The organism is Campylobacter iguaniorum, assembly GCF_000736415.1.
Taxonomy (GTDB): domain Bacteria; phylum Campylobacterota; class Campylobacteria; order Campylobacterales; family Campylobacteraceae; genus Campylobacter; species Campylobacter iguaniorum.
Map to the genome: position 1 here is coordinate 805548 of NZ_CP009043.1, position 56737 is coordinate 862284.

Consider the following 56737-nt stretch of genomic DNA (forward strand, 5'->3'; position numbering starts at 1 on the left):
GTAAAAAAAGCTCTTGATAATTTACAAAATGCAAATGTAAATTGCCTTGAAGATATTGCAAATTTAGATGAATTAAGTTTGGCTGAGCTAATCAAACCAAGCGGATTTTACAACACAAAAGCCAAAAGATTAAGCAACTTAGCTAAAAATATCATCTCTAAATTTGAAAGTTTTGACGAGTTTAAAAAGCAAGTTAGTCGCAAATGGCTAATAGCCCAAAAAGGTCTTGGGCTTGAGAGCGTTGATAGTATACTTTGCTATGCTTGTGAGCGTGAAATAATGGTAGTTGATAACTACACGCTAAAGATATTTGAGTTTTTGGACTATAGTTTTGATAGCTATGATGAGGCTAGGGAGTGGCTAGAAAACATTGATAGAGACGCTGTTTATGCGAAATTTGGAGCTATAAGCGATAATGAAATATTTGCCAAATTTCACGGACTTATAGTAGAGTTTTGCAAAACTCGTCTTAAAAGTAAAGTTTTTGATGACGTGGCCGCGAGTTTGCTAAAAAAGCTATCTTAACAAGGACTTAACAAAAAACTTTTATAATACTCCAAAATTTTTAAAAAAGGGGATAATATGAAAAAAATTATAGCTTCTTTAGCAGTTGCTACTGCTGTGTTTGCCGGTGGATTTACAGGCGAAAGCGTAAATTTAGCTTCACAAAAAGGTGGATTTATCGGCAATAATATCTACTCAAATTTAAGCGTAAAAGAGGCATTAAGCGCCAAAGATAATGCTTTAGTAAGTCTAAAAGGCAACATAACAAAGCAGTTAAGACACGATAAATACGAGTTTAGCGACGGTAAAAATAGCATTGTAGTAGAAATCGACGATGATGTCTGGAATGGCGTAACCGTAGGATCAAATGACACTGTAGAGATCAAAGGCGAAGTTGATAACGATATGCTAGAAAAAAACCAAATCGACGTCAAATACATCACAAAAATCAAATAATACTTTGGTGAGCTAAGCCTCACCAAAACTTCTTTTTAAATTTAATTATCTATTTTTTGAACTTTATATATTTTTTACCTTTTTTTAGCTAGAATTTCACAATTTTATTTTTAAGACTGCATTATGAACAAGATTTTATCTTCTATGAAAAACATAGCTGTTGTCGGCTTCAGCCCCGATAAGAGCAAGGATAGCAACAAAGTTGGCAAATATCTCATAGATCAAGGCTTCAACGTATATCCAATCTATCCAAAAGACGGACAAATCTATGGAAAAAGCATATATAAGAGCCTAAGTGATGTAAATGAGCCAATCGATACGGTTGTGATGTTTCGCAAGGGCGAGTTTGCAACTACTCTTATAGATGAAGTTATAAGCGTGGGAGCAATAAATTTCTGGCTTCAGCTAGGCATCATAAATGACGATGCTAAAGAAAAAGCTGCAAAAAATGGAATAAATTTTGTCCAAAATGCATGTATAATGGTCGAACACAAAAAGGAAAATAATGGTAAATTTAAATAGGATAATCCAAGCAAAAAGAACAGTAGATGGTTTTATATGCAAAACCCCATTCGCACTTGCCCCAAGACTGAGCAAGATTACTGATACTGAGGTCTATCTCAAAAAAGAAAATCTCCAAATCACTGGTGCGTATAAGGTGCGTGGTGCGTTTAACAAAATAGCAAACCTCGATGAAGAAGCCAAAAAATGTGGTGTCGTAGCAGCGAGTGCGGGCAATCACGCTCAAGGCGTAGCCATAAGCGCTAGACATTTTGGCGTAAAAGCGACTATTATCATGCCAGAAGCCGCGCCTTTACTTAAAGTGGCAGGCACAAAAGCTCTTGGCGCTGAGGTGATTTTGAGCGGAAATAACTTTGATGAGGCTTATGAATTTGCCCTAAAATACGCAAAAGAGCATGGTGCGACTTTCGTTCATCCTTTTGATGATGAGTTCGTCCAAGCAGGTCAAGGAACTATCGCTTTAGAGATGCTTGATGAGGTTAGCGACCTTGATTATTTGCTTGTGCCAGTTGGTGGCGGTGGGCTAATAAGTGGAGTTGCAAGCTGTGCTAAGCAGGTCAATCCAGATATCAAAGTCATCGGAGTAAGTGCAAAAGGTGCTCCAGCTATGTTTAATAGCTTTAAAGAAAAAAAACAACACAACTCGACTTCAGTTCGCACGATAGCCGATGGTATCGCTGTGCGTGACGCTAGTCCTGTGACTTTGGCTCATATACTTGAGTGCGTAGATGATATGGTGCAAGTCGATGATGAAGAGATCGCAAACGCTATACTTTATTTGCTAGAACAACAAAAAATAGTCGTCGAAGGGGCTGGTGCTACTCCAGTGGCTGCACTTTTGGAGCATAAATTTGACTTCCCAAAAGGCGCAAAGATAGGAGCTATACTAAGTGGTGGCAATATCGATGTGCAAATGCTAAATGTCATCATCGAAAAGGGTCTTATAAAGAGCTTTAGAAAGATGATTATAAACGTGACATTGATAGACAAGCCAGGAGCTTTGATGGGACTAACTGACGCACTTAGAAGCGCAGGAGCAAACATCGTCAAAATCGACTATGACAGATTCTCAACCAAGCTAAGTTATGGCGATGCGATGATAACTATCACGCTTGAAACCAAAGGCAAAGAGCATCAAGATAAAGTGGCTCTTGCATTAAAAAATGGTGGATATGAATTTACTCAAGAGTTTTGATAAGATAAATTTGCAATGACAGTTGAGTTTGTCATTGCAAATATTGCGAAGCAATGATAAATTCTATTACAACCTCCACTCAATCCCTACATTACCACTCACACCTTCTTTCTTACCAGTTAATCCTTTTATCCCTAGATCAAGAGTAAGTTTATCAGAGCTTGTAAGTGGTTTTAGTTTGATACCAGCTTCACCTATACCAGTATTACCTTTCATACTTGGAGATTCTATATCATAGTTATAGCTTAGATTATATCCTTTAGCCTTACTATCAAATTCTCTCTCAATAGCTAATCCAGTATAAAGTGTAGTATTATCTTTAATCTCATAATTATATCTAGCTCCAAGCTTAGCTATAAATGAATTAATACTATCAAATTTATATTTATCTCCTGAGCTCATAGTAATATTATCAGAGTTCGTTCTAGTATAAAAGAGTTTTGTATAAATATCTAAATTTGAAATATCATTTATATCAAATACCCTGCCTACTCCAAGAGATAATCCATAATAAGCTCTTTTAGAATCAAAGCTATGATTTGTATTATCTCCAAAGTCACTACTTTCAAAATCACTCTTAACTTGTCCAACTCTAATACTATTATCAACATAATAGTTATTTACTAGATTAGTCTTACTCATAAGACCAAACCCGAAGTATGAGTTATCTCCACTTCCTTTTACATTGCCAGTGCTAAAGCTATTATAGCTATCATAGTTACCATATCCAGCTTCAAAGAAAGCTCCATATGTAAAGCTATCATTGATTTGTTTTAATATACTAGCCAATAAGCTTATTCCCCTTACATCTACATGACTACCAGTATTATTCCTAACACTACTTGCACTACTACTTGCCATACTTCCCTCACCAGCACTATTTAGATTTACTCCATTTAAAGAGCTTAAACTACTTTCTATCATAGAGTTACTTGCAGTTGTGACTAGAGATGAGCTTATTCCGCCTTCTAATATGGCTTTTTGTTTTTCATTGGCACCAGCTTTTGTGGTGGTGGCGACTATACTTTTTACTCCATTAGTAGGATTATCATCGTCATCAGTAGTAGAAAGCTCAAATTCATAAATATTTGAAATACCTTGCATAGCTGTAAATTTATCATTGATATTTAATGGAGCTTGCGTAATATCGCTATGGCGATCTAAAAGGGTTATCTTATCTCCGGTTTTTATAGCTAGAGTGTTGCCATCCATTACATTTATTCCGATTTTTGACTTAGATAGATCGGTGGTTGCTCCAGCACTAATAGTAATAATTGTATCATTTGCTTTTATATCATTTGGTAAGTAAAAATTCACAAACTCGAAGTTTTTTATTTCCGCAATTTCTATATTTTTGGTTTTAATGTTTAGAGTGTTTCCTTTAGTGGCATTTTCAAATATCGCAATACCACCTTTATTACTATATCCACCTTGCAAAGTGGCATGAGTTAAATCCGGATTACCAGAGATATTGATAGTATTATTAATAGCACTACCTTTATCACTATATCCACCATATACTTTATCTGCCATCCATACTTTACCAGAGATGTTTACAGTGTTGTTGGTGGCTGAGCCTAAATAGCCAGCCCCACCATATACCGTTCCAATTCTCTTTCTTTCACCTGATATATTTACTGTGTTTGAAGTAGCTGAACCTGAATAGCTAAGCCCACCATGAATTTGATGCATATCAACATTAGATATATTGACTGTGTTTTGATATACATCTAAATCTTTATGAAATCCACCAAAAACATTGTCTACATAACCGTTAATGCTTTTTACAGTTACGATATTGTTATTTGTAGAATTTGGCGCTAAAGAGTATTCAAAAATATTTACAGGAATGGGCAGATCTTTTATATCGCTAGGAGTGTTTGGGTCAAAAGTGAGTATCTCTCCACCTAAGGCTGAGCTGACTGCTAAGCTAGTGGCTAGAAGTAAATGTGGGGGGGGTAAGCCTGCTTATTTGATTTGACATTGTTTTTCCTAATTATGAAATTGTATTATCAAGCATTATACATTAAATTTATAAGTTAAGATTTAAATTTGGGTAGAAATTTAGTAAGAATTGGTGGATTTGATAAATTTACACTTTAGTAGGAAAAATTTAATAAAAAACTCGCTTCAGATACAGTCCGTTTGGTGGGGCTGGAATCCTAGTAAGTGGCTTGTTGGCTTGGAAATTTGATATAAATTTGGCTAGATTTTCATCACTTTTGCTAGCCTCAATAGAGTTTGCGACCATGAGACGGACTTGTGCTCTTAAAAAGCCATTTGCCTTGAAATTTATCACTGTGAAATTTGGCTTTGGGCGGGTTTGATTTGGCTCAAATTTGGTGCTAAGTTTGCCTGATTTAGCGCGGTAAATCTGATAAGCAAAGGCGTGATAAATCTCTCTAATAGTCGATTTATCGTCGCTGCCGACTTTATAAAATGGCTTAAAATCATGCACTCCAGCGAAGCACTTTAGGGCTAAATTTAGCCTATGCAAATTTAACTCATCAGCAAAATACAAATAATCGCTCAAAAATACGCTTGGCTCATCGTGGCTGATGATGTAGCGGTAGCTTCTAGCTGTGGCGTCGTAGCGTGGGTGGAAGTTTTCGCTCACCACTTGCATGGATTTTACTCTTATGTATGGGGCTGAGTGTTTGTTGATTTGTGATCTAAGATGATCTAATCTACCTTGCCAAAACTCGCCACACTCCACGCAAGAGACTTGAGCTATGGCATGGACGCCTTTGTCTGTGCGTGAGCTAGAGATGACTGGCGTGAAGATTCCGACGTGGTTTAAGGCGTGGTTTAAGCAGTCTTCTACAGCGTTTTGGTGTGGCTGGGTCTGTGAGCCGCTAAATTTGGAGCCATCATATGAGTAGGTAAGGGCGATTTTCATTAGTATTTGTTTAAGACCTTTTTCTTAAAGGCTATAAGTGAGCCTATGAAAGTCAGGGCAAAAATAGCTGGAATAGCGTAAAATGGCTGCTTAGCAAATACCATAATCAAAGCAAAATACACAAACAAAACGCCAAAAATACCAAAGTAAATAATGCCTTTTTCGTATCTGTATGTGACGATCCCAAAGCTCATAGCAAACAGCACACTAGCAAGTGGGAAGAGTGCTACAAGCACGTAAATGCTAAGGTCTTTGGCTCTTTTGTCACTCTTTAGCGACTGAGCCCAGTAGTCTTTGAACGAGTATTCATCGTCCTTGCCGCCTTGCATAAGCGTCCTTATAGTCATGCTATCGTAGTTGCTTATGTGCCACAGCTTTGGATTTATGGTATACATTTTGCCGCTGCCAAGAAGTAGCTCTAAATTTGAATTGTTGTTTACTATATCAGCACTTAGCGATGTGATGAGCTTCTCGCCTTCATCTGAGATATTATACATTACGATATTTTCGTATTTTGCGGTTTGGTTGTTGTCGTTTTGAGCTTCTATGAAAACCATCCAGTCGCCAAACTTTTGTCCGAATTCGCTTGGTTTGATATTTAGGCTTAGTTTTGTTTTTTTGTATTCGATGAAGCGGTCGTTTAGGTGTTCGGCTATTGGCATGACGACTAGTGAGTTGATAAGCATTATCGCTGATAGGATGAAAGATACGCTTAGAAAGAAGTTGGCTATCTTTTTTGGATTTTGACCTAAAGTGAATATGACTGTGCTTTCGTTTTCTTTAGATAGGCGAAAAAAACTCATCGCCACAGAGACAAAAAATGAGATAGGTATGGTAAAAAGCAAAATCTGAGGCAGCATAAAAACATATAGCTTGATTAGTTCGCCAAAACTAATTTCTATATAGCTAGTAATCCTTGCAATCTGTATAAAAAATACGATAGACATTATCAGAAATAGTGTCGCAAAAAGTGATGCGAATGTAGTCAAAAAACTGCTAAAAAAATACTTATTTACTCTATTCATTTTTATTTTAATCCTATAAATTTAAAGTAAAGCTCAAAAAGCTCTAAGGCTTGGTTTTGAAATAATAAAACGATTAAAAGCGATAGGCTAAGTGCTGGTATAAAGGGCGCTTCGTGATTTTTACGTGAAATTATACGTAAAATAATATGCAAAATAATCTGTAAAATTCCAGCCAAAAACACAGCAAAAATGCCAAGTTTGATACCCAAAATCGCTCCAATGCTAGCTATGATTATGGTATCAGCGTCGCCCATAGCTTCTAGGATTTCGCCTTTATTGTGCCTATTTATCCAAGCACTTGTTATGCTTTTTACTATTGTTATTGCTCCAGCAAATATGAAAGAAACTACAAGGCTAGAGTGAAATAAACTTATCTCATCAAGTCTAATCTCACCGTCAATTTGGCTAAAAATAGCTAAAAAATAAACTACCAAAAGCAAACTCTCAGGAACTGCGTGGTGCTTAAAATCAATCACACTAAGAGTAAAAAGCATTATGAAGCAAAGCCCAAGTACAGCGCCACTAATCAAATCTCCAGCTACAAAAAGTCCAGCCATGCCAAGCAGAGCCGATACAAGCTCAACACTAGGATAGATAAAAGATATATTTTGCTTACAAAACGCGCATTTGCCACGCAAAAACATCCAAGAAATGAGCGGGATATTGTGATAAAATTTGAGCTTATGTTTGCAGCTAGGACAGTGGCTAGCTGGGAAATTTATACTCTTGCCAAGAGGCATTCTGTATATCAAAACATTGCAAAACGAACCGATACAAAGCCCAAAAATAAAAAATAAAGCATAGTAAATTTCCATTAAAGACCACCAAATTTTCTATGAGTTTTTTGGTATGATGAGATGATCTCATCAAGCTCTTTGCTAGTAAATTCAGGCCAAAGCGTCGGCGTAAAATATAGCTCGGCATAGCTTGCTTGCCAGAGCAAAAAGTTGCTAAGTCTTTGTTCGCCACCTGTGCGAATGAGTAGATCTACGTCACCAAATTCGCTTGTGTCAAGGTGGCTTGAAATGCTCTTTTCGCTGATGTTTTCGCCGCTTTGCAAAGCGTTATTTACAGCTCTAGTTATCTCATCTCTAGCGCCATAATTTATGGCTAGGATTAAGTTTAGCTTATCGCAATTTGCAGTTAGGTTTTTTAAATTTGATATTTCGTTTTTTAGTGAGTTATTAAATGGCTCCAAATCGCCTATAGTGTGAAATTTGATACCGTTTTTGACGAAGTTTTCTCGCTTCTCAATTAAGAATTTTTCAAGCAAATTCATAAGAAAATCAACTTCGCTTTTTGGGCGTTTCCAGTTTTCGGTGCTAAAAGCATATAGAGTTAAGTTTGCGATGCCTTTTTGGCAGCAATACGACGTGATATCTTCGACCACGTTTGCTCCTACTTTGTGCCCGTTTGTGCGTATCAGGCCCTTGCTTTTAGCCCATCTTCCGTTTCCGTCCATGATGATTGCTAGATGATTTAACTTATTCAATCTTAACCTTTAAAATCTAAAAAATTTTTCTTTTTAACCCAAAATGGAGCCACTTCGCCCACTTCGCATTCACATTCAAAAGCCTCTTGCAAGGCATTTGCAAAGCTTTTATAAGGCGTGATAAACTTAACAAACTCACCACCTCTGATGTAAGCAATAAACGGTGCAAATCTATCAAAAACTAAAAAAAATCCAAGCTTATCGCCTAATTTAATCTGGGCTAAAGCACTTTTGTTTGCGTAGACAAAAGGTACGCTGATAACGCCTTCGTTTAGAGCTAAAAGCATTCTAAAATACGTTTTAAACTCCACTTCGCTTGTGGCGTTTGCAAGGCTTTGTTTGATAAAAGGAAGCAGCCAATCAAGCTCTTTGCTTGTGAGTATTTTTTCTAATAAATCCACGCCGTTTGGTAGATATTCGCCTACAAAATCCCTTTTTATGAGCTTATTTATCTTTATCACGCCGCCACTTTGTGAGCTGATATTTGTGAAATACTCACTTCCCACTTCAAGCTCAAGCTCGGATCTTGTTGATAAAAATGTATTGCCAAATTTAAGATTATATCTCTTGAAGCCAGTTTTTTCCATAACTTTGATGATAACTGGAAGACTTGCGTTTATGATAGCTGGAGTTTTGTTGCTTGCTTCTAGTTTGTTTAGTTTGGAAATTTGGCTTATCATATTTGTTTGGCAAGCTCAGTGATTTTTTGTGCGATGTTTGGCTTGGTGTCAAATCCAGTGTCAAACTCGCCATTTGGTGTGATAAAATCTATTTTTGTTTGGTCGCTACCAAATTTGATTTTCTCATCAAGCACGTTTAGGCAAACTGCATTTAGGTTTTTGGAGTTTAGCATATTTATGGCGTTTTGTTTTGCCAAGGCTCTATCCATTTCCATTTTGAAGCCGATTTTTTTACAGTTTAAATTTAGACTTTTTAAGATATCTGTGTTTAAAACTAGCTCCAAATTTAGCTCATTTTGGCTTTTTTTCATTTTGCCGTTAAATTTAGTTTTTGGTTTGTAGTCGCTGACTGCTGCACACATGACAAGCAGGTCATTTTGGCTTAAATTTTGCGAGTTTATGGCATTTAGCAACTCTTCAGAGCTGCTAAATTTGATGATAGGATAGGGCGCGCTAAACTCATTTGAGCTTATAAAAGTCAGCTCAGCTCCAGCGTAGTAAAATGCGTCGGCTAATGCCTTTGCCATTTTACCGCTTGAAAAGTTGGTTATGCCACGCACGTCGTCTATTTTTTCTGTCGTGGCGCCGCCAGTCACGACCACTTTTTTACCTTTATAAAAGTTATCTTGATTTAGCGTTCTTTTTGCCATTTCTACGATGATTTGTGGATCTGCTAAGGCGCCTTTGCCAAGGTCACCACAAGCAAGTATTTTTGAAACTGGTTCGCAAATATCATAGCCGTTTTTGCTTAAAATTTCTAAGCTATTTTTAGTGGTGAAATTTTCTAGCATATTATTGTTGGCTGCTGGGGCTATGAGTTTTGGGCAAGTGGAGGCTAAAATAGTCTGCAAAAACACATTATCAGCGACTCCATGAGCTATTTTGTTTATTGTGTTTGCACTAGCTGGAGCGATGATAATTAGGTCGTTTTTGCTATAATTTATGTGGTTTAATCCACTTTGCCAGTCTTCACTAATGCTCGATAAAACTCTGTTTTGTACTAGCGCTTCAAAGCTTATAAGATTTGCAAATCTTAAAGCCCCATCGCTTAGCATTACTCTGACATCTGCACCCTCACTTTTAAGTAAGCTTATGATTTCATAGGCTTTGTAAAAGCTCACACTCCCACAAACAGCCAATAAAATTTTTTTATTTTTCATCACTTTTTCCAAAGAAATGGTAAAAATATCCAGCTTTATTTACTTGTTTGCTTCTAGCTAGGATTAGATCGCCTTTTTGTGAGTCATTGGTGACTGTCGTGCCAGCTGCTATGAGCGTGTCATCAGCGATATTTACAGGAGCTACAAGCTGAGAGTCACTGCCTATGAAGACGTTTTTGCCGATTATTGTTTTGTGCTTTTTGACACCGTCATAGTTGCACGTGATAGTGCCGCAGCCGACATTTGTACCGTTTCCTATCTCACAGTCTCCAAGATAGCTTAGGTGTCCGGCTTTTACCGTATCTAGTTTGGCATTTTTTAGCTCGACAAAGTTGCCGATGTGGGTTTGGGTTATGTTTGATTTTGGTCTTAGATGAGCCATAGGACCGATGTCGCTATCAATGATGATGCTATCTTCGATGACTGAGCCACTTTTTATGTGTGAGTTTTTGATATGGCAGTTGCCCATTATCATGACATTTGGCTCGATGATACATTCGCCTTCTATTGCAGCTCTGCTATCTATGAAAATAGTGCTTGGTAGGTGCATTATGACGCCGTTTTTCATCAAATTTTCTTTGATGTTACCTTGCATTATCTCTTCAGCCTTGCTTAGGGCAAATTTATCATTGATACCCATGAAATTTTCTTCATTTACAAGAGTATGTTTGACTTTGTAGCCGTTTTTTATGGCTAGTTCTATGGCGTCTGTGAGATAAAACTCCTTGCTTGCATTATCGTTTTTGATAAGTGGAATTAGTGATTTTAGTAGTTTGCTATCAAAACAATAAGCTCCAGCGTTGCATAAGTTTACACTTTTTTCTTCATCATTTGCATCTTTTTGCTCGACTATTTTGGTGACGTTTCCACCATTTGTGATGACTCTTCCATATCCAAAAGGATTAATTGCTTCAAATGCTGATATGCTTACGTCTGCATCACTTTGGCATAATGCTTTTAGCTCGCTAGCTTCAATTAAAGGCATATCGCCACAGATTATGAGCGTTTTTTGTGAGCTTAGCTCACTTATGGCAGCTTCTACTGCTCCTGCGGTGCCTGGCTTGTTTATGCTATCTTGTTTGTAGATTTTGACATCTGGAAACTGTGATAAAATAGCACTTTTTACCTCATCAAACTGATAAAACAGCACGGCTCTGACGTCGCTTGTTATCTCGTAGGATTTTTTGAGTATATGGCTTATCATAGGCTCGCCACAAATGGTGTGCAAGACCTTTGATTTGCTTGATTTCATTCTTGTGCCATTGCCTGCGGCTAGCACGATTATAGTTATATCATTCATCTTTTTCTCTTTAAATTTAGTGGCAATATTGTAGCCAAGATAAACAAAATTTCAGATAAAAAACAGATAAATTTCGCTAAAATCAAGCATTTTAAATCAAGGCTAAATTTGAGATTTTTATTTTTATTATTATTTGGATTTGCTAGCATTTTTGCAGCTGATACCGTAACTGTCCCTACCATAAATTTAAGCCTAAGTGCCCCAGATACGCCAGCTCAGCTAGTCACTAGCCTAAATGTTTTAATCGTCCTAACTCTCCTTGCTCTTGCTCCATCGCTTATATTTGTGATGACTAGCTTTTTAAGGCTTATTATTGTTTTTTCATTTTTAAGGCAGGCGATGGGAACACAGCAAATGCCACCTACAAACATACTCATCTCACTTGCTTTGATACTTACATTTTTTATCATGGAACCAGTGGCTAAGAAGTCTTATGAAGAGGGCGTGAAGCCATATCTCGCAGAGCAAATCAGCTATCAAGAGGCTTTTGAAAAGGGCGCTAAGCCGTTTAAAGAGTTTATGGTGCGAAACACTAGAGAAAAGGATCTGGCGCTATTTTACCGTATACGTCAGCTACCAAATCCAAAAACCATAGATGATATTCCTTTAACCATAGCGGCTCCAGCTTTTATTATCAGTGAGTTAAAGACTGCTTTTGAGATAGGGTTTTTGATATATTTGCCATTTTTGGTTATCGATATGGTCGTAAGCTCAGTGCTAATGGCAATGGGTATGATGATGCTTCCGCCAGTTATGATATCATTGCCGTTTAAGCTGCTGATTTTTGTGCTAGTAGATGGGTGGAATCTACTAGTTGGAAATCTAGTAGATAGCTTTAAATAAATTAGTTTAGTATAAGAAGTATCGAAGGTATAGTTATAAACGTCGCAACTATGCCAAGAGCTACGCTTGATATGGCTAGGTTTGTGTCTAAATTTGCTTTAAGTATCATTGCGCTTGCTAAAACCATAGGCGGCATCGCGCATTCAACTAAGCCAATCAGCCATTTATCGTCTAAGCTTACACCAAATACAAAGGCAATTCCTATAAAAATCGCTGGTGCAAGAACCATTTTTGCTACTAAAACCACGCTTGTGCTTTTCCAAGCCGATTTGACGCTATTAAATCCAAGTCCGATTCCCACAGCAAACAAAGCCACTGGCACGACGCTACTAGCAAACATTTTAAGCGGTGGAAAAATGATGCCTGGAAGTTCAAAGTTTCTACAAATAAGCCCCAAAATCAGAGCCACAAATGGTGGAAATTTAAGCACTTTTATTGTGTTTTGCACTAGTGAAACTTTAGCTGGAGCTGCTAAAGACAAGATGAGAGGTCCAAGCATGGAGATAGGTATGCCAGTAGCAAGCTGATCGTAAAATATAACCTCATTTATCGCCTCATCACCGAAAAATCCTTGCACGACAGGGATACCCACAAACAGCGTATTACCAAACATACTAAGAAGTGCAAGACTTACTAAAGTTGGCTTTTTAAATTTAAGAAGTATGCCAACTCCAACAGCAATTCCCATAGCTATAAGCGATGAGCAAATACCAGTTAGGATAACATTTATCAAATTTATATCAATTTCGACATGATAAATTCTATCAAAAATCATCGCAGGAAGTGCGAAACAAAGCACAAAATCAACAAAAATTATAGATTGGTTTTGAGCCAAAACCTTTGTCTTTTTAGCCAAATATCCAGAGGCTAATAAGATAAATATAGAAAACATAGGTGCAAAAATCATTTTAATCATCCAAGTAAATTTATAAAGCGAGATTATATTACTCTTTGTATAAATTTAATTTTAATATTGAAGTTTTAGATTAAATTTATATAAAAATATCTATAAAATTTACTAAATAAAAAAAACTTAAGATGAATTTAGATACAATCTAACATTTTATACAATTATACAAAATTTAAGGATATTATGATGAAAGCTTGGAGCAGGGATAGTTGGAGAGATTATAATATATTGCAACAACCAACATATCCTGATAAAAATGCGTTAAAAAATAGTGAAGAAAAATTAAAAAGTTTGCCGCCGCTTGTTTTTGCTGGTGAAGTAAGAAATCTAAAAGAAGAGCTAAAAGACGTAACTTTAGGTAAAAGCTTTTTGCTTCAAGGCGGGGATTGTGCTGAGAGCTTTGAGAATTTTAGTGCAAATGGCATTAGGGATATGTTTAAAGTAATGCTTCAAATGGCGATAGTTCTTACTTTTGCTGGTGGATGTCCTGTAGTCAAGGTCGGACGCGTCGCAGGTCAGTTTGCCAAGCCTAGAAGTAGTGATTTTGAAGAGATTAACGGCGTAAAACTCCCAAGCTACCGTGGCGATATCATCAACGGCTTTGAGTTTAACGAGGCTGCGCGCGTGCCAGATCCAAAAAGAATGATAGAAGCTTATTACCAAAGTGCTTCTACATTAAACTTACTTAGAGCGTTTTCTCGTGGTGGTTTGGCTGATTTGCACGAGGTTCATCGCTGGAATCTTGGCTTTATTAAACGTGCTGATATAGGGGATAAATTTGAAAAACTTGCCGAGCAACTAACTCAAACGCTAAATTTCATGGAGGCGTGTGGCGTGACTACTGCAAACACTCCAACTCTAAGCGAAACCAAGCTCTACACATCACATGAGGCACTTTTGCTTCCTTATGAAGAGGCTTTGACCCGTGTGGATAGTCTTAGTGGTGACTGGTATGACTGCTCTGCTCATATGCTTTGGATAGGTGAGAGAACACGTGGGCTTGATGACGCTCATGTGCATTTCCTAAGTGGGGTTAAAAACCCAATTGGCTGCAAAATGGGACCAGATGCTAAGGCTGAAGATATAATCGCTATGGCAAACAAACTAAATCCAAACAACGAAGCAGGTCGCCTAAATATCATCATCAGAATGGGTGCAAACAAGATAGAAGATAGGCTTCCAGCTATCTTAAACGGTGTGAAAAAAGAGGGCTTAAATATACTTTGGAGTATTGATCCGATGCATGGAAACACTGTAAAAGCAAGTAGTGGATTTAAAACTCGTGAGTTTAATGCTGTGATGAGCGAGGTCAAGAGCTTTTTTGATATTCACAAAGCTTGTGGCACAATAGCTGGTGGCGTGCATCTTGAGATGACAGGACAAGACGTCACAGAATGCACCGGTGGTGTGTTTAAGGTGACTGAAGATGGGCTTGCTAGTCGCTATGAAACTCAGTGCGACCCAAGACTAAACGCAGATCAGGCACTTGAACTGGCGTTTTTAATAGCTGATTTAGTTAAGAAAAGATAGATTAGAGCTTATTAACCGGATTATATGATCCGGTTAAATGATTAAAATTTGTAGTTATATCCTAGATAAAAACCATAATTTGTCTCTTTGGCGTCTTTCATCTCAGATTTATCTGATTTGCCATAGTCTGTTCTGTCTGCTTTTAAGCCAAACTCAACTTCGTTGCTTTCGTCGATAGCATATATTCCACCTAGTTTAGCTCCTATAATCCAGCCTTTTATATCGTCTTTTTCATTTTCATCTATTGCATTAACTTTCATTTTTAAGATAGACATACCAGTATATCCGCCAATTGCTAGTTTAAGATCATTTGCAACGACTGGAGTATACTCAGCGCCGATTATAAATTTATGAGTATTCCACTTTAGAGCAAGAGGGTCTCCGTCTTCATCAATGATAGAATCCTTAGTTTGCAAATCATAAATATAAGAGCCGTAAACTCTATAAATATCAAAATCATAACCAGCTTTTAGACCGATTCCTATTTGATTATCTTTAAAATTAGCTGAGTTTATTTCATCTTTTGTTTTTAGATTTGATTCAAAAGAATAATCGCTCTCAACGCCGATAAAAGCACCTTCACCCATTGCAAAAGCACAAGTGATAGAGACTGCAATGCCGATTTTTAAAATAGAATTTTTCATATTTCCCCTTTTTTAATATGTTTAAAACTCAATATTATAGCAATTTATATATAAATTTGATATGGTTATGGTCTAAGAGAATTAAATTTATGTAAATAATATATTGCTAAAATCTTAAAGTAAAAACTTTATAAAAAATAAAAAAATACATAAAATATTTAAATTTATATACATTTTACTTAAGTTGTGTTATAAATATATTACTTTATTATGAGGAGGTTATATGCAAGGAACTAAAATATCGGCGCTAGCATGTGTTTTGCTACTTATGGGGGGGGGCACCGTTTTTGACTATTAGTGCGGACGCACAGACTGTGAATGAGATAAAATCAGATACGGATAAGACCAAAATGATTTTAGAACTTCTAGGGCTTAGGTTTGAGGATATATTAAAGATTATTCAAAATCCAGATGAAAGAGTTAGTCATACTTCATTGAGTTCTATTGATATTTTAAAGACTTTAGAAGATATCATGGAGGGAGCTGAATATGAACTTTTAATAGAATCAATTAGTAATTTTATTTATTCAAATATTAAAAAATATCCCTCAGTATTTTTTGAAAGCCGTATTAAAACATTACTAGGAAATTATAGCGATCAAATTTTACAAAGCAAAAATGAAAAGCTGATACAATTAATATCTTTGTTATTTGGCGATGACTTTTTACGACAAAACAGCTTACCAGTAGACCTAAAAGACAGATTTGAAACATGGTTTGTCCATTATGTAGATGTTGCCCCAAACACCAGTGCTTCACTGCCAACTAATCTAATAACAGATATATACAGCGCCACCACTCATCTTTCTGCTGACACAAAAGCAGCTCTAAAATTGGTAGATAATCCAAAAAGAATTGAAGAAATTGGACGTGTAGTAGTGGGATATCCAGTCATTTTACAGGTACGTGTGATGGTATAGCCAAAACAGATAAACTTCAATACTTTTCGAGTTTCGCAAAAAGAAAAATCAAAAATCCTATATTTACTCAAAGCTCTTGAAGGGCTTGAGTTTGCTTCAAATAACGATATGATTGTGGGTAGGGTATTAAATGAATACAACAAACAGCTAGATTTATCAAATTTGCTAATATCGCCTTTTACTTCAAGGAGCAAGTTTGATGATAGCACGTTTAACATGTACGGAACTGCCATAGGATACAATCATATATTTGATAATAACATAGTCCTTGATACATATGTAGGATTAGCAAAGACAAACTCGAAAAACCAGTACATCAAAAGCGAGGCAAACTCTTATGAACTAGGGGTAAATTTGCAAAAAAGCTTTGGCTATCATAGCTTTGGCTTTGGTGTTGCGTATGGTATCAAAGACAGATGTAAAAAACTACGACTTTTTGGAGTTTAGTTTAAAAGGTAAATTTGATAGTGAATATATAAATACAAATGCAAACTATATCTACAACGCCTATACTAAAGACGGCTTTAGCGTAGCTCCATTTTTTGATGTAAACTATCTATATTCTAAGGCTGATGATCACGAGCTAGATACTATGATAGGAGATGAAAGATTTTATCAGTATTTCTCAGACTTTAGACAAAAGACTCTTTTGGCAAGTGCTGGAGTTGGATTTACTCAGGAGCTAAATAAGTTGAGTTTATACTTCGCTCCACGTATTCAACAAGAGATTATAAATGACGGAAGTGAGTTTGTAAGCCATTTTGGTGGAAGTAGGTTTAGCATAGATCCAGATGACAAAAAAGATATGTATTTGGCTCTTAGTTTAGGCGTGAATTTGTATGTAAATGATAGGCTTAGTCTAGGATTTAATATAAATGGTAAGCAAAAGATAAGTAATAGAGATAAAGAGTATCAAAATATAAATGGTATGCTAAAAGTGAAGTATAACTATTAGTAAAAGATAAATTTGGATACTTAAATTAAGTATCCAAATTTGATGTTTTTTTCAGATATGAAGATTTATCTTATTTCGCCATTTCCACGGATTATGTATTTATAAGTGGTAAGCTCTTTTAGTCCCACAGGTCCTCTTGCGTGAAGCTTGTTTGTGCTGATTCCTACTTCAGCCCCAAAGCCAAACTCCCCACCATCGCTAAAACGTGTTGAAGCATTGGCATAAACGCAAGCACTATCGACAAGGCTCAAAAACTGCTCGCAAGAGCTGTAATCTTCGCTGATTATTGCTTCAGAATGCCCTGAACTGTGTAAATTGATATGCTCCATTGCCTCTTCTAAGTTTTCAACTATTTTTAAATTTAGCTTGAAATCAAGATATTCCCTATCCCAGCTAGCTTCATTTGCAAGGGTGCAAGGCAAGATATTTGCTACTTTTTGACACCCAAAAATCTCCACATCAAATTTATCCAAACCAGCCTTTAAAAGTGGCAAAAACTCATTTACAATGCTTTGATGAATTAGCACGGTCTCAGCGGCGTTGCAAGCTGAAGGGCGAGAGCATTTGGCATTTACGCAAATATTTATGGCTTTAGATAAATCAGCAGATTTATCCACGTATATGTGACAGACGCCTTTATCATGCTTTAACACTGGCACAGTGGCGTTTTGGGATACAAATTTGACTAGATTTTCGCCACCTCTTGGGACGATTAAATCAAGATATTCATCCATTTTGATGAGTTTTTCTACTTCACTTCTATCTATGTCTAAAAACAAAACGCTTTTTGGCAAATTTAGAGTTTCGTAAGCTTGATTTATGCTTTGCATTATTGCTGAATTTGTGTTTCTAGCCTCTTTTCCGCCTTTTAAAACGCAACCATTTGCGCTTTTGATACATAATGCTGCGACTTCAGCTGTGACATTTGGGCGGCTTTCATAGATCGCACAAATATTGCCGATAGGAATTGAGATTTTTTGTATTTTTATCCCGCTTTTTGCTTCCCAGCCATCATTTATCACGCCGATGACTTCTTTTAAATTTGCTATATCTTCTAGTGATTTGCAGAGCAAATTTATAGTATTTTCATCAAATTTAAGCCTGTTTTGCATAGCTTGGCTTAAAGATTTTGCATTTTGTAGATCAATTAAATTTGCTTCAATGATGTTTTTTATATTTTTTTTGATTTGATTTGAGATTTCTAGTATCAAATTTACTCTATTTTTTTGCCCGATTTTTTGCAAATATTTTGATGACTTTTTCAGATCATTTAATAATTTTTCCATTTTAGAACCTATTTTTAAGGGAAATTTTGATATATTTTAAGATTAAAATGCTTTAAAACAAATATAATAATGGAGAAAATATGGAAAATATATATGATGCAATCGTGATTGGTGGAGGACCTTTTGGTATCGCCACTGTTGTTGAGGCCAAACGAAAAGGCTTCCAAAACGTCCTTTTACTAGAAAAAGGTGATAATCACTCTCAAACTATTCGTAAATTTTACAAAGACGGCAAGAGGGTTGATAAGGTCTATAAAGGGCTTGATAGCGATACAAAAGGTAGCGTTGAGTTTTTTGATGGGACAAAAGAAAGCACGCTAAACTACTTTGATAAGCTTCTTGATGATGGTAAGATAGATGCACTTTTCAACTGCGAAGTTGAGGGGATCAAAAAGACTGGCGAGATTTTTGACGTGCATACTGCAAAAGGTAGCTTCAAAACAAAATATGTGATGATAGGTATCGGCAAAATGGGCAAACCAAACAAGCCAGAGTACAAAATCCCGCCTTCACTAAATCAAGTGGTAAATTTCAACCTAAATGGCTGTAACTGTGGCGAAGAGATTTTGGTCGTGGGTGGTGGAAACTCTGCTGCTGAGTACGCTGTGGAACTTAGTAAATGCAACAAAGTAACGCTATGCTATAGAAAAGAAAAATTCACAAGATTAAATGAGATTAACGAAACTAGCGTTTTTGAATACGCAAACGCTGGCAAACTAAAACTAAAACTTGGCTTAGATGTAGTTGGCTTAGACAATGAAAACGGCCTTGTAAAAGTCAATTTCAACGACGGATCAAGCCAAATATATGATAGAATTATATATGCAATTGGTGGCTCAACTCCTGTTGATTTCTTACAAAAATGCGGTATAGAGATGAATAGCGACTCTCAACCTATCTTAGATGAAAATCTTCAAACAAAAACTCTAGGGCTTTTTGTCGGTGGAGATATCGCTAGTAGGACTGGTGGAAGTATCGTTGTGGCGTTAAATGACGCTCATAAAGTGATTAGTTATATTATAAAATAAGGTTTGTTTGTGAAAAAGGTAGTTTCAAATTTACTTATTATTGGTGGGATTTTGCTTACTGGATGCAATGAGTCGCAGAGCAAAAATAGCTCAAATAATCTATATCTTAAATTTGAAAACCTACCAGCAGACGAACAAGACAGATATATAAGCAAAGATGAGCTTGACAAATTTGGTCAGTATTTCACTGTTTCTAGCTATGAAAAAGAGCTAGTAAGCAGTGGAGAGCCGATAAATGGTGATATCAATGAGCTTAAAGCTATGATTGAGACACTAAGGCAAAAAAATAGGTTGTTGTTTGAAGATAATGCTGAACTTATTGGCAAAAACTGGGCTATGCTAAATAAATTTAGGGAGCAAAAAACAGCATTTGACGATGAGAAAAAGCTTGTTATTTCAAAAAATTTAGAAGATATGAATGACGCTGAAAACCAGCACTACAAAAACATAAATGATCTAACCAAAAAGATAAATGACCTTCAAAAAGAAAATATTTCCAATATCAAATCGTATGAAGCTAAGGTCGTCGCACTACAAAATGAGCTTGATAACTACAAAAACAAGCTAAAAGAAACAAGCCTTAGCTTCGATGATAGGCTTATAAATGCTACCAGAGATGAGCGTATGAATAGCTCTGCTTTGGCTGAGAAAAATCGCTATCTAAACGAAGAAATAAAGGCTTTAAAAGAGTCTATGAAAGCTCAAATTTCAAAGCTAGAAGCTCAAATTTTAGACCAAAAATCAAAAATGGATCTGCTAAAACAGATAAATTTTGAAGACTCAAATAAGCTAAATGATCTCTTAGCAGCTCATACAAATGAGATTATCGAGCTTCAAAACAAAAATGCAAAAGAGTTAAATGAGCTAAAAAACACAATCTTGGCACAAAAAAAAGAGTATTTGGATGAGTTAAATGCCAAAAGTGGCGAGTTTTTGAAGCTTAAAAAAGAGTATGAAGAATATAAAGTAAGCTCTCAAAGAGGGCTAGAATCTGCAAAATTAAGCGTCCAAAAGGAGCAAAAAGAGATAACTCAAAATATAATCCAAAAAGTCCAGAATGACTACAATAGAATAATTTTTGAACAAAATGCTACAATAGGAAGTTTGAAAGATCAAATTTCAGCTTTGGAATCTAAGTTTAAAGTAGAAATATCAAAAAAAGATGAAGAATACTCAAAATCCCTTGAAGAGCTGAAAATCAAGGCAATGTCTTTGAAAAATGCCGAAGATAAAAAGAGCAAAAATCTTCAAAAAGAAGTTGATGAGCTAAAGTCAAATTTGGGTGCAAAAGATAGCCAAATACTCTCTTTAAACCAAAAAATAAATGAGATAAAAAATGCAAAACTAGATCCAAAAACAGGGCAAAATTATGAGATTTTAAACTCCACTATCACAAATCTAAAATCACAAAATGAAGAGCTAAAAAATAGGCTTAACTCTTTTGATAATGAGGCAAAAAAACTAGTTGATGAAGAGAAAAAAAGAGCCAAACAAAACGGCGATTTGCTAATAAAATACTATGAAAATAGGATAAGCGATATCAAAAATCAAGAGGAATTAATCCTAAAAAATAGCTTTAATATAGAAGATAAAAAGCTTGTTTTTGAGATGGTTTGCGATGATTTATCTGGGGGTAAACTAAGCACGGCTTGCGAGAAAAAGCTTAATGAACTATTTAAAAAATATGATGAAAAATACTTTTATGAAATAACTCCAGTTGTGGCTAAATTTGAGTATTTAAGCTCTGAAAATAGTGATCTTATAAATATAAATTTGCAAAACTTTAAATCCAGCAAAGACGCCTTAAAACTAGCGCGCAAGGTGATTTTGGATAAATTTGGTAATGGGGCAAATTTATCTTACTCAAATCAAACTATTTTTGTCAAAAATGGCTATGGATTTGGTTTAAAAGTTTATAAATGATTTTATACCAGCTTGAAAATGGGTATCGCTACAACAGCGACACCTTGTTTTTATATGATTTTATAAGCAAAAATAGGCTTAGTGGAAATGTCCTTGACGCTGGGTGCGGGTGCGGGATTTTGGGATTGCTTCTCAAAAATGATTTTAAAAATATCGCTCTTACTGGCCTTGATATTCAAGCGATAAATACCCAAATAACCAAATTTAACGCTAAGCAAAACAACCTTGATGTGACGACTATTTGTGCTAATTTTAATGAGTTTAAAAGTGAGATTAAATTTGACATTGTGGTTTCAAATCCGCCATTTTACAGCGACGATATACCAAAAAGCCAAAATGAGCATATAAACTTAAGCAGATACAGCCAGAGCCTTGATCTTAGGGATATGCTTAGAAGTGTGAATGCTATCATAAAGCCAAAAGGAAGCTTTTATTTTTGTTATGATGCAAGGCGGATTTGTGAGGTTATGCAAGGACTTTGTGAGTTTAAGTTTAACCTAACAAAGCTTAGATTTGTCCATGCAAAAGCTAATAGCGCATCCAAACTTGCTCTTTTTGAAGCCAAAAAAAGCTCAAAATCAAAATGCGAAATATTGCCAAGTTTGGTTATGTTTGATGGTGAGAATTACGGCAAAGAAGCTAGTGAAATTTTTGCAAAATCAAATACTAAAAGTGAGATTTATAAATGCTAAAAGAAGATGGATTTTCTTATTGTTTTGACCCGCAAAAGTGCCAGAGTTGTGGTGGGAAGTGTTGTACTGGCGAGAATGGTTATATCTGGATTGATGAAGATGAAATGAGTAAATTAAGTCGTTATCTTGATCTTGATATCGCAAATTTTAAGAGCATTTTTACTTATCAAGTTGGAGTAAGATTTAGTTTAAAAGAAAAAGAGTATAATGGCGGCTTTGCTTGTGTATTTTTCAATGAAAAAGACCTAAACTGCGGTATCTACGAGTATAGACCAAAGCAATGCAAGACCTTTCCGTTTTGGAACTATTTTAAGAAAAATTATAATGAATTGGAGAAAGAATGTATTGGTGTAAAGCAACTTTAGTGCTTGCTCTTTTTTTATCTGGTTGCTCGCTCAAACAAAATATAGATGCGAACAAAGTTCAAATTTATGATAATATAGATGTGAATTCCACGCTTTATTCTGATACTTTAGAGGCATTTTATATGCTTGATGAGAGTAAAAATAAAGAGGCGTTAAATAAATTTTATGAATTATATAAAATAACAAAAGATAGTGCTTATCTCAAAGAAGCCTTAAAAATCGCCTTTGTAAATAGAGATGAAAAGCTAGAAGAATTTATAAAAGAAGCAAATAAATCTATAAAAAATGACTTTGATATCTATAGAATGGAAATAGGATATTATATTTATTCATCTCAAATAGATGAAGCTAAGCAGCTAGCTAAAACTCTTCTAGTCAAAGAGGGACAAAATAGCATAAACCACTCTATTTTAGGCACGATTTATCTGCTTGATAACAAGCCAAAAATGGCTTTAAAAGAGTTGAAAATAGCCTATGATCTAGACCCAAATGAAGAAAATGTGCTAAAACTAGCAGATATTTTGGATAATAAACTAGACAGACAAAATGATGCGATCAAATATCTTGAAAATTGGATCAAAGAAAATGAATGCTCAAAGCCGGTATGCTTTGCACTTTTAAATTTATACTCATCAGCTGGTGAGTTAAATTTGATGGTTGAGCTATATGAAAAACTATATAATGAGTTTAAAGAGGTTAAATTTCTGCAAAGGGCGCTTGAGATTTTGGTATATAAAAAAGATCTTTTAGCAGCTAAAATACTGCTTGAAAAGTATGAATTCAACGACATGGCTTTGGCTGAGATTTATGCCGAGCTTGGCGAGTATCAAAATGCATATAATATGGCTACCAAGATTTATAATATCACTAAAAATCCTGATTATATCGCAAAAATGGCGATTTATAAATACGAGCAATATGGCAAAGAAATAAGCAAATTTGAGCTTGCTATAGTCATAAAACTTTTTGAAGATACTATGAAACTTACAAATAATCCAGTTTATTTAAATTATTATGGATACTTGCTAATCGACCATGAAATCGATATCAAAAAAGGTCTTGAGCTTGTCAAAAAAGCCTATGAAATCGATCCAAACTCGCCTTTTATCATCGACTCAGTTGCTTGGGGATATTATAAGCTTGGAGATTGTAAAGAGGCTAAAATATGGATGGATAAAGTCAAAGATGATATTAAATTTATGAATACAAACGAGGCATTAGAGCATAAAATCAAGATAGACAAATGCCTCATAAAAGGCAAAAAATGATACTTGATGAGATAATATCTAAAACCAAATTTGAACTTGAAATAAAAAAAGAAAAATTGCCATTTAGGCTCCTTGAAATAGGGCTTTTAGGTGCGTATCAGCCAAGAGACGTGCTAGCTAGCCTTAAAAGCAAAAATGGAGAACTAAATATCATAGCTGAAGTCAAAAAAGCAAGCCCAAGTAAGGGCATTATAAGGAAAGATTTTGATCCACTTAGCATTGCTTTAGAGTATGAAAAAGCTGGAGCGAGCGCCTTTTCAGTGCTTACAGAGCCATTTTATTTTAAGGGCGATTTAGAGTATCTTGGGCTCATTAGAAGATACACAAAAACCCCGATTCTTAGAAAAGATTTCATCATAGATAACTACCAAATTGCTGAGGCTAGAGTTTATGGTGCTGATTTTGTCTTGCTTATAGCAAAAGCCTTGTCAAAAGATGAGCTAAAATCGCTTTTTGAGTATGCAAAAAGCCTTAGTTTGGAGGTTTTGTTTGAGATCCACGATGAAGAAGACTTGGAAAAAGCTACCTTCGCTGGAGCAAATATCATAGGCATAAATCATAGAAATTTGCAAACTTTTAAAATGGATATGAGCCTTTCAGATAGGCTTATTCCACTTATTGCAAAAGACAAAATCATAGTCGCAGAAAGTGGACTTAGCTCACATGAAGACCTCATAAGGCTGAATAAAATCGGCGTTGATGCGTTTTTGATAGGAGAGCATTTTATGAGACAAAGTAGCATTTATGAGGCTGTAAAAAACATAAAAGGTCAAATATGAAACACGAATTTGCCCCATGGAGATCTGAATATTTCAGTAATAAAACTGATGGTTGCGTATTTTGCCAAATGCAAGACGGAAATAATGATGAGAATTTCATACTTTTTAGAGCCCAAAACTGCTTTGGCGTGATGAACCGTTACCCTTACACGCTTGGCGAGTTTATGGTGATTCCATATCTTCACACTGATAATATAGAAAGCTTAGATGAGCAAATTTGGCAAGAAATGAGCCATTTTGTAAGGCTTGGGGTAGGGGTTTTAAAGGACAAACTCCACGCAAATGGCGTAAATATTGGTATGAATCTTGGAGCTGCGGCTGGGGCTGGGATAGCTGAGCATATACATTATCATTTGGTTCCAAGGTGGAGTAGGGATACAAACTTTATAACGACCATAGGCTACACAAGGATTCATGGAGTTCCATTTTATGAGCAATACAAAGTCCTAAAAGAAGCCTTTGATGAGATTTTAAAATGAAAATTCTCTTTTCACCAAGCGAAACCAAGATTGCTGGAGGAGACGAGCTTAAATTTGATAAAAGCTCACTCATTTTTCCAAATTTATATGAAAAAAGAGTTTTGGCTTTACATAAATTTAATGATTTTTTGCAAAATGCATCTTTTGATGAGCTTTCAAAACTTTTTGGCTTAAAAAAAGATGAAGAGGTCAAATACTACTCTAATGATATCTTCTCAAAACCTCTTATGAAGGCCATTTTGCGTTATAACGGCGTAGCTTATGAATACCTAAAATACAGAAGTTTAGATGAGAACGCACAAAGCTACATAGATGAAAATACACTCATTTTTTCAAATTTATATGGGTCGATTTTGGCAAAAAATTTTATTGTTGATTACAAGCTCAAGCAGGGTGAAAATCTACCAGATTTTGTCTTTGATGACTTTTACAAACAAAACTTTAGTGATGAGCTTGATAAAATGCTTGAAAATGAAGATATAATCGATCTTAGAGCTGGTTTTTATGAAAAATTTTACACTATAAAAAAGCCATTTTTGACTGTGAAATTTTTAAAAAATGGCAAGGTTGTGAGCCATTTCGCAAAAGCATATCGTGGCATATTGCTAAGAGAATTGGCTATAAACAAAGTCCAAACTATTGATGAATTTTATAACTTAAATATAAAAAAATTAAAGATCAATAAAATTATTCAAAAAAAGCTAAGAAATGAAATAATTTTTGATATTTTTGAATAATTATATTAAAAATATATTGTATACACTAAAAAAGTATTGTAAAAAATCCCAAATAGTTGTAAAATGATGCTAACATAATTCTTTCATAAAGGATAAAATATGAAAAAAGCTGATTTTATTGATTTAGTTGCTAAAAAAGCCGGTCTTACAAAAAAAGATGCGTCAGTCGCTGTAAATAGCGTCGTAGACTCAATCTGCGAATCTTTATGTGCTGGAAAAGATGTCAGTTTCATCGGATTTGGCTCTTTTAATGTTGTTGAAAAAGCAGCCAGAGAGGGCAAAATCCCAGGCAGTGATAAGACATACAAAACAGCCGCTTCAAAGTCTGTCAAATTTAAAGTTGGTAAAAACTTAAAAGACGCAGTTGCAGCAAAGAGTTGCAAATCTTCAAAATGTGCTAAAAAATAATTGGCATTTGTAAAGATAGATTAAAGGAAATTTAATCTATCTTCTTGTATAATCCAATTTCTTATTTTTATGCCCAAGTGGTGAAACTGGTAGACGCGCTAGACTCAAAATCTTGTACGGGCAACCGTGTGTCGGTTCGAGTCCGACCTTGGGCACCATTGTTTATTTTATTATTAAAACCCATTATATCATTGTTTGAAAGTGTTTGGGAAATATACTTTCCCTTGTAATTTCAAATTAAATGTTATAAATATACTATTTTCTCTAGGAAAAATTTCCCATACCTTTCTATAAAGTAAGAAAAATTATACTAATTCTTACCTAAATTTATTAGTAAGTATAAGAAATATCTTCATAGTTATCATTTTAAGAATAAAAGCTAGAATTAAATAAGATTAATGTTTTTTATCAAATAGGCTTTTTAAAGCGTATTTAAGTCCAGCGAAAGACATAATATCTAAAAAGGTATCATATTTTGCTTTAAATTTAGGCCTAAAATCTATATGCAAAACATTTAAAAGTGGTTTGAAAATGATATATTATTTTGAAAATAAAAACAAAGCATATTACAAAAATACTTCCTAATAGCTCAAGCATAAATAATTATAACACAAAGGATTAATTTAGTAAAATCAAAGGCTACTAAGCCTTAAATTTGCACTTTCAGCCAAAAACTGCGATCTGTTTTTTGTGATTTTGTCTATAGATTCTATTAGGCTTTTAGGTAAGGTTATGTTTATTCTTACTTTTGTATCCGAACTAGCAGGAAGTGGAATATAACTCTTATCTTTAATCAAAGTTTCAAGCATAAGCCTAAAAGCTAAATCAAGCTTATCTAAAGCTTTCTTTTTAGTTTCGCCATCACCATAAAATAACGCTACGCCCTTAAAATCTGGCATTGTAGCACAATACCCACCGCCTTCACTGTCTGATATTTTTGTAATTTCTATTTTATATGGCAAATTTAAATAATATTCTAAATCTTGCATTTTTATCCTTTTATAGCGTTTAATACTAGTTTTACATAAAATATTTTCATAGGCTTATGATATGGCAATGTTATTAATAATTTACCATTGCTAAATTGATGATGTGAGCCTTTGATATCTCTTAGCTCAACCCCATTATTTTTTAACACCTTTTTCTAATATCTCAAATCTTACATTTGTTAGATTGTTTTCTAAGCTCTTTTATAAGTTTGTCTTTTTTTGGGTGCTTTAAATATCGCTTTTAAAATATCTATAAACAAAAATGCAAACCATATTAGTGCTGAAATTAAAAAAATTACTATGTGCGGAAAAAATTCGCAATCAGACAAATCAGTAAAACTAAAATTTTTCATTACAGCTCCAAATTTGTGTAAATATTTTGTGATTTTACCATAAAAAGGGTTAATTATACAAACTGAAAGCGAGAAAAAATCTGCAGCTATTTGGAGAAACGAGCCGTTTTTAGGTAAAATGCTTCCAAGTAACTTTGGTTTGCCACCATATCATTTTAGATGTCGCACTGAGCTTGTGCCTGCGTGGATAGATAGTGAGCAGATAGATGGCGTCTTGATGAATAATACAAGTCCATTAAATAAAGATGAAGTAGTAAAACATATAGATAAGACTGGGGTAGAAAGAGTTTTAAAAAATAACAATACCCACATAGCCAAAAAGCACAAAGAAAGTAGTGTGGAAAATATAGTAAAAGCTCTAAACTCTATAAATACAACTGCTCCGAATAAAGACAACAGATATATAAATACCTTTAGTGACAATGGGTATTTTATGGTTTTTAATGGTAATGAGATAGTGACCTGCTATAAGCCAAACGAGAACAAAAAAGAGGCGTTTGATTACTTTAAAAGAAGATCGGTATATGATAAAAAAGAGGTGATAAAATGGAAAATTGTAAATTTAATATAGAGTATTTGGGCATAGAGTGGTTTATAGAAGTTTCTAACTATGATAAAGATAAAGCAAAAAGGGCTTAAAATAATTTCACCTATAACATCTGTAATAGATGGAAAAATAGCACAAGTATTTGATATCTTAACCCCACAATAAGAAGATATAGAAGAAGCAAAAGAATATAAAGAATTTTACGAGATTTGCGACTTTGAAGTATTATCAAATGGGCATAAATTTAGTGGAACTTTCATCGATGCTTTGGAGTATATAAGAGCAAATTTTGGGTCACACACCCAAATTTACACCGACTTGGTTCGCCAAGCCTAAACGATAATTTGTATCGTTTCTTTGTTGGCTCATCTGCAAGATAAAAAGTCTTTTGTGTAAATTTTATAATTTAAAAGCCTTTTTAATATCGCTTATAACCTTACTTTTTACATCTCTAGCAAGGGCAGTTTTAGCCCTTGTAAATCCTCCACTACTCAAATATCTATCCAAAGCATTCTCTAAATATGGCTGAGCTTTAGTGCCTGGATGATTTACCTTCCTTGCGAATGCTTTTGTGCCACGCGAACCAGTCCGCCCGCCACCACCCACTAAAGCACCACTTGTGGGGTACCCCGAACTATTCCATGCTAAGGCTTTAGCTTTTTTTACTTTGATCATATTGGGCTTTGTGCCATAATGGACAAATTTAGCATAAGGTGCTAGAGTTGTATTTAATTGTTAAGAAAAGTTCCTTTTATGTTCCTTTGGTTTGAATATAAGAAGCCCTCTATTTATTTTTAACAACTAAGCAAAGTGTGATAAAATCAATATTTGATTTGGTTGCGAGAGAGGGACTTGAACCCCCGACCTTCGGGTTATGAGCCCGACGAGCTACCACTGCTCTATCTCGCGATAGGTGTATAAAATAGCAGAACATTAAAGCTGGATGGGGTAAGAGGATTCGAACCTCTGAATGACTGGACCAAAACCAGTTGCCTTACCGCTTGGCTATACCCCATTGCTAAAATGAGCCGAAATTATATAATTTTTTTTTGGATTTGTCAAGGGTTTTTTGATGATTTGTAAAATTTATACAAATTATTTATCAAATTTACTTATTTAGAAACTCTTTATATAAATTTAGATAAAATCGCAAGAAATTTTTAAACTCAAAGAAGGTGGACAATGCAAAAACAAGATGTTAAAAAAGTAGTTTTGGCCTATAGCGGCGGACTTGATACAAGTATTATTTTAAAATGGCTTCAAGATGAGTACAAATGCGAGGTTGTGACTTTCACAGCTGACATCGGTCAAGGCGAAGAGGTCGAGCCAGCTCGTAAAAAAGCTATAAATTTAGGAATTAAACCAGAAAATATCTTCATCGAAGATTTGCGTGAAGAGTTTGTAAGAGATTTTGTATTTCCTATGTTTAGAGCAAATGCGATTTATGAGGGCGAGTACTTGCTAGGCACATCTATCGCAAGACCACTGATAGCAAAAAGGCTTGTAGAAATAGCAAAAGCCACTGGTGCAGACTGCGTGAGCCATGGGGCTACAGGTAAGGGAAATGACCAAGTGAGATTTGAAATCGGTGCTTACGCTCTAAATCCAAATATAAAAGTCATCGCTCCTTGGAGAGAATGGGATTTAAACTCACGCGAAAAATTGCTTGCTTACGCTGAGAAAAATGGCATCGATATAAGCAAAAAAAAAGGTAAATCGCCATATTCAATGGACGCAAATTTACTTCACATATCTTATGAAGGTCTTGTGCTAGAAGATCCAAATCACGCTCCAGAAGATGATATGTGGAGATGGAGTGTAAGCCCTAAAAACGCTCCAGATGAGAGCGAAATAATCGAAATCGAGTACAAAAACGGTGATCCAGTCGCACTAAATGGCAAAAAATTAAGCCCAGCTGAAATGCTAACTGAGTTAAATCGCCTTGGTGCAAAACACGGCATAGGTCGTCTTGATATAGTAGAAAACCGCTACGTCGGTATGAAGAGCCGTGGCTGCTACGAAACTCCAGGCGGCACAATCATGCTAAAAGCCCACAGAGCCATCGAGAGCATTACTCTTGATAGAGAAGCAGCTCACTTAAAGGACGAGCTAATGCCAAAATATGCTAGTTTAGTTTATAATGGATATTGGTTCTCTCCGGAGCGCAAAATGCTTCAAGCCGCAATCGATGAGAGCCAAAAACACGTAAATGGCACAGTAAGAGTCGAGCTATACAAAGGCAATGTCATCATCATCGGCAGAGATAGCAAAACAGATAATCTCTTCAACGAAGCTTACTGCACATTTGAAGAAGACAGCGTGTATGATCAAAAAGACGCAAACGGCTTTATTAAGCTAAATGCCCTTAGATTCATCATTGCTGGCAAAAACGGTAGAACAAATAACTAAATTTATATAGTCCAAATTTGGCTTTAATGCTAAATTTGGGCTTTAAATTTATCCAAATTTAAAGAAACTCATGAAATACAAACTTGACTGCAAAGACAGCTTTGAAAGCTCATTTTTATTTTGGCTTACAAGATTTGTCAAATACAAGCTAAACTCATTATCAAACAAAGAGCTAAAAGACGGCGCAGCCTTAGCTAGCGTGAATTTTGCCCTTACAAAAGGCGTGAGCAACATTGATGAGCTTGACGGACTTGTCAAAAAGGCTAGAAACGCAGGGCTTACTGGTATTAACACGTATTTTAATCCACTTAAAAAAGTTTTTGAAGTTTTGAAATTTTACGAGCTTGAGAGCTTGACGCAGATAGATGAAGAGCTTATCAGCGAAGTTCTAGCTAGCACGACTGGAAATCTCAGCGACGCAAGCAAAAAAAATTACCGCATAGCTGTGATAAATTTTTTTGAGTTTGTCGAAAAACAAAATGAAGAAGACGGCAAGGCTCATCTTTTTGAAATCGAGCTAAAAAACTGGGGTGGCGTGAGTGGTGCTAGGGGTCAAAAATTGCCTGAGTTTATGAGCGAAGATGAGGTTAAGCAGTTTTTAAAAGCTATAGAAGAAGCCGATTTCAAACAAAACTCAAACCGCAACAAATTAATCGTCAAAATCATCATTTTTACAGGCATTAGAGTCAGCGAAGCGCTAAATTTAAAAAGAAAAGATTTGAGCGAAGATGGTGATTTGTTTATCATCAGGATTCGTGGCAAAGGCAACAAATACCGTGTCGTGATGATAAAAAAACATCTCATCGAAGAGCATTTGCAAAACATCGCGATAAACTATATCAATCAAGATGGATATCTTTTTGTTAATCACAAAGGCACAAAACTCACTCAAGCCTACATAAGCCGCATTGTGGAGCAGATTTTGTTTAAAGCTGGAATTCGCAAAGAAAAAAACGGCGCTCACATGCTCCGCCATACGTTTGCTACTATGCTTTACAAAAAGCAAAAAGACCTAGTCTTAGTCCAAGAAGCTCTTGGTCACGCTAGTCTAAATACAAGCAGGATTTATACTCATTTTGATAGTGAAAAGCTAAAACTCGCTGCCAAAGTCGCCGAAGATCTGAGCGAGTAATTAAATTTGGTATTTATAAATTTATAAAATAAAATTATCTCTAAAATTTATCTTTTATCCTTATAAAAGCCAAATTTAAGTATAATCCAAGCCGTTAAATTTAAAAAGGCTCAACTTGTTTTGTGATACCAAACTTTTTTACACTTGCGCAGCGCTTATAGCAATCGGTATTATATTTTCTTTGTCGTTGCCGGCATTTACTGTGCTGTATTTTGACTACCAAAGTTATCATTTTTTTATAAGACAATTCATTATAGGAATGGCTGGAGTTCTTATCATTTGGGCTATATCTAGGCTAGATCCAAATCGCCAGATTTTAGGCTCTCTTACGACATTTGAAGTGCTTGGATTTGGACTGTTTTTTAGCTCATTTATACTTATGATTGTGATGCAATTTTTGCCTGCTTCCATAGTGCCAGTAACTGGTGGTGCTAAGCGTTGGATCAGGCTTGGTGGTATTTCTTTATCGCCTGTTGAGTTTTTTAAGATCGGTTTCGTGTTTTTCCTAGCGTGGAGCTTTTCAAGGAAAATAGATAGTAATAAAAAGAGGCTAAAAGATGAGTTTAAGATACTTTTTCCGTATTTTATACTTTTTGGTATGGCTGTTTTTCTTATTGCTATTTTACAAAAAGACCTTGGACAAGTAGTTGTTTTAACCCTCGTGCTTATGATACTTGCGACATTTGCTGGTACTAGCAAGAAATTTTTTGGAATTATTGGAGTAGCTGGTATGGTTTTGGTTGTCCTTGCTATCATATCTCAGCCGCACAGAATCAGGCGTTTTCAGTCTTGGTGGGTGACAAACCAAGACTTCTTTTTATCCATACTTCCAGCCAATATGGCTGAGTTTATGAGAGTGAGCGACGCTGAAGAGCCATATCAGATAACCCACTCACTAAATGCCATTTATCATGGTGGATTTTTTGGGGTAGGGCTTGGAAATGGTACATTTAAGCTTGGATTTTTGAGTGAGGTTCATACGGATTTCGTGCTTGCTGGCATAGCTGAAGAGGTTGGATTTGTGGGGATTTTTGTCATTACTATGCTTATGCTAAGTGTGATATATAGAATACTTAAAATCTCTGCAAGGAGTGAAAATAAAGTTTATCATCTATTTTCTTTAGGAATCGGCGCTATCGTGACTTTGGCGTTTTTGATGAACTCTTATGGCATCACTTCTATCACGCCTATTAAAGGTATCGCGGTGCCATTTTTAAGCTATGGTGGTAGCTCGATTTTAGCTCTTTGTATAGGCATCGGTATGGTTTTAATGATAAGCAAAAAGGCGGATTTATCATGATAGTAGTAAGTGGTGGTGGCACTGGCGGTCATTTGGCGATCGCAAAAACTCTTGCAAAAGAGCTAAAAGATAGAGGCTTAGAAGTCGTTTTTATCGGATCTAGTGGCGGTCAAGATAAGATGTGGTTTGAGCATGATGAGGGCTTCAGGTTTAAGTATTTTTTACCAAGTAGCGGCGTGGTAAATAAAAGCGGATTTCAAAAACTCTCATCACTTATAAATATCATCAAATTAGCATTTGCTTGCAAGAGAGTATTTAAAAAACATGGCGTTCAAAAGGTCATAAGTGTGGGTGGCTACAGCTCAGCTCCAGCTTCAATAGCTGCTATTTTGTTTGGTAAAAAACTTTACATCCACGAGCAAAATGCAGTGTGCGGAAGGCTAAATTTGCTTCTCAAACCATTTTGTACTAAATTTTTTAGCTCATATAGTAAAAATCCATATAGTTATCCAGTGAGCGATAAGTTTTTTGACAGTGCTAGAATCAGGCAAAATCTAAAAACTATACTATTTTTAGGTGGTTCGCAAGGTGCTAGTTTTATAAACTCTTTAGCTCTAAATTTAGCTCCAAATTTAGATAAAAATGGCATAAAAATCATTCATCAATGTGGAAAAAAAGAGCTAGAGAGCGTGAAAGAAAGCTACGAAAAACTAGGCATAAACGCCACTATTTTTGACTTTAGCAAAGATATACAAAACTATATGCAAGAAGCTGATCTTGCTATTAGCAGATCTGGAGCTAGTAGTTTGTGGGAGCTTTGTGCGAACTCTTTGCCAGCTATTTTTATCCCATATCCATACGCTGCGAAAAATCATCAGTATTTCAATGCCAAGTTTTTAGAAGAGCTTGGACTGGCTCAAATTTATAAGCAAGGCGAGATAAATACTCAAGATTTTATGCAAAATTTGCTAAATTTAGATCTTGAAAAAATGTCTAGAGGGCTTGAAAAAACTATTTTAAAAGACGGCTCTAAGAAAATAATAGATGAAATTCTCTAAAAATGTAGATATAATTGCTTCTTTTTAAGAATTTATGGCAAAATATTGTTTAAATTACTTGAATAATGTTTAAAAATAATGTAGAATACGAATTGTAAAATTTTTAAGTAAAGGATTTAAAATGACAAAAACAGAATTTGTAAGCCTAGTAGCTTCTAAAGCTGGTCTAACTAAAAAAGATACTGAACTTGCACTTGATGGATTTCTTGAGAGTATAAGTGAAGTTCTAACAAAAGGCGATAGCGTAACTTTTGTTGGTTTTGGTACATTTGGTGTAACTGAAAGAGCTGCTAGAACAGCTAAAGTTCCAAGCACAGGCAAAGAAATAAAAGTTCCAGCTAAAAAAGCTGTTAAATTTAAAGTAGGCAAAAACCTAAAAGATGCTGTAGCTAAAATCGGTTGTGGCACTTCTAAATGCGCTAAAAAGAAATAATTTAATTCTTATTCCCTTCTTAAATGAAGGGAAAATACAAAATCAAAAAATCAATTTTAAATACCCAAATTTATTACCATAAAATGCTAAATTCAGCCAAATTTGGCTATTATTATAACATGAGAATAGATAAATTTTTAAACACCGTAAATATAACAAAAAGAAGAGCAGTAAGCGAAGATATGTGCAAAAGTGGGGTTGTAAGCATAAACTCTACTGTCGCAAAACCTAGCAAAGAGGTCAAAATAGGCGATATAATCACTATCAAATTTATATCAAAAGAAGTTAGCTATGAAGTTCTTGAGCTTCCTGTGCTTAAAACTATCCCAAAAAGTGAGCAGGGTATTTATGTCAGAGCGATTTGAACTAGAGCTATCGCAGCTAAATTTGCTTGTAGAGAGATTGCCTAAATCTGGCGTGATAATCTTGCAAGGTGACTTAGCAAGTGGAAAAACCACGCTTACAAAAGCCATAGTAAAAAGCCACGGAATGAATGAAAATGTTACTTCGCCGACTTTTAGTGTGATGCAAAACTATGGAGATATATATCATTATGATATTTATCAAGATGGCTTTGAAGGGCTGAAAAAAAATGGCTTGTTTGAAAATCTCTTTGAAGACGGGCTTCATATCGTAGAATGGGGCGATGATGAGCTTATTAAAATGCTTAAAAAATACAGCATTCCTACTTGCATGATCAAGATAACAAATGCTACAAATAAACGAATTTATGAGGTGAGTTTTGCATAAATTAGAAGTTAAAAACCTAGAAAAAATCATAAAAAAAACAAAGATTATAAATGATATTTCGCTAAATGTGAAAAGTGGCGAGGTCGTCGGTCTACTTGGGCCAAATGGAGCTGGAAAAACCACGACATTTTATATGATTTGTGGGCTTATATCTGCGACAAATGGAAAGATATTTTTAGATGAACAAGATATATCTAACATGCCACTTCACAAAAGAGCACGCCAAGGCATCGGATATTTGCCACAAGAAAGTAGCGTTTTTAAAGACCTTAGTGTAGAAGAAAATTTAAGCCTAGCTGCTGAGATATTTTATAGCGACCAAAAAGATATAGACCAAAAAGTCAATGAAATGCTAAATTTGCTAAACATCGAGCCGATTCGAAGTCGCCTTGGACTTAGCCTAAGTGGTGGAGAAAGAAGGAGATGTGAGATAGCAAGAAGCCTTGTGATAAAGCCTAAATTTCTACTTCTTGATGAGCCGTTTGCTGGAGTAGATCCAATAGCAGTGGCTGATATACAAAGCATTATAAACGACCTTAAAAACCTAAATATCGGCGTTTTGATAACAGATCACAATGTCAGAGAAACCCTAGCTATATGCGACCGAGCCTATGTCATCAAAAACGGAAGCTTGCTTGCTAGCGGAAGCGCTAATGAAGTAGCAAATAACAAGCTTGTTAGGACGCATTATCTTGGAGAGGAGTTTAAACTCCTAGACTGATGAAACTAGCTCAAAAAGTAACCCAAAAAGCTAAACTAAATCAGACATTACGTAGCTGGCTTCCTATATTGCAAGCCAGTAGTGATGAGCTTAAAGATACTTTAGAGCCATTTATCAAAGACAATCCATTTGCTAAAATCGAAATAGACAAACCTCACCATTCAAAAAACTTTTATAATGAGTTTTATAGCAACCACGTAAGCGACAGAATCGAGCAAATGAGCGTTTATGAGTGTAGCTTATACGAAAAACTCTATTCTCAAATAGACAAACCACTTTTTCCAACTCAAAAATCAAAAGATATAGCAAATGCCATTATAGAGTGCATAAATAGCGAAGGTTATTTTGAGTATAATGATGAAATTTTAGCCAAATTTGATGCTAAAGATGTGGAAAAAATAAGAAAAAGATTTGCTTATCTTGAGCCAATTGGCGTGGGGGCAAAGGATTATAAAGAGAGTTTTTTATTCCAGCTTGATGAGCTTTGTGATGATGATGAAATTTATACTTTAGCAAAAGATATGATAAATGATTTTGAAAATTTATCAAAATATACAAAGCAAAAAAACTACGAAAACGCACTTAAAATAATTAAAAAATTCAAAAATCCACCAGCTGTGGAATACCTAGAAGATGAAGCTCAAGTTACGCCTGATATTTACGTTTTCACCACAGATGAGGGCGTGGAAGTCAAGGTGAATGATGAGTTTTACCCAGAAATCCTCATTGATACTGAGGGCATTGATGAAAAATGCGAGTTTGTCAGCTCTAGGATCAAAGAAGCTCGCGATCTCATAGACGCTCTTGAGATGAGAAAGGCCACGCTTTACAAAATCGGGCTTATGATAATCGAGTATCAGTATGATTATTTTTTGGGTGGAGATATCAAGCCAATGAAACTCAAAGACATAGCAGGAGATCTTGGCAGAAATCCTTCTACCATAAGCAGAGCCATACAAAATAAATTTCTTAGCTGTTCGCGTGGAATTGTCGCACTCAAAAACTTCTTTGCAGCAGCAGCCAGTGAAGATATCTCAAACGCAGCCATAAAGGATTTTGTAAAAAACCTAATCAAACAAGAAAACCACCAAAAACCACTCAGCGATGAGGCGATACTTGCTTGCATAGAAAAAGATTTTGGCATAAAAATCGTCAGAAGAACTATCACAAAATACAGAAAAGCACTAAATATCGGAAGTTCAAGCCAAAGAAAAAAGATATACGCTATAAATTCGTAAGTTTTATTTGGATTGTTTTTATACAATTACTCTTTATTTTAAATGTTTTTTTGATAAAATAATTATAAAAAGGATGAATTATGAAAATTGATATAAATTTAAAAGATAATGGTTATAGCGTATTCATAGATGAGCTAAAAAGCCTTGAGTTTAAGGGCAAAGTAGCAGTCGTGACAAACTCAAAAGTCGGTGGGCTTTATCTAAAAGAAGTGCTAAATTTAATCAAAGCTGATGAGATTTTTACCGTGAGTATTCCTGATGGCGAACAGTATAAAAATTTAGCAACAATAGAGAAAATTTTAGAAGAACTTTTTGTAAGTAGACTAGAGCGAAACAGCACACTTATCGCTCTTGGTGGCGGGGTTATCAGCGATATGACTGGATTTGCGGCGAGTATTTATGAGCGTGGGATAAACTTCATCAATATCCCGACAACTCTTCTAGCTCAAGTCGATGCTAGCGTGGGTGGCAAAACTGGAGTAAATAATAAATTTGGCAAAAATCTAATCGGTACGTTTTATCAGCCAAAAGCAGTTTATTGCGAGACTAAATTTTTACGCTCTCTGCCAGCTAGAGAGTTTAGTGCTGGGCTTGCGGAAGCGTTAAAAATGGCAGTTATGTTTGATAAAGAGTTTTTTGATTTTATGCAAAAATGCGATATAAATGATAATGAGAATATAAAAACAATCATTGCAAAATGCGTCAGCCTAAAAGCTGGTGTCGTAAGCAAAGATGAAAAAGAAGCTGGAGTTAGAGCTGTGCTAAATTACGGCCATACTTTCGCTCATGTCATAGAAATGCAGACAAAATATACTAAATTTTTGCACGGTGAAGCAGTCGCAGTGGGTATGAATATGGCAAATCATTTAGCCCTTAAGCTTGGCTTGATAGATAAATTTGAGCTTGAAAGTATTAAAAATACGCTAGTTAAATTTGGTCTGCCAATAAACTACAAGATAGAAGATGAAGAGGCGTTTTATGATGCGTTTTTCTTGGATAAAAAAAGTGGAAATAACAAAATCAAATTTATATTGCCAAATAAAATAGGAAATTTTGCCCTTAAAAATGATATAGATAAAGATATTGTTTTGGACGTTTTAAGGATGTTTAAATGAAAAAATTAGTTGCGTTTTTAGCTGTTTTTATCATAAATTTATTACTCTTTGGCGAGTCAAATATAAGCCAAGAACAAAAGATAAATGACTTAAATGCAAAAATTATAAACTATGATTCACAGGTAAAAAACAACATTTGGCTAATTCGCTACGCTAATTACAACACGTATCAAAATTTGCTAATCCAGCTAGATGATATCCAAAACGAAATCCAAAATACAAACAAAAAAGATATAGAAAAAATTGATGATCTAAAAAACAAAAGCTCAAGCCTCACAGAGCAAATCGAGCTTTTAAAAGAGTATGAAAAGTCCCCGTTTCAAAATATGCTAGTCGTCCCAGAGATAGATGAATTCCCTAAAATCACAAATCCAGTGGCTTTGATATCTGGTTTTTCATATATAAAACGCCTAAAAAATGAGAAAGAAGAGTATAAGAGTAGGCTTTTGAAGCTTGAAGATGCTTTGGAGGTTTTCAGACAAAAAGAGATAGCCCAAAAAGAGCTATATGACGTAAATCAAAGCATGGAAAATCTCTCCAGCCTTAATGAAACTAGAAGAGAGATAAGTGAGTTTCAAATAGCAAAAGATATAGCCACTACCACTTTTGGTGTCTATCAAAAAAAGCTTGATGAAGCCATAAATAGAGCAAGTGTCGAAGTAAAAGACCAGATCAAACAGACTTTTGCCATTATTCTAACAATAATTGTGGTTATTTTAATAGGATTTTTGTGTAAATTTATAGCCAAAAAATACATCACTGACAACCAAAGATTTTACACTGTAAATAAATTTATAAACGTAATAAATTTCACCATTATCATCTTTGTTTTGCTTTTTGCTTATATCGAAAATGTAAGCTATATGGTGACTATCTTGGGTTTTGCTTCAGCTGGTCTTGCCATTGCGATGAAAGATATGTTTATGAGTCTGCTTGGCTGGAGTGTTATTATTTTTGGCGGTACTTTCCACGTGGGAGATAGAATCCGCGTAAGATATCAAAACAGCGATTATGTCGGCGATATCATCGATATAAGCTTACTTAGAATGACTATTTATGAAGATATCACGCTTACTACCTATCTTACAAATAGGCGTAGTGGTAGGATAGTTTTCATACCAAATAACTATATTTTTACAGAGCTCATCGCCAATTACACTCATAGCGGTATGAAGACTGTTTGGGATGGAATTGACATCATGCTAAGCTTTGATAGTAACCACAAAAAAGCAATGTATATCATCAAAAATATAACCAGAAAATACTCAAAAGGCTACACAGACATAGCAAAACAACAAATGAATAAGCTAAGAGATCAATACAGTATAAAAAATCCAAATGTTGAGCCAAGGATTTATAGTTTTTTTGAGCCTTATGGTATAAATATAAGTGTTTGGTATATGACGAACTCTTACGCAGCTTTGGCTCTAAGAAGCACTATAAGTGCTGAAATAATCGAAGCTTTAAATTTAGAAGATGATATCAAAATAGCTTATCCGACCCAAACTCTATTTTTTGGGCAAAAGAAACAACCCCAAGAAATACCAGATATTAGCAAGGAACTTTTATATTGAAAGTATATTTTAAAACTTTTGGTTGTAGAACAAATATTTATGATACCCAGCTTATGAAAAGCTATGTCAAAAACGCAGTTATAGTAAATGATGAGTTTGAGGCTGACGTGATAGTAGTAAATTCATGCACTGTCACAAATGGCGCAGATAGTGGCGCTAGAACGTATATAAATCACATGAAAAATAGCGGTAAAAAGGTTATTTTGACTGGTTGTGGAGCAGTGAGCAAGGGCGAAGAGCTGTTTAAAAAAAGCTCAGTATTTGGAGTGCTTGGAGCTAGTCATAAATCAAAAATCGATAGTTTTCTAGCTTCACAAGCCCCATTTTATGAGCTTGGAGATCTAAATTTCATCGATAAAAATATAGTAAGCGACTATGAAAATCACACAAAAGCCTTTATCAAAATCCAAGAGGGGTGCAACTTTGCTTGTAGTTACTGCATTATCCCAAGCGTAAGAGGAAAAAGTAGAAGCATAGATGAAGAAGTTATTTTAAATGAAGCCAAAATCTTAGCAAATAATGGCTACAATGAGATAGTTTTAACTGGTACAAATATAGGAAGTTACGGGCAGAGTAATAATTCAAGTCTTGGTAAACTTTTGCAAAAACTAGGAAGTATAAAAGGTATAAAACGCATAAGACTTGGTAGCATTGAGCCAAGCCAGATAGATGAGAGTTTCAAAGAGATCTTAAAAGAGCCTTGGCTAGAGCGTCATCTTCACATAGCTCTTCAGCACACAAGCCAAAAGATGCTTACGATAATGAAAAGGCGAAATAGGGCGTTTAAAGATATTGAGCTTTTTAATGAACTTAGCGAGATTGGATTTGCTCTTGGGACTGATTATATCGTGGGGCATCCTGGAGAGAGTGAAGAGATATGGGAAGAGGCATTAGAAAATTTTAAAAAATTCCCATTAACTCATCTTCACGCCTTTATCTATAGCCCAAGAAATGCGACGGTTTCAGCTACGATGAAGCAAGACGTGGATGGCATAACTGCCAAAAATCGCCTAAAAACCTTAAAAAATATAGTCTATCTAAACAACTTTGAGTTTAGGAAGAAAAACAGAGTTCCTTTGGAGATTTTGGTCGAAAAACGTGATGATGACGGACTTTATGACGGATTTGACCAGTTTTATAACAAAATAAAAATAAGCTCAAAAAGCGATATAAGAAAAGAGTGGATTTTAATCAAAGATTACGAGGTAAAAGCCGATGATAACTATGCCCAAATTTAACCTTAAATTTAGCCCAAAAAATATAATAATATTAGTAAGCGTTGTTTTATGCTTGCTGCTTGTTTTTGTGGCACTTAGAAATACGCCAAAACATATAAATTTGATGCAATATGATAATTTGCTTCAGTCAAACTCAATCCAAAGTGCAACTCTTGATAATGAAAATATCATCATAAAAGCTGGCAATCAAAACTTCATTGTGCTTAAAGATTCTATAAATTTAAACGAATTAGGTCAAAAAGTAGCTATAAACTCAGCTAGCGGATATGGATTTTTATATTTTATTTTGCTTCTTATTTTGGCTATTTTTGGTGGTTTTGCTGTATTTAAATTTATATCAAAAGGCAAAGCTATTCAAAGCAAAAAAGAGGAAAAAGAGCTTGGCTCTATGGTATCAAATGAAGTAGTTCCAGCTATTTCAAGCGTGAAATTTAGCGATGTGGCTGGCATAGATGAAGTCAAAGTAGAGCTAATGGAAGTGGTTGATTTTTTGAAAAATCCAAAAGCTTATAAAGAATTTGGTATCAAAATGCCAAAAGGCGTACTTATGGTAGGGCCTCCAGGAGTTGGTAAAACTCTTGTGGCAAAAGCAGTCGCTGGAGAGGCGAACGTGCCATTTTTTTACCAAAGTGGTGCAAGTTTTGTGCAAATTTATGCTGGAATGGGCGCAAAAAGAGTTAGAGAGCTTTTTTCTATGGCTAAGGCTTACGCGCCAAGTATAATATTTATCGATGAGATTGACGCTGTGGGTAAGGCTAGGGGTGGCGGCAGAAGTGACGAGAGAGAAGCTACGCTCAATCAACTTCTAACCGAAATGGATGGATTTGAGGACAATAGCGGAGTTATCGTCATTGCTGCGACAAACAAGATAGAAATGATGGATGACGCGTTGCTTAGAAGTGGAAGGTTTGATAGGCGTATATTTTTGAGTTTGCCAGATCTTAAAGACAGATTTGCCATACTTTCTTCATATCTTAAAGATAAAAATCATAGCGTAAATATAGAAAATTTAGCTAGAAATACGACTGGATTTAGCTCAGCAGGGCTTGCAACTTTAGTCAATGAAGCAGCGATCAATGCTCTTAGATGCAAAAGAAATGAGATAAGCGAAGATGATTTTAAGGCCGTGAGCGATAAGGTGTTGTTTGGAAAGAAAAAGGCTCATCAGCTAAGCAAAGAAGAAAAAGAGATTCAAGCTATCTATCAAGGCTCAAAGGCTTTGATGGCTGAGTTTTTGGGAGTTGAGTTTGATAGAATTTCGCTTTTGGAAGATAAATTTAGCAAGAGTGGCGAGTTTATAGAGTCTCAAAGCGCCTTATTATCTAAGATAAAAATCCATCTTGTTGGTTACGCAGCACTTAAAATTTACAAAAACGAACTCTACACAAACTCCAGCAAAGACCTTGCAAAAGCTAGAGAGCTTGCTACAAGATATGTAAATGAGTATGCTATGAACTTAAATTTAATAGCTGGAGTAAATGATATAAAAGCCGTGCTTGATAGATGCATGAGCGAAACTTTGGAGTTTGTCTCTAAAATAGGGCCCCAGCTAGAAGCCACAACTAAATATCTACTAGAAAATGAAATCATAGATCAAGAGACAATAAAAGAATTAATAAGGAAGAGCCATGAAAGTTAAAATAGGGATTTTGACGCTTAGCGATAGGGCGAGTAGTGGAGTGTATGAGGACAAAAGTGGCGTGGCTATAAAAGAGATTTTGAGCGATTGGATAGTGAGCGAGTGTGAGTATGTCTACAAGGTCATTCCTGATGAGTTTGATTTGATAGTGCAAAATTTAAAAGATATGTGTGACGCTGGTTGCGATCTAGTCTTGACTACTGGCGGCACAGGTCCAGCGCCCCGTGATGTCACTCCTGAAGCCACGCAGCAAGTGTGTCAAAAGATGATGCCAGGATTTGGCGAGCTGATGAGAGCTACAAGCCTCAAATACGTCCCTACTGCGATTCTCTCAAGGCAAACTGCTGGTATCAGAGACAAAAGCTTGATAGTAAATCTTCCAGGTCAGCCAAAGGCTATAAAGGAGTGCTTGGAGCCGATTTTTCCAGCTATTCCGTATTGCATAGATCTGATTGGTGGAGCTTATATCGATACTGATGAAAGCAAAATGAAGGTTTTTAGACCAAAATCAAAGTAGGGCTAAACTAACTATTTAAATTTAAGCCCTATAATTTTTGCATAAATTTTATAGCTAAATGAAAAACGAAATAGATAAAATAGTATCTTTAGTTTTTTATTTAGCAGTTTAAAACCGGGGCTTTTGAAAGCAGTTTTTATATCCGCACAAGCAAACTCCATAACTTTGCCATAATCATCAAAGCTATAAGGCTTCAAAGTCAGAGCTGCGGCGTATTTTAAATTTAAAAAATAAGCATTGACATAAGCTTTTTGAGTATCATTTAAGCTAAATTTATCAAAAAATCTTTCAAGGTCGCTTTGCACTATTCTAACATCGCTAAAATGCTTAAATTTCATCTGTTTTGAGCTATTGTTTGAGCCGATTTGGTAGTTGCAAATTGGCTTGTTTATTTTGACTATTTTTTGTGCTAGCCATATAAGCTTAGCATTTAGATTTGCATCTTCGGCGACAAAAACTTTGTCTATAAATTTAAGATTATTATCTTTTAGTAGTGATGTTTTGATGATTTTTCCCCAAATGCACGGGAATACGCTTTTGCTGATTGTAAAATAATCAAACAAAAACCGCTCTTTATCGACCAAACCACTGTTTGTTTCATAGTTTGTTTGAGCTATGATTTTGCTTTCGTCATAATAGTAGTTAAAATCTTCAAAAACAATATCGGCGTCAAATTTAATTGCATTTTGATATAGTTCATTTAGGATATTTGGGCATAAAAAATCATCACTATCCAAAAAAAGCACAAACTCGCCACTAGCTTTATTAATGCCAGCATTTCTAGCCGCACTTGCGCCAGAGTTTGGCTGGTCTATGATAGATAGCCTATCATCGCTAAAATTACCTAAAATCTCAAGCGTATTATCCGTGCTTCCATCATTTATGGCTATTATTTCTATATCTTGCAAATCATTTTGCAGCACTGAGTTTATAGATCTGCAAAGAAACTCCCCTGCATTATAGCAAGGGATAATGACGCTGATTTTTGGCATTATTTTTTATAATTTTCTACAAATTCGGCGATTCTTGCGATACCTTTTTTGATGCTTTGAAGGTCGCAAGCAAAGCTAATCCTGAAGTATCCATCCATCCCAAATCCAACGCCTGGCACAGTAGCTACCAAGCCTTTTTCTAGTAGTTCTTGGCAAAATTTAACAGAGTTTGGCTCTACATCTTTGCAACTTACAAATAGATAAAATGCACCATCTGGTTTGACTACGCTTAGACCTTTGATATTGTTTATAGCCTCGACTGCCCAGTCGCGACGCTCCATAAATTTGCTTTTCATGTAGGCTATATCAGCGTCAGCTTCTCCAAGAAGTGCAGGTATGGCTCCAGCTTGGACTATGCTTGAGATATTGCTTGTGCTTTGGCTTTGAAGTTTTTTGACAGCTGCGTTTAGCTCGTCCATCACGCTTGCCATATATCCAAATCTCCAACCAGGCATCGCTCCGCATTTGCTAAGTCCGTTTATAGTGATAGTCCTTTTAAACATATCATCGCTCACGCTAGCAGTAGCTACAAACTGGTCATTATAAGTTAGTTTTTCGTAAATTTCATCACTTAAAACTACGATATTTGTACCTTTTAGTACTTCACCAATGGCAAGAAGCTCATCTTTACTATAAACGCCACCGCAAGGATTGCTTGGGCTATTTAGTACGATTGCTTTTGTTCTTGGAGTGATAGCGTTTTTTAGTTGCAAAGCAGTTATTTTAAATTTATTTTCTTCGCTTGTTTCTACGATCACTGGATTTCCACCGCTAAATTTGACTATTTCTGGATAGCTTACCCAGTATGGAGATGGGATTATGACTTCATCGCCGTCATCTATGATACATTGAAAAATGTTAAATAATGAATGCTTTGCGCCTACGTTTGTTACGATTTGGCTTGTTTTGTATTCTAAGTTATTGTCTCTTTTTAGTTTTACGGCAATAGCTTTTAGAGTATCAGCAGCGCCTGGGACTGGAGTGTATTTGCCACAACCAGCATCTAAAGCCTTAATGACTGTGTCTTTGATGACCTTTGGTGTGTCAAAATCAGGCTCTCCAGCACTAAAACTAATAACATCTATGCCGTTTGCTTTCATCTCTTTTGCTTTTGAGCTAATAGCGATAGTTAGGCTCTCTGATAGCACTCCAATTCTTTTAGATAACATTATTACTCCTTGATTGATTGTATATATTTTTGATAAATTTCGTTTAGTTTTTCATCTTCGCTTGAGATGTTTCCGCCTTGTTTTGACACTTCATTTTCTAAAATTTCAATCCTTTTTATAAGATATCCAAGCATCTCTTTTGTGACGTCTGGTAGATTATCATGGGCAAGAGGTTTTTTACAGCATTCGCCTATGGTTCTAGCTGGAATTCCTACAGCAGTACAGCCATCTGGGACGCTTTTTACGACGACTGAATTTGCTCCTATTTTGGAGCCTTTTCCGATGACTATATTTCCCAAAACCTTAGCTCCAGCCCCGACTACAACGCTTTCTTCTAAAGTAGGGTGGCGTTTGCCTTTATCAAGGCTTACTCCACCAAGCGTGACGCCTTGATAGATTAAGCAATTATCGCCTATGATGGCAGTCTCACCGATGACAACTCCAGTTGCATGATCGATGAAAACGCCACTTCCTATTTTGGCTGCCGGGTGGATATCGACGCGTGTTAAGAAGTTGCTAATGCCTGCTATTGCTCTGGCTATTTTATATAGTTTTTTGCTCCATAAAAAATGAGCTATTCTATGATTTACTATAGCCCAAACGCCAGGATAGTTAAAAATAAGTTCTATAAAAGATTTATACGCTGGATCTTGAAGCTTTGGTTGGCTTAAATCTTCTTTTATCAAATTTAAAAGTCCCATTTTTATCCTATAGTTTTTAGATATCCATTATCATTTAAGAACAAATACAACTCGCCCAAAATATGCTTCTTTTGTTTTTCATCGACTAAATTTGAGTTTTCGATGCGTTCATTTAAAGTATCTCTGATAGCGTGTATATCATAGTCTAAGTCTTCTAAAATATCCATGATTGATTGAGATTCTAAGATGTTTTTTATCTCATATTTGCCATTGTCTTTTAAGTAGATTGTAGCTTCTGTAGGGTGAGTGAAAAGGTTGTGTTTCATTCCAAGAACCTCTTGATAAGCTCCAACTAAGAAAAATCCTAAGAAATATTCTTCTTTTTCGACATCAATATCGTGCAAAAATAGTGGGTTTTTGTTTGCATCGAAGCTTATTTCGCCGTCGCTATCGCAAGTTATATCCCAAATAGAAGCTGAAAGCGTAGGGCGTTCATCTAGTCTATCAAGTGGCATAACTGGGAAGTTTTGTCCTAAACCCCAAAAATCAGGCAAACTTTGGAACATTGAGAAATTTACCAAGTATCTTTCTTGGACTTCTTCTTGGATTTTTAAAAGTTCAGCGTAGTTTTGTTTATTTCCAAGAAGCGATATGGCTTTTTTCATGACAAGATGTACTAAAACTTCAGAGTTTGATCTATCTTGTAAATCCACATATCCAAGGTCGAATAGAGTTAAAACGCTTTCCATATGGGCGATACTATCGTGAAGATACTCGATCGCATTGCTTGGTTTTATGGTGGTGTAAAGGTCGTAAAGCTCATCAATTAGAGGTGGGTTTTTTTTCTTTAAAACAAGTTTTTCTTCTGCGTATTCTTGGCTAAAAAGCTCAAGCACAGGAGCTACTAAAACTGCGTGATTTGCCGCGATATAGCGACCACTTTCTATGAAGATATTTGGCTCAATTTCATTTTTTTGGTTTGCTATGGTTTTTAGCAGGTAAACAACGTCGTTGGCGTACTCTTTTAATGTATAGTTTCTGCTAGGATGTTCTTTGAACTGCGAATATTCTATAGCTAGGCCGCCGCCTAAATTTATGGCTTGCAAGTTTGAAGCACCCATTTTACGAAGCTCTGCATAGATATTTCCTGCTTCTATTAGGGCTTTTTTGAGCGGATGGATTTCGTTTATCTGACTTCCTATATGGAAGTGAATCATTGTAAATTGCTCGATTAATCCGTTGTCTTTTAGTAAATTTACAGCTTCTATAAGCTCGGTTGAAGTAAGACCAAATTTAGAGTTTATGCCACCACTCTTAGCCCAAACCCCAGTTCCGCTGCTGTGAAGTCTGATCCTAAGACCGATGTTTGGCTTTGGTGCAAATCTCTCTTTTGATGTTGAGATTATGGCTTTTAGCTCGTTTAAGCCTTCTATCGTAAGAGTGATATTGTGTCCCATTTCAGCTGCTATGAAGCCCAAATTTATCAGCTCTTTATCTTTAAATCCATTTACTGTGATAGGAGCGTCATAGTTGTTGTAAGCCATGGCTAGAAGTAGCTCGGCCTTGCTTCCTGCTTCTAAGCCATATCCGTATGGACTGCCTAGCTTTACTAGATTTTCTACAAAGCCTGGATATTGATTGACTTTGAGCGGATAGACTGCATTGAAGGTGCCTGAGTAGCCAAACTCCTTTTTTGCTCTTTCAAAATTTGAATAAACTTGAACGATTTGTTTTTTGATAAGGTGTGGGAAACGAAGCAACAAAGGCCCTCTGTAGCCATCGTCTCTTATGTCTTTTACTATGTCGATTATGGCTGGCTTGAAGTCGTTATTTAGACAAATTTTGCCCCCATCAACTATAAAGTTTGAATCGCCCCAAAGGCTTAATCCATAATCGTTTGTCATAGCTCACCTTTTAAATTTGAAATATTTATACGTTTTTCTTCTTTTGTGTCTAAATTTTTATACCAAATTTGACTGTTTTTTGCTTCATCTTCACCGATACACAAAAATATTTTTGCGTTTTTCTTGTCGGCTAAATTTAGATGTTTATTTGGGCTTTTCGCCTCGTATGAGACCTCTACTTTATGCTCTTTTCTAAGCTCAAAAGCAATTTTGTAAATGTCATTTACATACGCATTATCTAGCGCGCATATATAAATCCCATCCCTAAAATTTGGAAGCTCTTTTTGTTTCAAAATCTCCATTATACGCTCGATTCCCATAGCCCAGCCAACTCCAGGAGTAGCTTTGCCACCCAAAAACTCGACTAATCTATCATATCTTCCACCACCAGCCACAGCGCTTTTTGAGCCGATTTCATCGCTTACAAACTCAAATGCAGTCTTGCAGTAATAATCAAGCCCACGCACAAGCCTTGCATCTACTTCAAATTTAACGCCGTTTTGAGCTAAAATCTCTTTTAATTTTTCAAACTCGCTAGAGCAAATTTGATTTAGGTTATCAGTGATGAGTGGAGCGTCTTTTAAAAGCATTTGACAATGGTCATTTTTACAGTCCAAGACGCGGATTGGATTTGTTTTAATGCGTCTTTGGCAGTCTTCACAAAGACCATCTTTTGACTCCAAAAACTTAACTAATTTTTGTCTATAAAGTGGCATGCACTCACTATCTCCAAGTGAGTTTATTTTTAGAGTGGTTTTGATATTAAATTTATTCAAAATCTCGCTAAGCATCAAAATAACGCTCGCGTCTTCATAAACGCTTGATTCGCCAAAACACTCCACGCCAAACTGATGAAACTCTCTCAAACGCCCACGTTGTGGTCTTTCGTAGCGAAACATACTTCCGCTGTAAAAATATTTTTTAACCCCGCCGGCTTTGTCAAATTTAGCCTCGATAAATGCTCTTACGACTCCAGCAGTTCCCTCAGGTCTTAGGCAAACGTCATTGCCGCCTTTGTCTGTGAACTGATACATCTCTTTACCGACTATATCGCTACTTTCGCCGACACTTCTTTTAAAAAGCCCAGTTTCTTCCATTTTTGGAGTTTCGCAAAACTCATATCTGTAGTTTTTGGCTACTTCTTCACAAGTTTCTACTATAAATTTATATAATTTTCCATCATTATCTAGCAAATCTTTCATACCGCGAAGTGCATTTATCATATAAATTTCCTTATTTTATCTTGAATTTCATTGATGTCAAGACCTGCATTCACTTCTAAAACATCAAATTTTAAATCGGCGAGTATTATACTCATAAATCCTTGAACTCTCATTAAATACTCTATGCCTCTATTTTCGATTTCATCACTTGTCCCACGACCAAAAAGGCGGGTTTTTATGAGATTTTCATCTGCTTTTAAAAAGATAAATTTATCGCCTAAATCATTTTTGAGTGCAAATTTATTTAGCTCCAAAAGCTCTGCGATGTCTAAATTTTCATCACTTGCCATAGCATAAGCCATACCAGAGATAAATCCACGATCGCTTAAAATTAGCTCTTTGTGATTTGGTTTTATGACCTTTTCATAGTGTTCTGCACGGTCGGCTAAAAAGAGCAAAATCTCAGCTCTTGAACAAATTTTGTTTGCATTTTGAAGCAAAAACTCACGCACTTTTACCCCAAACTCAGTTCCGCCTGGCTCTTTTGTGATTATAGCGTTTGGAATGAAAGATTTAAGTAGTGAAATTTGAGTTGATTTGCCAACTCCGTCAATCCCTTCAAATGTAACTAGCATTTTTTACCTTTTATATCTTCTAAAATTTCTTTTGGGACTAAATTTGTGATGTCCCCGCCATGACTCAAAACAGAACGCACAATCGAGCTTGAAATAAATGCGTTTTTGAGGCTTGGCATGAAATAAACCGTTTCAAACTCGCTCCACAAAGATGCATTTGCGTAGCCGATTTGGAGCTCATATTCAAAGTCGCTAACTGCTCTAAGCCCACGTACGACTGTGTTTATGCCCTGAGCCTTAGCAAAATCCACAAGCAAATTGCTAAAGCCAACAACCTCTACATTTGAGATATCTTTTGTAGCTATTTTGGCTAAATTTATTCGCTTTTCGTGGCAAAAGTAGGGCGTTTTGCTCTCATTTAAAGCCACTGCTACGATAACTCTATCAAAGACCTTGCAGGCTCTTTTAATGACATCTATATGACCATTTGTAATAGGATCAAAAGTCCCTGGATATATACAAGATTTATTCATTTTTTACCTTATTATTGCTCTATTTTTTGATATGATAGTTGCTTTAAAGATTTGATTGTTTTCATTTTTTACTTGGATTATTTCTCCGATGTTTGCATCTTCAAGCGTTGTGACTAGTATTTCGACGCTCAAACTTCCGTCATTTATAATAGCTGTGATTTGATCTCCTCTTTTTATGTCGCTTAGGGTTTTAAACTGTCTAGTTGTCAAAACTCTTCCCATTTTTATGCGAGTTTTTGTGATTAGAGATACTTTTGGTAGTGAGGTTAGGGCTGTTTTTTCGTATTTGTTTAGCGGGACTAAAATACTCTCAAAGTCACTTAAATTTAGTATTTGCCCCTTGTCCATGTCTCTTGAAGCTACAAAAACTTTAACTTTGGCTTTGATGTCAAATTTAAAAAACATACTTTTATTTAGATTATTTGGCATTTTGTATACGGCTCTTAGATTTCCGCCGTCATCTTTTAGAGATAAAAGCAATATCTCTTTTAGCTCGTACTCATTAAAATCTTGTGGCAAATTATCTGGTTTTTGGATATTTAGCTTTTCTATTATTATATTTGGAATTTGCGATTTGATATTTTCTTCTAGCAGTGAGACTAAAGATGCTGAAAAAAGCTTTTGTGAAAATAAAATGATTAGGATTAAAAATAAAATGGAGCGGGAAACGAGATTCGAACTCGCGACCCCAACCTTGGCAAGGTTGTGCTCTACCCCTGAGCTATTCCCGCTTGTCTTGTTTTGAGAGCGTGATTGTAGCATAAATTTACTCATATGTCAAGATAGTTTGATGATTTTTATCAAAGTTTTGTCTGAAATTTCATTTTCACCGATTTTTGAAAGGTACAAAGCGTTTGCATTTGCTAGTGGTTTTATCATCGCTGGACTAAATTTATTGTTTTTGTTTAGTGGTGTAAATTTGCCGTCTATATAGTTGCCAAGCACGATATTTGCGCGACTTCCTTTTTGAATCATATCGCCATTAAATGTTGCTTCGCACGTCTCGTGGAGATACTCTTTTCTTCCGCTTATTTTTTTGATAGCTGGGATAGCTGACAAAAAGCAACCTATATAGCATGACATCGGGTTTCCTGGCAAGATAAATACAAGCTGTTTGCCTTTTTTAAATATCTTTGTAGGACCTGCTGGTCTGATGTCTATACTTCCTACAATGCACTCATATCCAAGCTCTTGCAAGCAAGACTTCATAAAATCAGCTTCGCCTTTGCTAGCTCCTCCGCTTGTGATGATGACATCGTAGTTTGAAGCTTTTATTATCTCTTGTTTGAGGCTTTGTTTTTCATCTTTTAAGATACCTTTATACTCACTTTCAAAGCCGTTATTTAGAAGTAGTGAGCTTATGCCAAGCGCGTTTGCATTATAAATCGACCTATCATCACAAGTTTGCCAAGGCTCGTTTATCTCATTTCCTGTGCTAAAAACTGCTATTTTTGGTTTAGCAAAGACTTTTACAAAGCTGATGCCTTGAGAGGCTAAAAGCATGATTTTGGCTGCATTTAGAAGTGTTGATTTGCTAAGAAGCGGCTCTCCAACGCCTAGTTCTTCGCCTTTTAGCTTTCTGGCGTTGTCTTTTTTAATATATTTTGGTACGATTAAATTGCCATTTTCATCAAAAGCTTCATCTTCAAGCATAACAACGGTGTCACTACCAGTGGGAAATATCGCTCCAGTCATTATTTTGTAGCATTCGTTTTTGCCTATGCTATACTCTTTTTTATCCCCTGCAAAGATAGTTCCAAGGATTTTTAAAGGACTGTTTATATCATTATAATTAAAAGCGTAGCCATCGAGGGCTGAATTGTCAGCAAATGGAAGTGGTTTTGTAGTGATTATATCTTCAGCTAAAACTCTACCTACGGCTAAATTTATGCTGATAAACTCATAATTATCTAAGCATTCTAGCTCATCAATTTTTGAAAACATCTCATTAACTTCCATTTTTTATCCTTATTCGCTAAGTCTTTTTATGTCTGCTCCAAGCTTGCTAAGCTTTGTTTCTAGGTTTTCATATCCTCTATCAAGGTGGTAGATTCTATGTACTCTCGTCGTGCCATTGGCTCTAAGTGCTGCCAAAACTAACGCTGAGCTTGCTCTTAGATCTGTTGCCATGACATCAGCTCCGTTTAATTCATCACCACAAATAGTCGCCAAATGTCCATTTAGCTTAATGTCTGCGCCCATTCTTATAAGCTCACTTGCGTGCATAAAGCGGTTTTCAAAAAGTCTTTCATCAATCGTGCTAACGCCATCTGCCACGCAAGCAAGTGCCATAAACTGAGCTTGCATATCAGTAGGAAATCCTGGAAACTCAGTTGTAATAATCTGGACTGGATGAAGAGCTCCTGAGGAGATGATTTTGATATTTTTATCATTAAACTCAAAATTTAATCCCATGTCGCTAAGCTTTCCAAGGACTGAAACTAGGTGGTTTGGCTCAATATTTTTAAGTGTGACTTCCCCGCCAGCTATAGCTACAGCACAAAGGTATGTGCCAGCTTCTATTCTGTCTGGTATGACGGTGATTTTTGGTAAATTTAAAAGCTCTTTGTTTGTTCCATGGACTGTTATTTCGCTGGTTCCTATGCCTTCTATTTTTACTCCGCTAGTCTCTAAAATTTGGCAAATTTGAACCACTTCTGGCTCTTTTGCTGCGTTAAAAATCTTTGTAGTTCCGTTTGCTAGGGCTGCTGCCATTACGATATTTTCAGTGCCTGTGACTGTGATTTTATCAAAGACGATGTTTGCGCCTTTTAGCCCGTCTTTTGCGCTGGCTATGACATATCCGTCTTTTATCTCTATTGTTGCGCCCATTTTTTCTAGTGCAGCAAGGTGCAAATCAATAGGTCTAGCTCCAATAGCACACCCTCCAGGCAAAGAAACCTCACAATATCCATATCTTGCAACAAGTGGGCCAAGAACTAAAATAGAAGCTCTCATCTTGCGAACGATGTCATAAGTGGCTTTTGTGGAGTTTATGGAAGTTGTGTTAATTTTTAAATTTGAGCCATCTAAAGTCGAGGTCGCGCCTAAATTTTGTAGCAATTTTATAAATGTTTTTATATCTTCGACTTGTGGAATGTTTGATACAAGGACGTCATTTTTAGCCAGTATGCTCATAGCGATGATAGGTAGTGCGGCGTTTTTAGCACCACTGATATTTACCTCGCCAAATAGTTTATTTCCGCCTTTGATTTCTAAATAATCCATGAATAACCTTTAAAAAATAAGGGTGATTATAGCAAATTTATGTTTAAGATTTAAGAATTTATTTGATACAATTGCATAAATAAACCATTTTTAAAGAAACACAATGAATATTAAAACTATCTGCATCGGTGCGATTGGTGTATTGTTTTTAAGTGCTTGTTCTACAAAAAGTGATATTTCTACTACTCAAATTAACTCTTATAAATTTAATTCAAATCAAGATTATAGCTCTAGCATAACTCGTCAATTCAAGCAAAATGATGATAAAGAGTCTAATATATCTTACGAAAAAGATATAAATTTGAGTAAATATCTAAATAAAAAAGTTGGCAGAGACTGCTCTGGCCTTGTAACTCTAATAAATAATGAAAATAACGAGCTGTATTTTAGCAGTAAAGAGCTAGATAACTTTTATGATAAGCATGGTAGAAAATCCCAAGCTCTATTTAATATGTATAAAGCTGAAAATAAAATTGCTTTTGATGAGCCAAAATTAGGCGATTTGGTCTTTTTCAATAATACAACTAAAGGGACTAGAAAGCTTAAAGAAAATAGAATAACTCATGTTGGCATAGTCGATAAAATAGAGCCAAATGGCACGGTGACTTTTTTACACAATGTAAATGGCAAAAATATCAGAAGCGTGATGAATCTAAAATATAAAAACACACATAAACTAAATGGCAAGAAAATCAATGCTTACATAACAAGATGCAATAACACATCTTGCTTGGTTTCAAATAAATTTGCTGGTTTTGGTAAGATAGATAAAAGCTTGAATATAAAGTATTAAATTTATAAAATCACGAAATTAACGAGGTAAATTTGGCAGTAACTCCGATTTTGATAGCTGTAAATGCGGTTATTTATTTTTTGCAATATTTTGTCTATGATCCATTTGGTTTTGGTATGTATTTTGGGCTTAATAAACTATTTTTTGCTGGTGCTTATTGGCAGATTTTGACCACGATGTTTTTGCACGGCTCACTTACTCATATCATCATGAATATGGCTGTTTTGTTTCAGTTTGGGACTATTTTTGAGCGTTATCTTGGCGGGGTTAAATTTTTACTACTATATATGATTGGAGGAGTTCTTACAAGCCTTCTTAGTCTTAGTTATCTTTTTATAAATCCAACTGTAAATTTAGTAGGAGCTAGCGGTGCGATATGTGTGCTTCTTGGCTTTATGGCTAATCTTGATAGATATAGTAGAAAAGGGCTTATCATAGCGCTTTTACTTATGAGTTTTGCGCCACTTTTACTTGGTATGAATATAGCTTGGTATGCTCATCTTTTTGGATTTGGGATAGGGTATTTGGCTGGTTATATGAGGATTTTTAGATGAGTTTTTTTACTAGGTGTAAAGAGGTCTTGGATGATGGGGATTTGGAGTCTAAATTTAGCGGTTTTGAAGCATTATTTGATGATTTCAGATCAGATAAACTTGGCTTTGAAGATGAGATTATAGAGCCACTTATTAGCCCAAGCTATGCTAAATTTGCTCAAATTTATGAGATGAAAGAGCTTAAAAAACAAAAATCAGCAGACAAAAACGCAGCCTTTTTGCACTCTATTGCCCACATAGAATACAGCGCGATTGATATTGCTCTTGATGCTTGTTATAGATTTAGAGGCTTGCCTAAGGAGTATTATTTTGACTGGCTTGAGGTGGCTGGTGATGAGATAAGACACTTCAAAATGATAGATGAGCAGCTGCAAAAAACTGGCTATAAATATGGCGATTTGAGCGTACATAATGGGCTTTTCATAGCTTTGCAAAAGACACAAGGCTCACTGCTTGATAGAATGGCGGTACTGCCTAGATTTATGGAGGCAAATGGGCTTGATGCAAATCTTTTTATGATGGAAAAAATCAAAACCGATGCTTCAAAAAACTGGCTAACCAATACGCTAAAAATAATCCACCACGAAGAGATAGACCATGTCAAAAAGGGCGATAAGTGGTTTAAATTTGCTTGCAAAGAGCAGGGCGTGGATCCAAACTCGTGGATAAATATAGTCCTAAAGCACTATCCAAACGCATTTAGCACAAAAAGAGAGCTAGATGAGGCGCACCGCATTATGGCTGGATTTAGTACTGATGAACTTGAAGCGATGAAAAAATTACAACTAGATAAGGAAAAATTATGAAAACTATATATTTTATAAGGCATTCCAAGGCGGAAAAAAGAGATGACGATGATTTTGCTAGAGATCTGATAGAAAAGGGCGAAAGTGCGGCTAAATTTATGGGTAAAAGACTTAAAAAACATAAAGTTACGCCTGATATCATATTTGCTTCGCCAGCCAAAAGGGCTTTGAAAACTGCAAATTTACTCTCAAAAGAGATAGGCTACAAAAAAGAAATTACTCAAGTAAAAGCGCTGTATGATTGCAGTCCTACTAATATGCATGAGTTTATAAAAAATATAGATGATGAGTTGCAAAGCGTGTTTATAGTAGGACACAACCCAAGCATCACAGAAATATCTGAGTTTTTGAGTGATTCTGATATAGGAAATATTCCGACAAGTGGGATTTTTTGTATTGAATTTGACGTGCAAAGCTTCAAAGAGATAATCAACCACCACGGTCATGCGCTGTTTTTTGACTATCCTAAAAAGCACAAATAATTTTTTATTTTTATAGCTATCTCAAAATAGGGGATAGCTCAAATGATGTTTTTCTCATAAAACTGCTTCTAAAATAATCAAATTTAACAAAGTTATTAGCCTATTTTTTATATTTTTAAGCTTCAAATTTGCTTTTAAAATTACTTGACAATAGTTCAACAAAACAGATATTTTGCTAAGTTTTTAGCTTGTTTTTAAGCTAAGATAAATGATTGATATTTTGATTTGCGTTGTTTTTATAGATTTATCTTCTTGCTTAATCATAAATTTACAGCCGTAACGGTTATTAAAAAACAAATAGATAATATATAAACAAACTATCTATTTAAATATTAAACCAAACTATAATTCGTGTTTAGGCTTAATTTCGAACAAGTCTAATATTTAAGCTGTTGTTTTAATTTTTAATAAGCAAATAACAAATAAGGTAAATCGCCCAAAAAAAGTATTTAAAATTTAGCTGATAATTTACTATATAATTTTTTGTTAAATTCTTAGCTAAATTTGATGGATAAATTTTTATCATACAAAAAGTAAAGTTATCCAAATATCCTTAAATACATACTTTAACTTACCAATATACAACGGCAGAATAGGATATAAATAAAAGATTGAAAATTAACGTTTTCAATACAAAATAATAAAAATAGCTTGTATTTTACTTTTTTGGCTAAATTTAGCCGGCTTAGAATTTGAACTTGATGTAAATATCCCATTTTACCCATCATCTATTATTTTGCTTCTTTTATTGCGTTATATAATATTTTTTTATTAAAGCTTGTTATTTTATATATTTATAATTTTACTATATATAAATATTATATATTTTATTTTGCATTATTTAAATGAGAATTTGAATATAAATTTAAAAATAAATATGGACTAAGATTAGTCCATTATTCTGTCATTTTTGAAGCACTTTGCCAGATTTCTCTATATGAAAG

The 56737-nt window shown here is 35.3% G+C and carries 62 protein-coding genes and 4 tRNA genes (2 of these 66 only partly in view); 38 read left to right on the forward strand and 28 right to left on the reverse strand.

Translation table 11 applies throughout. The annotated features are described in order from the left end of the window. From CIG1485E_RS03970 to ilvA, 4 genes are all read left to right on the forward strand, one after another. On the forward strand, positions 1 to 525 hold the 3' portion of the coding sequence (locus tag CIG1485E_RS03970) for a 3-methyladenine DNA glycosylase (RefSeq protein WP_407637577.1). 147 nt of this gene lie to the left of the window's left edge; 525 of the gene's 672 nt are visible here — the last part of the coding sequence; its start codon lies off the left edge, out of view; it ends in the stop codon at positions 523 to 525. 57 nt (positions 526 to 582) lie between these two features. Then, positions 583 to 960 (forward strand): YgiW/YdeI family stress tolerance OB fold protein, encoded by a 378-nt coding sequence (locus CIG1485E_RS03975; RefSeq protein ID WP_038453963.1) that lies wholly within the window; start codon positions 583 to 585, stop codon positions 958 to 960. Positions 961 to 1083: 123 nt separating this feature from the next. Next, a complete protein-coding gene (locus CIG1485E_RS03980) occupies positions 1084 to 1482 on the forward strand; it encodes a CoA-binding protein (protein ID WP_038453965.1) in 399 nt (132 codons plus the stop codon). Beyond that, positions 1466 to 2677 carry a threonine ammonia-lyase gene (ilvA, locus tag CIG1485E_RS03985; RefSeq protein ID WP_038453967.1) on the forward strand — a complete coding sequence of 404 codons (1212 nt, stop codon included), beginning with the start codon at positions 1466 to 1468 and terminating at the stop codon, positions 2675 to 2677. The genes CIG1485E_RS03980 and ilvA overlap by 17 nt, the downstream gene beginning before the upstream one ends. Positions 2678 to 2743: 66 nt before the next feature. Here ilvA and CIG1485E_RS03990 read toward each other — a convergent pair whose 3' ends face one another. From CIG1485E_RS03990 to glmU, 8 genes are all read right to left on the reverse strand, one after another. Further along, entirely contained in the window at positions 2744 to 4369 is a 1626-nt protein-coding gene (locus CIG1485E_RS03990; protein WP_038453969.1) for an autotransporter outer membrane beta-barrel domain-containing protein, read from the reverse strand. A 421-nt stretch (positions 4370 to 4790) separates the two neighbouring features. Beyond that, positions 4791 to 5576 carry a tRNA pseudouridine(38-40) synthase TruA gene (gene truA / locus CIG1485E_RS04000; RefSeq protein ID WP_038453974.1) on the reverse strand — a complete coding sequence of 262 codons (786 nt, stop codon included), beginning with the start codon at positions 5574 to 5576 and terminating at the stop codon, positions 4791 to 4793. After that, entirely contained in the window at positions 5576 to 6601 is a 1026-nt protein-coding gene (locus tag CIG1485E_RS04005) for an LptF/LptG family permease (RefSeq protein WP_038453976.1), read from the reverse strand. The genes truA and CIG1485E_RS04005 overlap by 1 nt, the downstream gene beginning before the upstream one ends. Positions 6602 to 6603: 2 nt before the next feature. Then, a complete protein-coding gene (locus CIG1485E_RS04010; protein WP_038453979.1) occupies positions 6604 to 7416 on the reverse strand; it encodes a prepilin peptidase in 813 nt (270 codons plus the stop codon). After that, a complete protein-coding gene (gene uppS, locus CIG1485E_RS04015) occupies positions 7416 to 8093 on the reverse strand; it encodes a polyprenyl diphosphate synthase (RefSeq protein ID WP_038453981.1) in 678 nt (225 codons plus the stop codon). The genes CIG1485E_RS04010 and uppS overlap by 1 nt, the downstream gene beginning before the upstream one ends. A 2-nt stretch (positions 8094 to 8095) precedes the next feature. Further along, positions 8096 to 8773 carry a hypothetical protein gene (locus tag CIG1485E_RS04020; protein ID WP_038453983.1) on the reverse strand — a complete coding sequence of 226 codons (678 nt, stop codon included), beginning with the start codon at positions 8771 to 8773 and terminating at the stop codon, positions 8096 to 8098. After that, positions 8770 to 9936 (reverse strand): bifunctional phosphopantothenoylcysteine decarboxylase/phosphopantothenate--cysteine ligase CoaBC, encoded by a 1167-nt coding sequence (gene coaBC, locus CIG1485E_RS04025; protein ID WP_038453986.1) that lies wholly within the window; start codon positions 9934 to 9936, stop codon positions 8770 to 8772. The genes CIG1485E_RS04020 and coaBC overlap by 4 nt, the downstream gene beginning before the upstream one ends. After that, positions 9923 to 11233, reverse strand: coding sequence for a bifunctional UDP-N-acetylglucosamine diphosphorylase/glucosamine-1-phosphate N-acetyltransferase GlmU (glmU, locus tag CIG1485E_RS04030; protein WP_038453988.1), 1311 nt, complete (start codon positions 11231 to 11233; stop codon positions 9923 to 9925). Before glmU ends, coaBC begins: the two co-directional genes overlap by 14 nt. Positions 11234 to 11341: 108 nt before the next feature. Here glmU and fliP point away from each other — a divergent pair, with 108 nt between their 5' ends. Continuing rightward, a complete protein-coding gene (fliP, locus tag CIG1485E_RS04035; RefSeq protein WP_038453989.1) occupies positions 11342 to 12076 on the forward strand; it encodes a flagellar type III secretion system pore protein FliP in 735 nt (244 codons plus the stop codon). A 1-nt stretch (position 12077) separates the two neighbouring features. Here the strand turns inward: fliP and CIG1485E_RS04040 are convergent, their stop codons facing one another. After that, positions 12078 to 12983, reverse strand: coding sequence for an AEC family transporter (locus CIG1485E_RS04040; RefSeq protein WP_038453991.1), 906 nt, complete (start codon positions 12981 to 12983; stop codon positions 12078 to 12080). A gap of 189 nt (positions 12984 to 13172) precedes the next feature. Here CIG1485E_RS04040 and CIG1485E_RS04045 point away from each other — a divergent pair, with 189 nt between their 5' ends. Continuing rightward, on the forward strand, positions 13173 to 14516 hold the full coding sequence (locus CIG1485E_RS04045) for a class II 3-deoxy-7-phosphoheptulonate synthase (RefSeq protein ID WP_038453993.1): 1344 nt from the start codon (positions 13173 to 13175) through the stop codon (positions 14514 to 14516). A 41-nt stretch (positions 14517 to 14557) separates the two neighbouring features. On the opposite strand, the gene CIG1485E_RS04050 is transcribed toward CIG1485E_RS04045, so the two are convergent. Beyond that, a complete protein-coding gene (locus CIG1485E_RS04050) occupies positions 14558 to 15160 on the reverse strand; it encodes a membrane protein (protein WP_038453995.1) in 603 nt (200 codons plus the stop codon). Between the two features lie 314 nt (positions 15161 to 15474). On the opposite strand from CIG1485E_RS04050, the gene CIG1485E_RS04055 reads away from it, so the two are divergent. The 3 genes from CIG1485E_RS04055 to CIG1485E_RS04065 all read left to right on the forward strand — a co-directional run bounded on the left by CIG1485E_RS04055 (position 15475) and on the right by CIG1485E_RS04065 (position 17035). Then, the gene (locus CIG1485E_RS04055; protein ID WP_144242170.1) at positions 15475 to 16080 is read left to right on the forward strand and encodes a hypothetical protein; all 606 of its coding nucleotides are present in this window, start codon (positions 15475 to 15477) and stop codon (positions 16078 to 16080) included. Between the two features lie 114 nt (positions 16081 to 16194). Beyond that, positions 16195 to 16527, forward strand: a complete 333-nt coding sequence (locus CIG1485E_RS04060; protein WP_144242171.1) for a hypothetical protein — start codon at positions 16195 to 16197, stop codon at positions 16525 to 16527. Beyond that, the gene (locus CIG1485E_RS04065; protein WP_038454001.1) at positions 16481 to 17035 is read left to right on the forward strand and encodes an autotransporter outer membrane beta-barrel domain-containing protein; all 555 of its coding nucleotides are present in this window, start codon (positions 16481 to 16483) and stop codon (positions 17033 to 17035) included. Before CIG1485E_RS04060 ends, CIG1485E_RS04065 begins: the two co-directional genes overlap by 47 nt. A gap of 65 nt (positions 17036 to 17100) precedes the next feature. On the opposite strand, the gene CIG1485E_RS04070 is transcribed toward CIG1485E_RS04065, so the two are convergent. Next, complete coding sequence (locus CIG1485E_RS04070) at positions 17101 to 18321, reverse strand: glutamate-5-semialdehyde dehydrogenase (protein ID WP_038454004.1); 1221 nt, start codon at positions 18319 to 18321, stop codon at positions 17101 to 17103. Positions 18322 to 18401: 80 nt separating this feature from the next. Between CIG1485E_RS04070 and CIG1485E_RS04075 the strand changes: the two genes are divergently transcribed. The 10 genes from CIG1485E_RS04075 to CIG1485E_RS04120 all read left to right on the forward strand — a co-directional run bounded on the left by CIG1485E_RS04075 (position 18402) and on the right by CIG1485E_RS04120 (position 26158). Beyond that, positions 18402 to 19349 (forward strand): NAD(P)-binding domain-containing protein, encoded by a 948-nt coding sequence (locus CIG1485E_RS04075; RefSeq protein ID WP_038454007.1) that lies wholly within the window; start codon positions 18402 to 18404, stop codon positions 19347 to 19349. Positions 19350 to 19358: 9 nt separating this feature from the next. Then, positions 19359 to 21272, forward strand: coding sequence for a GumC domain-containing protein (locus CIG1485E_RS04080; protein ID WP_038454010.1), 1914 nt, complete (start codon positions 19359 to 19361; stop codon positions 21270 to 21272). Then, positions 21269 to 21964, forward strand: a complete 696-nt coding sequence (locus CIG1485E_RS04085) for a tRNA1(Val) (adenine(37)-N6)-methyltransferase (protein ID WP_038454013.1) — start codon at positions 21269 to 21271, stop codon at positions 21962 to 21964. Before CIG1485E_RS04080 ends, CIG1485E_RS04085 begins: the two co-directional genes overlap by 4 nt. Next, the gene (locus CIG1485E_RS04090; protein ID WP_038454016.1) at positions 21958 to 22329 is read left to right on the forward strand and encodes a YkgJ family cysteine cluster protein; all 372 of its coding nucleotides are present in this window, start codon (positions 21958 to 21960) and stop codon (positions 22327 to 22329) included. Before CIG1485E_RS04085 ends, CIG1485E_RS04090 begins: the two co-directional genes overlap by 7 nt. After that, entirely contained in the window at positions 22305 to 23597 is a 1293-nt protein-coding gene (locus tag CIG1485E_RS04095) for a tetratricopeptide repeat protein (RefSeq protein ID WP_051870916.1), read from the forward strand. The genes CIG1485E_RS04090 and CIG1485E_RS04095 overlap by 25 nt, the downstream gene beginning before the upstream one ends. Continuing rightward, complete coding sequence (trpC, locus tag CIG1485E_RS04100) at positions 23594 to 24376, forward strand: indole-3-glycerol phosphate synthase TrpC (protein ID WP_038454020.1); 783 nt, start codon at positions 23594 to 23596, stop codon at positions 24374 to 24376. The genes CIG1485E_RS04095 and trpC overlap by 4 nt, the downstream gene beginning before the upstream one ends. Beyond that, entirely contained in the window at positions 24373 to 24855 is a 483-nt protein-coding gene (locus tag CIG1485E_RS04105; RefSeq protein ID WP_038454023.1) for an HIT family protein, read from the forward strand. Before trpC ends, CIG1485E_RS04105 begins: the two co-directional genes overlap by 4 nt. Next, entirely contained in the window at positions 24852 to 25592 is a 741-nt protein-coding gene (locus CIG1485E_RS04110) for a YaaA family protein (protein ID WP_038454026.1), read from the forward strand. The genes CIG1485E_RS04105 and CIG1485E_RS04110 overlap by 4 nt, the downstream gene beginning before the upstream one ends. 99 nt (positions 25593 to 25691) lie before the next feature. Next, entirely contained in the window at positions 25692 to 26000 is a 309-nt protein-coding gene (locus CIG1485E_RS04115; protein ID WP_038454029.1) for an HU family DNA-binding protein, read from the forward strand. A 71-nt stretch (positions 26001 to 26071) separates the two neighbouring features. Then, positions 26072 to 26158: transfer RNA gene (locus CIG1485E_RS04120), tRNA-Leu, on the forward strand. Between the two features lie 474 nt (positions 26159 to 26632). Here CIG1485E_RS04120 and CIG1485E_RS04125 read toward each other — a convergent pair. Both CIG1485E_RS04125 and CIG1485E_RS09340 read right to left on the reverse strand, forming a co-directional pair. After that, complete coding sequence (locus CIG1485E_RS04125) at positions 26633 to 26989, reverse strand: type II toxin-antitoxin system HicB family antitoxin (RefSeq protein ID WP_038454031.1); 357 nt, start codon at positions 26987 to 26989, stop codon at positions 26633 to 26635. 2 nt (positions 26990 to 26991) lie between these two features. After that, positions 26992 to 27138: a type II toxin-antitoxin system HicA family toxin gene (locus CIG1485E_RS09340; RefSeq protein ID WP_235183861.1), complete on the reverse strand. Its 147-nt coding sequence runs from the start codon at positions 27136 to 27138 to the stop codon at positions 26992 to 26994. Positions 27139 to 27460: 322 nt separating this feature from the next. Between CIG1485E_RS09340 and CIG1485E_RS04135 the strand changes: the two genes are divergently transcribed. Continuing rightward, entirely contained in the window at positions 27461 to 27913 is a 453-nt protein-coding gene (locus CIG1485E_RS04135) for a hypothetical protein (protein WP_051870917.1), read from the forward strand. Between the two features lie 375 nt (positions 27914 to 28288). Here CIG1485E_RS04135 and CIG1485E_RS04140 read toward each other — a convergent pair whose 3' ends face one another. The 3 genes from CIG1485E_RS04140 to CIG1485E_RS04150 all read right to left on the reverse strand — a co-directional run bounded on the left by CIG1485E_RS04140 (position 28289) and on the right by CIG1485E_RS04150 (position 28904). Then, positions 28289 to 28564, reverse strand: coding sequence for a hypothetical protein (locus tag CIG1485E_RS04140; protein WP_038454033.1), 276 nt, complete (start codon positions 28562 to 28564; stop codon positions 28289 to 28291). A gap of 159 nt (positions 28565 to 28723) precedes the next feature. Then, positions 28724 to 28798, reverse strand: a tRNA-Met gene (locus tag CIG1485E_RS04145). 31 nt (positions 28799 to 28829) lie between these two features. Continuing rightward, positions 28830 to 28904, reverse strand: a tRNA-Gln gene (locus tag CIG1485E_RS04150). 167 nt (positions 28905 to 29071) lie between these two features. On the opposite strand from CIG1485E_RS04150, the gene CIG1485E_RS04155 reads away from it, so the two are divergent. The 14 genes from CIG1485E_RS04155 (at position 29072) to mog (ending at position 42953) form a co-directional block, all read left to right on the forward strand. Next, positions 29072 to 30298, forward strand: a complete 1227-nt coding sequence (locus CIG1485E_RS04155) for an argininosuccinate synthase (protein ID WP_038454035.1) — start codon at positions 29072 to 29074, stop codon at positions 30296 to 30298. Positions 30299 to 30368: 70 nt separating this feature from the next. Continuing rightward, positions 30369 to 31430 carry a tyrosine-type recombinase/integrase gene (locus CIG1485E_RS04160; RefSeq protein ID WP_038454037.1) on the forward strand — a complete coding sequence of 354 codons (1062 nt, stop codon included), beginning with the start codon at positions 30369 to 30371 and terminating at the stop codon, positions 31428 to 31430. A 115-nt stretch (positions 31431 to 31545) separates the two neighbouring features. Continuing rightward, positions 31546 to 32730, forward strand: a complete 1185-nt coding sequence (locus CIG1485E_RS04165; protein WP_038454039.1) for an FtsW/RodA/SpoVE family cell cycle protein — start codon at positions 31546 to 31548, stop codon at positions 32728 to 32730. Beyond that, complete coding sequence (gene murG, locus CIG1485E_RS04170; protein WP_038454041.1) at positions 32727 to 33728, forward strand: undecaprenyldiphospho-muramoylpentapeptide beta-N-acetylglucosaminyltransferase; 1002 nt, start codon at positions 32727 to 32729, stop codon at positions 33726 to 33728. The genes CIG1485E_RS04165 and murG overlap by 4 nt, the downstream gene beginning before the upstream one ends. 121 nt (positions 33729 to 33849) lie before the next feature. Then, positions 33850 to 34161 carry an HU family DNA-binding protein gene (locus CIG1485E_RS04175; RefSeq protein WP_038454044.1) on the forward strand — a complete coding sequence of 104 codons (312 nt, stop codon included), beginning with the start codon at positions 33850 to 33852 and terminating at the stop codon, positions 34159 to 34161. 119 nt (positions 34162 to 34280) lie between these two features. Further along, positions 34281 to 34526 carry an RNA-binding S4 domain-containing protein gene (locus CIG1485E_RS04180; protein WP_038455569.1) on the forward strand — a complete coding sequence of 82 codons (246 nt, stop codon included), beginning with the start codon at positions 34281 to 34283 and terminating at the stop codon, positions 34524 to 34526. Next, complete coding sequence (tsaE, locus tag CIG1485E_RS04185; protein ID WP_038454046.1) at positions 34510 to 34911, forward strand: tRNA (adenosine(37)-N6)-threonylcarbamoyltransferase complex ATPase subunit type 1 TsaE; 402 nt, start codon at positions 34510 to 34512, stop codon at positions 34909 to 34911. Before CIG1485E_RS04180 ends, tsaE begins: the two co-directional genes overlap by 17 nt. Then, the gene (lptB, locus tag CIG1485E_RS04190; protein WP_038454048.1) at positions 34904 to 35632 is read left to right on the forward strand and encodes an LPS export ABC transporter ATP-binding protein; all 729 of its coding nucleotides are present in this window, start codon (positions 34904 to 34906) and stop codon (positions 35630 to 35632) included. Before tsaE ends, lptB begins: the two co-directional genes overlap by 8 nt. Beyond that, complete coding sequence (locus CIG1485E_RS04195; RefSeq protein ID WP_038454051.1) at positions 35632 to 36870, forward strand: RNA polymerase factor sigma-54; 1239 nt, start codon at positions 35632 to 35634, stop codon at positions 36868 to 36870. The genes lptB and CIG1485E_RS04195 overlap by 1 nt, the downstream gene beginning before the upstream one ends. Positions 36871 to 36950: 80 nt before the next feature. After that, entirely contained in the window at positions 36951 to 37985 is a 1035-nt protein-coding gene (gene aroB, locus CIG1485E_RS04200) for a 3-dehydroquinate synthase (protein WP_038454052.1), read from the forward strand. Next, positions 37982 to 39559, forward strand: a complete 1578-nt coding sequence (locus tag CIG1485E_RS04205; protein WP_038454054.1) for a mechanosensitive ion channel family protein — start codon at positions 37982 to 37984, stop codon at positions 39557 to 39559. Before aroB ends, CIG1485E_RS04205 begins: the two co-directional genes overlap by 4 nt. After that, positions 39553 to 40797, forward strand: coding sequence for a tRNA (N(6)-L-threonylcarbamoyladenosine(37)-C(2))-methylthiotransferase MtaB (mtaB, locus tag CIG1485E_RS04210; RefSeq protein ID WP_265182802.1), 1245 nt, complete (start codon positions 39553 to 39555; stop codon positions 40795 to 40797). The genes CIG1485E_RS04205 and mtaB overlap by 7 nt, the downstream gene beginning before the upstream one ends. Continuing rightward, entirely contained in the window at positions 40775 to 42436 is a 1662-nt protein-coding gene (locus CIG1485E_RS04215) for an AAA family ATPase (RefSeq protein WP_081867134.1), read from the forward strand. Before mtaB ends, CIG1485E_RS04215 begins: the two co-directional genes overlap by 23 nt. Next, positions 42426 to 42953 (forward strand): molybdopterin adenylyltransferase, encoded by a 528-nt coding sequence (gene mog, locus CIG1485E_RS04220; protein ID WP_038454058.1) that lies wholly within the window; start codon positions 42426 to 42428, stop codon positions 42951 to 42953. The genes CIG1485E_RS04215 and mog overlap by 11 nt, the downstream gene beginning before the upstream one ends. Positions 42954 to 42964: 11 nt before the next feature. Here mog and CIG1485E_RS04225 read toward each other — a convergent pair whose 3' ends face one another. From CIG1485E_RS04225 to murA, 11 genes are all read right to left on the reverse strand, one after another. Beyond that, positions 42965 to 43945 (reverse strand): glycosyltransferase family 2 protein, encoded by a 981-nt coding sequence (locus CIG1485E_RS04225; protein WP_038454060.1) that lies wholly within the window; start codon positions 43943 to 43945, stop codon positions 42965 to 42967. Beyond that, positions 43945 to 45114 (reverse strand): pyridoxal phosphate-dependent aminotransferase, encoded by a 1170-nt coding sequence (locus CIG1485E_RS04230; RefSeq protein ID WP_038454063.1) that lies wholly within the window; start codon positions 45112 to 45114, stop codon positions 43945 to 43947. Before CIG1485E_RS04230 ends, CIG1485E_RS04225 begins: the two co-directional genes overlap by 1 nt. Before the next feature lie 2 nt (positions 45115 to 45116). Further along, complete coding sequence (gene cysE / locus CIG1485E_RS04235; RefSeq protein WP_038454066.1) at positions 45117 to 45815, reverse strand: serine O-acetyltransferase; 699 nt, start codon at positions 45813 to 45815, stop codon at positions 45117 to 45119. Positions 45816 to 45817: 2 nt separating this feature from the next. Beyond that, on the reverse strand, positions 45818 to 47659 hold the full coding sequence (gene speA / locus CIG1485E_RS04240; protein WP_038454068.1) for a biosynthetic arginine decarboxylase: 1842 nt from the start codon (positions 47657 to 47659) through the stop codon (positions 45818 to 45820). Continuing rightward, positions 47656 to 48882: a histidine--tRNA ligase gene (gene hisS, locus CIG1485E_RS04245; protein WP_038454071.1), complete on the reverse strand. Its 1227-nt coding sequence runs from the start codon at positions 48880 to 48882 to the stop codon at positions 47656 to 47658. Before hisS ends, speA begins: the two co-directional genes overlap by 4 nt. Continuing rightward, entirely contained in the window at positions 48879 to 49457 is a 579-nt protein-coding gene (tmk, locus tag CIG1485E_RS04250; RefSeq protein WP_038454073.1) for a dTMP kinase, read from the reverse strand. The genes hisS and tmk overlap by 4 nt, the downstream gene beginning before the upstream one ends. Then, positions 49451 to 49930 (reverse strand): pantetheine-phosphate adenylyltransferase, encoded by a 480-nt coding sequence (gene coaD, locus CIG1485E_RS04255; protein WP_038454076.1) that lies wholly within the window; start codon positions 49928 to 49930, stop codon positions 49451 to 49453. Before coaD ends, tmk begins: the two co-directional genes overlap by 7 nt. 3 nt (positions 49931 to 49933) lie before the next feature. Then, a complete protein-coding gene (gene flgA / locus CIG1485E_RS09300) occupies positions 49934 to 50449 on the reverse strand; it encodes a flagellar basal body P-ring formation chaperone FlgA (protein WP_069107385.1) in 516 nt (171 codons plus the stop codon). 137 nt (positions 50450 to 50586) lie between these two features. Next, positions 50587 to 50661: transfer RNA gene (locus tag CIG1485E_RS04265), tRNA-Gly, on the reverse strand. Between the two features lie 46 nt (positions 50662 to 50707). Then, a complete protein-coding gene (locus tag CIG1485E_RS04270; protein ID WP_038454081.1) occupies positions 50708 to 51889 on the reverse strand; it encodes a molybdopterin molybdotransferase MoeA in 1182 nt (393 codons plus the stop codon). A 9-nt stretch (positions 51890 to 51898) separates the two neighbouring features. After that, positions 51899 to 53158, reverse strand: a complete 1260-nt coding sequence (murA, locus tag CIG1485E_RS04275) for a UDP-N-acetylglucosamine 1-carboxyvinyltransferase (RefSeq protein WP_038454084.1) — start codon at positions 53156 to 53158, stop codon at positions 51899 to 51901. 103 nt (positions 53159 to 53261) lie between these two features. On the opposite strand from murA, the gene CIG1485E_RS04280 reads away from it, so the two are divergent. From CIG1485E_RS04280 to CIG1485E_RS04295, 4 genes are read left to right on the forward strand one after another with little or no spacing between them, the layout of a single operon-like run. Then, the gene (locus tag CIG1485E_RS04280) at positions 53262 to 53951 is read left to right on the forward strand and encodes an NlpC/P60 family protein (protein WP_038454086.1); all 690 of its coding nucleotides are present in this window, start codon (positions 53262 to 53264) and stop codon (positions 53949 to 53951) included. Positions 53952 to 53983: 32 nt separating this feature from the next. Further along, positions 53984 to 54505 (forward strand): rhomboid family intramembrane serine protease, encoded by a 522-nt coding sequence (locus CIG1485E_RS04285; RefSeq protein ID WP_038454089.1) that lies wholly within the window; start codon positions 53984 to 53986, stop codon positions 54503 to 54505. Further along, a complete protein-coding gene (locus tag CIG1485E_RS04290) occupies positions 54502 to 55311 on the forward strand; it encodes a ferritin-like domain-containing protein (protein ID WP_038454091.1) in 810 nt (269 codons plus the stop codon). Before CIG1485E_RS04285 ends, CIG1485E_RS04290 begins: the two co-directional genes overlap by 4 nt. Further along, positions 55308 to 55793, forward strand: coding sequence for a SixA phosphatase family protein (locus CIG1485E_RS04295; RefSeq protein WP_038454093.1), 486 nt, complete (start codon positions 55308 to 55310; stop codon positions 55791 to 55793). Before CIG1485E_RS04290 ends, CIG1485E_RS04295 begins: the two co-directional genes overlap by 4 nt. A gap of 896 nt (positions 55794 to 56689) precedes the next feature. Here CIG1485E_RS04295 and CIG1485E_RS04300 read toward each other — a convergent pair. Further along, positions 56690 to 56737, reverse strand: the end of a protein-coding gene (locus tag CIG1485E_RS04300; RefSeq protein WP_051870918.1) for a methylenetetrahydrofolate reductase. It continues 906 nt past the right edge of the window; the window shows 48 of its 954 coding nt (coding positions 907-954); the start codon falls outside the window, past its right edge; its stop codon occupies positions 56690 to 56692.

Excerpts from the sequence above, each read along its gene's own strand:
- hisS (WP_038454071.1), bottom strand. The coding sequence starts at position 48,882 with ATGATAAATGCACTTCGCGGTATGAAAGATTTGCTAGATAATGATGGA.
- glmU (WP_038453988.1), bottom strand. The coding sequence starts at position 11,233 with ATGAATGATATAACTATAATCGTGCTAGCCGCAGGCAATGGCACAAGA.
- coaD (WP_038454076.1), bottom strand. The coding sequence starts at position 49,930 with ATGAATAAATCTTGTATATATCCAGGGACTTTTGATCCTATTACAAAT.
- tmk (WP_038454073.1), bottom strand. The coding sequence starts at position 49,457 with ATGCTAGTTACATTTGAAGGGATTGACGGAGTTGGCAAATCAACTCAA.
- CIG1485E_RS04010 (WP_038453979.1), bottom strand. The coding sequence starts at position 7,416 with ATGGAAATTTACTATGCTTTATTTTTTATTTTTGGGCTTTGTATCGGT.
- CIG1485E_RS04280 (WP_038454086.1), top strand. The coding sequence starts at position 53,262 with ATGAATATTAAAACTATCTGCATCGGTGCGATTGGTGTATTGTTTTTA.
- CIG1485E_RS04095 (WP_051870916.1), top strand. The coding sequence starts at position 22,305 with ATGTATTGGTGTAAAGCAACTTTAGTGCTTGCTCTTTTTTTATCTGGT.
- CIG1485E_RS04205 (WP_038454054.1), top strand. The coding sequence starts at position 37,982 with ATGAAAAAATTAGTTGCGTTTTTAGCTGTTTTTATCATAAATTTATTA.
- CIG1485E_RS04115 (WP_038454029.1), top strand. The coding sequence starts at position 25,692 with ATGAAAAAAGCTGATTTTATTGATTTAGTTGCTAAAAAAGCCGGTCTT.
- CIG1485E_RS04290 (WP_038454091.1), top strand. The coding sequence starts at position 54,502 with ATGAGTTTTTTTACTAGGTGTAAAGAGGTCTTGGATGATGGGGATTTG.
- CIG1485E_RS04160 (WP_038454037.1), top strand. The coding sequence starts at position 30,369 with ATGAAATACAAACTTGACTGCAAAGACAGCTTTGAAAGCTCATTTTTA.
- CIG1485E_RS04195 (WP_038454051.1), top strand. The coding sequence starts at position 35,632 with ATGAAACTAGCTCAAAAAGTAACCCAAAAAGCTAAACTAAATCAGACA.
- CIG1485E_RS04075 (WP_038454007.1), top strand. The coding sequence starts at position 18,402 with ATGGAAAATATATATGATGCAATCGTGATTGGTGGAGGACCTTTTGGT.
- CIG1485E_RS04105 (WP_038454023.1), top strand. The coding sequence starts at position 24,373 with ATGAAACACGAATTTGCCCCATGGAGATCTGAATATTTCAGTAATAAA.
- CIG1485E_RS03975 (WP_038453963.1), top strand. The coding sequence starts at position 583 with ATGAAAAAAATTATAGCTTCTTTAGCAGTTGCTACTGCTGTGTTTGCC.
- mog (WP_038454058.1), top strand. The coding sequence starts at position 42,426 with ATGAAAGTTAAAATAGGGATTTTGACGCTTAGCGATAGGGCGAGTAGT.
- CIG1485E_RS04110 (WP_038454026.1), top strand. The coding sequence starts at position 24,852 with ATGAAAATTCTCTTTTCACCAAGCGAAACCAAGATTGCTGGAGGAGAC.
- CIG1485E_RS04020 (WP_038453983.1), bottom strand. The coding sequence starts at position 8,773 with ATGATAAGCCAAATTTCCAAACTAAACAAACTAGAAGCAAGCAACAAA.
- CIG1485E_RS04065 (WP_038454001.1), top strand. The coding sequence starts at position 16,481 with ATGGTATCAAAGACAGATGTAAAAAACTACGACTTTTTGGAGTTTAGT.
- CIG1485E_RS04050 (WP_038453995.1), bottom strand. The coding sequence starts at position 15,160 with ATGAAAAATTCTATTTTAAAAATCGGCATTGCAGTCTCTATCACTTGT.
- CIG1485E_RS04295 (WP_038454093.1), top strand. The coding sequence starts at position 55,308 with ATGAAAACTATATATTTTATAAGGCATTCCAAGGCGGAAAAAAGAGAT.
- CIG1485E_RS04215 (WP_081867134.1), top strand. The coding sequence starts at position 40,775 with ATGATAACTATGCCCAAATTTAACCTTAAATTTAGCCCAAAAAATATA.
- ilvA (WP_038453967.1), top strand. The coding sequence starts at position 1,466 with ATGGTAAATTTAAATAGGATAATCCAAGCAAAAAGAACAGTAGATGGT.
- murA (WP_038454084.1), bottom strand. The coding sequence starts at position 53,158 with ATGGATTATTTAGAAATCAAAGGCGGAAATAAACTATTTGGCGAGGTA.
- aroB (WP_038454052.1), top strand. The coding sequence starts at position 36,951 with ATGAAAATTGATATAAATTTAAAAGATAATGGTTATAGCGTATTCATA.
- CIG1485E_RS04045 (WP_038453993.1), top strand. The coding sequence starts at position 13,173 with ATGAAAGCTTGGAGCAGGGATAGTTGGAGAGATTATAATATATTGCAA.
- CIG1485E_RS04070 (WP_038454004.1), bottom strand. The coding sequence starts at position 18,321 with ATGGAAAAATTATTAAATGATCTGAAAAAGTCATCAAAATATTTGCAA.
- CIG1485E_RS04155 (WP_038454035.1), top strand. The coding sequence starts at position 29,072 with ATGCAAAAACAAGATGTTAAAAAAGTAGTTTTGGCCTATAGCGGCGGA.
- CIG1485E_RS04270 (WP_038454081.1), bottom strand. The coding sequence starts at position 51,889 with ATGGAAGTTAATGAGATGTTTTCAAAAATTGATGAGCTAGAATGCTTA.
- murG (WP_038454041.1), top strand. The coding sequence starts at position 32,727 with ATGATAGTAGTAAGTGGTGGTGGCACTGGCGGTCATTTGGCGATCGCA.
- trpC (WP_038454020.1), top strand. The coding sequence starts at position 23,594 with ATGATACTTGATGAGATAATATCTAAAACCAAATTTGAACTTGAAATA.
- tsaE (WP_038454046.1), top strand. The coding sequence starts at position 34,510 with ATGTCAGAGCGATTTGAACTAGAGCTATCGCAGCTAAATTTGCTTGTA.
- CIG1485E_RS04175 (WP_038454044.1), top strand. The coding sequence starts at position 33,850 with ATGACAAAAACAGAATTTGTAAGCCTAGTAGCTTCTAAAGCTGGTCTA.
- cysE (WP_038454066.1), bottom strand. The coding sequence starts at position 45,815 with ATGGGACTTTTAAATTTGATAAAAGAAGATTTAAGCCAACCAAAGCTT.
- CIG1485E_RS03980 (WP_038453965.1), top strand. The coding sequence starts at position 1,084 with ATGAACAAGATTTTATCTTCTATGAAAAACATAGCTGTTGTCGGCTTC.
- CIG1485E_RS04090 (WP_038454016.1), top strand. The coding sequence starts at position 21,958 with ATGCTAAAAGAAGATGGATTTTCTTATTGTTTTGACCCGCAAAAGTGC.
- CIG1485E_RS03990 (WP_038453969.1), bottom strand. The coding sequence starts at position 4,369 with ATGCATCAAATTCATGGTGGGCTTAGCTATTCAGGTTCAGCTACTTCA.
- CIG1485E_RS04135 (WP_051870917.1), top strand. The coding sequence starts at position 27,461 with ATGCTTCCAAGTAACTTTGGTTTGCCACCATATCATTTTAGATGTCGC.
- CIG1485E_RS04005 (WP_038453976.1), bottom strand. The coding sequence starts at position 6,601 with ATGAATAGAGTAAATAAGTATTTTTTTAGCAGTTTTTTGACTACATTC.
- CIG1485E_RS04085 (WP_038454013.1), top strand. The coding sequence starts at position 21,269 with ATGATTTTATACCAGCTTGAAAATGGGTATCGCTACAACAGCGACACC.
- CIG1485E_RS04140 (WP_038454033.1), bottom strand. The coding sequence starts at position 28,564 with ATGATCAAAGTAAAAAAAGCTAAAGCCTTAGCATGGAATAGTTCGGGG.
- CIG1485E_RS04225 (WP_038454060.1), bottom strand. The coding sequence starts at position 43,945 with ATGCCAAAAATCAGCGTCATTATCCCTTGCTATAATGCAGGGGAGTTT.
- CIG1485E_RS04125 (WP_038454031.1), bottom strand. The coding sequence starts at position 26,989 with ATGCAAGATTTAGAATATTATTTAAATTTGCCATATAAAATAGAAATT.
- CIG1485E_RS04230 (WP_038454063.1), bottom strand. The coding sequence starts at position 45,114 with ATGTTATCTAAAAGAATTGGAGTGCTATCAGAGAGCCTAACTATCGCT.
- CIG1485E_RS04040 (WP_038453991.1), bottom strand. The coding sequence starts at position 12,983 with ATGATTTTTGCACCTATGTTTTCTATATTTATCTTATTAGCCTCTGGA.
- CIG1485E_RS04180 (WP_038455569.1), top strand. The coding sequence starts at position 34,281 with ATGAGAATAGATAAATTTTTAAACACCGTAAATATAACAAAAAGAAGA.
- truA (WP_038453974.1), bottom strand. The coding sequence starts at position 5,576 with ATGAAAATCGCCCTTACCTACTCATATGATGGCTCCAAATTTAGCGGC.
- speA (WP_038454068.1), bottom strand. The coding sequence starts at position 47,659 with ATGACAAACGATTATGGATTAAGCCTTTGGGGCGATTCAAACTTTATA.